At 38.5% G+C, this 57,327-nt stretch carries 62 protein-coding genes and 3 pseudogenes (2 of these 65 cut by a window edge); 43 read left to right on the plus strand and 22 right to left on the minus strand.

Going from position 1 to position 57,327, the window contains the following annotated elements; translation table 11 throughout:
* The 3 genes from ACVIJU_RS04870 to ACVIJU_RS04880 all read left to right on the plus strand — a co-directional run.
* Positions 1–1,361, plus strand: partial view of an amino acid adenylation domain-containing protein gene (locus tag ACVIJU_RS04870; RefSeq protein WP_456687341.1) — the end only. It extends 5,830 nt beyond the left edge of the window; the window shows 1,361 of its 7,191 coding nt (coding positions 5,831–7,191); the start codon falls outside the window, past its left edge; its stop codon occupies positions 1,359–1,361.
* The gene (locus tag ACVIJU_RS04875) at positions 1,339–1,557 is read left to right on the plus strand and encodes an MbtH family protein (protein ID WP_063387831.1); all 219 of its coding nucleotides are present in this window, start codon (positions 1,339–1,341) and stop codon (positions 1,555–1,557) included. Before ACVIJU_RS04870 ends, ACVIJU_RS04875 begins: the two co-directional genes overlap by 23 nt.
* Before the next feature lie 326 nt (positions 1,558–1,883).
* Positions 1,884–2,663, plus strand: coding sequence for a 4'-phosphopantetheinyl transferase family protein (locus ACVIJU_RS04880; RefSeq protein WP_327873421.1), 780 nt, complete (start codon positions 1,884–1,886; stop codon positions 2,661–2,663).
* 541 nt (positions 2,664–3,204) lie between these two features.
* Here ACVIJU_RS04880 and ACVIJU_RS04885 read toward each other — a convergent pair.
* The gene (locus tag ACVIJU_RS04885; protein ID WP_153028092.1) at positions 3,205–3,597 is read right to left on the minus strand and encodes a hypothetical protein; all 393 of its coding nucleotides are present in this window, start codon (positions 3,595–3,597) and stop codon (positions 3,205–3,207) included.
* Positions 3,551–3,877, minus strand: coding sequence for a hypothetical protein (locus ACVIJU_RS04890; RefSeq protein WP_063387829.1), 327 nt, complete (start codon positions 3,875–3,877; stop codon positions 3,551–3,553). Before ACVIJU_RS04890 ends, ACVIJU_RS04885 begins: the two co-directional genes overlap by 47 nt.
* 185 nt (positions 3,878–4,062) lie before the next feature.
* On the opposite strand from ACVIJU_RS04890, the gene ACVIJU_RS04895 reads away from it, so the two are divergent.
* Positions 4,063–4,143: an IS3 family transposase gene (locus ACVIJU_RS04895; protein ID WP_430732316.1), complete on the plus strand. Its 81-nt coding sequence runs from the start codon at positions 4,063–4,065 to the stop codon at positions 4,141–4,143.
* Between the two features lie 131 nt (positions 4,144–4,274).
* Here the strand turns inward: ACVIJU_RS04895 and ACVIJU_RS04900 are convergent, their stop codons facing one another.
* The 4 genes and pseudogenes from ACVIJU_RS04900 to ACVIJU_RS04915 form a co-directional block, all read right to left on the minus strand.
* Entirely contained in the window at positions 4,275–5,609 is a 1,335-nt protein-coding gene (locus ACVIJU_RS04900; protein WP_063387828.1) for a glucose-6-phosphate isomerase, read from the minus strand.
* Positions 5,610–5,732: 123 nt separating this feature from the next.
* Complete coding sequence (gene gnd, locus ACVIJU_RS04905) at positions 5,733–6,626, minus strand: phosphogluconate dehydrogenase (NAD(+)-dependent, decarboxylating) (RefSeq protein WP_063387827.1); 894 nt, start codon at positions 6,624–6,626, stop codon at positions 5,733–5,735.
* Between the two features lie 101 nt (positions 6,627–6,727).
* A complete protein-coding gene (zwf, locus tag ACVIJU_RS04910) occupies positions 6,728–8,185 on the minus strand; it encodes a glucose-6-phosphate dehydrogenase (RefSeq protein ID WP_063387826.1) in 1,458 nt (485 codons plus the stop codon).
* A gap of 119 nt (positions 8,186–8,304) precedes the next feature.
* Positions 8,305–9,471, minus strand: a pseudogene (locus tag ACVIJU_RS04915) (iron-containing alcohol dehydrogenase).
* Positions 9,472–9,787: 316 nt separating this feature from the next.
* On the opposite strand from ACVIJU_RS04915, the gene ACVIJU_RS04920 reads away from it, so the two are divergent.
* A complete protein-coding gene (locus ACVIJU_RS04920) occupies positions 9,788–10,153 on the plus strand; it encodes a winged helix-turn-helix transcriptional regulator (RefSeq protein WP_063387824.1) in 366 nt (121 codons plus the stop codon).
* A 433-nt stretch (positions 10,154–10,586) separates the two neighbouring features.
* Here ACVIJU_RS04920 and ACVIJU_RS04925 read toward each other — a convergent pair.
* Positions 10,587–11,341: pseudogene (locus ACVIJU_RS04925) on the minus strand (IS6 family transposase); the annotation flags it as partial.
* A gap of 8 nt (positions 11,342–11,349) precedes the next feature.
* Here ACVIJU_RS04925 and ACVIJU_RS04930 point away from each other — a divergent pair.
* Positions 11,350–12,207: a carbon-nitrogen hydrolase family protein gene (locus tag ACVIJU_RS04930; protein WP_063387822.1), complete on the plus strand. Its 858-nt coding sequence runs from the start codon at positions 11,350–11,352 to the stop codon at positions 12,205–12,207.
* 162 nt (positions 12,208–12,369) lie between these two features.
* Positions 12,370–13,041: a hypothetical protein gene (locus ACVIJU_RS04935; protein WP_063387821.1), complete on the plus strand. Its 672-nt coding sequence runs from the start codon at positions 12,370–12,372 to the stop codon at positions 13,039–13,041.
* 300 nt (positions 13,042–13,341) lie between these two features.
* Here ACVIJU_RS04935 and hxlB read toward each other — a convergent pair whose 3' ends face one another.
* Both hxlB and hxlA read right to left on the minus strand, forming a co-directional pair.
* Entirely contained in the window at positions 13,342–13,899 is a 558-nt protein-coding gene (hxlB, locus tag ACVIJU_RS04940) for a 6-phospho-3-hexuloisomerase (protein ID WP_456687342.1), read from the minus strand.
* A 4-nt stretch (positions 13,900–13,903) separates the two neighbouring features.
* The gene (gene hxlA / locus ACVIJU_RS04945) at positions 13,904–14,539 is read right to left on the minus strand and encodes a 3-hexulose-6-phosphate synthase (protein ID WP_063387819.1); all 636 of its coding nucleotides are present in this window, start codon (positions 14,537–14,539) and stop codon (positions 13,904–13,906) included.
* Positions 14,540–15,011: 472 nt separating this feature from the next.
* Between hxlA and ACVIJU_RS04950 the strand changes: the two are divergent.
* From ACVIJU_RS04950 to ACVIJU_RS04960, 3 genes and pseudogenes are all read left to right on the plus strand, one after another.
* Positions 15,012–15,200, plus strand: a pseudogene (locus ACVIJU_RS04950) (IS21 family transposase); the annotation flags it as partial.
* An 819-nt stretch (positions 15,201–16,019) separates the two neighbouring features.
* The gene (locus ACVIJU_RS04955; protein ID WP_456687343.1) at positions 16,020–16,814 is read left to right on the plus strand and encodes an MFS transporter; all 795 of its coding nucleotides are present in this window, start codon (positions 16,020–16,022) and stop codon (positions 16,812–16,814) included.
* A gap of 3 nt (positions 16,815–16,817) precedes the next feature.
* Positions 16,818–17,174, plus strand: a complete 357-nt coding sequence (locus tag ACVIJU_RS04960; protein WP_456687344.1) for an MFS transporter — start codon at positions 16,818–16,820, stop codon at positions 17,172–17,174.
* 592 nt (positions 17,175–17,766) lie between these two features.
* Here the strand turns inward: ACVIJU_RS04960 and ACVIJU_RS04965 are convergent.
* The 5 genes from ACVIJU_RS04965 to ACVIJU_RS04985 all read right to left on the minus strand — a co-directional run bounded on the left by ACVIJU_RS04965 (position 17,767) and on the right by ACVIJU_RS04985 (position 21,745).
* Positions 17,767–18,498, minus strand: a complete 732-nt coding sequence (locus ACVIJU_RS04965; RefSeq protein ID WP_063387816.1) for an ATP-binding cassette domain-containing protein — start codon at positions 18,496–18,498, stop codon at positions 17,767–17,769.
* Between the two features lie 13 nt (positions 18,499–18,511).
* Complete coding sequence (locus tag ACVIJU_RS04970; RefSeq protein ID WP_327848809.1) at positions 18,512–20,248, minus strand: hypothetical protein; 1,737 nt, start codon at positions 20,246–20,248, stop codon at positions 18,512–18,514.
* 15 nt (positions 20,249–20,263) lie between these two features.
* Positions 20,264–20,779: a stage II sporulation protein M gene (locus tag ACVIJU_RS04975; RefSeq protein ID WP_066248075.1), complete on the minus strand. Its 516-nt coding sequence runs from the start codon at positions 20,777–20,779 to the stop codon at positions 20,264–20,266.
* Positions 20,780–20,862: 83 nt separating this feature from the next.
* Positions 20,863–21,048 (minus strand): hypothetical protein, encoded by a 186-nt coding sequence (locus ACVIJU_RS04980; RefSeq protein ID WP_063388392.1) that lies wholly within the window; start codon positions 21,046–21,048, stop codon positions 20,863–20,865.
* A gap of 16 nt (positions 21,049–21,064) precedes the next feature.
* Positions 21,065–21,745, minus strand: coding sequence for a YIP1 family protein (locus ACVIJU_RS04985; RefSeq protein ID WP_094244515.1), 681 nt, complete (start codon positions 21,743–21,745; stop codon positions 21,065–21,067).
* Between the two features lie 857 nt (positions 21,746–22,602).
* Between ACVIJU_RS04985 and ACVIJU_RS04990 the strand changes: the two genes are divergently transcribed.
* From ACVIJU_RS04990 to ACVIJU_RS05050, 13 genes are all read left to right on the plus strand, one after another.
* Positions 22,603–23,208: a response regulator gene (locus ACVIJU_RS04990; protein WP_063388394.1), complete on the plus strand. Its 606-nt coding sequence runs from the start codon at positions 22,603–22,605 to the stop codon at positions 23,206–23,208.
* A 339-nt stretch (positions 23,209–23,547) separates the two neighbouring features.
* Positions 23,548–23,751 (plus strand): hypothetical protein, encoded by a 204-nt coding sequence (locus ACVIJU_RS04995; RefSeq protein ID WP_063388395.1) that lies wholly within the window; start codon positions 23,548–23,550, stop codon positions 23,749–23,751.
* A 90-nt stretch (positions 23,752–23,841) separates the two neighbouring features.
* Positions 23,842–24,804: an ATP-grasp domain-containing protein gene (locus ACVIJU_RS05000; RefSeq protein ID WP_063388396.1), complete on the plus strand. Its 963-nt coding sequence runs from the start codon at positions 23,842–23,844 to the stop codon at positions 24,802–24,804.
* A 20-nt stretch (positions 24,805–24,824) separates the two neighbouring features.
* The gene (locus tag ACVIJU_RS05005) at positions 24,825–25,919 is read left to right on the plus strand and encodes a hypothetical protein (protein WP_339212057.1); all 1,095 of its coding nucleotides are present in this window, start codon (positions 24,825–24,827) and stop codon (positions 25,917–25,919) included.
* A 373-nt stretch (positions 25,920–26,292) separates the two neighbouring features.
* A complete protein-coding gene (locus tag ACVIJU_RS05010; protein ID WP_340807924.1) occupies positions 26,293–26,586 on the plus strand; it encodes a UxaA family hydrolase in 294 nt (97 codons plus the stop codon).
* Positions 26,576–27,730 carry a UxaA family hydrolase gene (locus ACVIJU_RS05015; protein ID WP_130157222.1) on the plus strand — a complete coding sequence of 385 codons (1,155 nt, stop codon included), beginning with the start codon at positions 26,576–26,578 and terminating at the stop codon, positions 27,728–27,730. Before ACVIJU_RS05010 ends, ACVIJU_RS05015 begins: the two co-directional genes overlap by 11 nt.
* 13 nt (positions 27,731–27,743) lie before the next feature.
* Positions 27,744–28,700 (plus strand): hydroxyacid dehydrogenase, encoded by a 957-nt coding sequence (locus ACVIJU_RS05020; RefSeq protein ID WP_327848807.1) that lies wholly within the window; start codon positions 27,744–27,746, stop codon positions 28,698–28,700.
* 15 nt (positions 28,701–28,715) lie between these two features.
* Positions 28,716–29,777, plus strand: a complete 1,062-nt coding sequence (locus ACVIJU_RS05025) for an Ldh family oxidoreductase (protein ID WP_130157224.1) — start codon at positions 28,716–28,718, stop codon at positions 29,775–29,777.
* On the plus strand, positions 29,770–30,483 hold the full coding sequence (locus ACVIJU_RS05030) for a FadR/GntR family transcriptional regulator (RefSeq protein WP_456687345.1): 714 nt from the start codon (positions 29,770–29,772) through the stop codon (positions 30,481–30,483). The genes ACVIJU_RS05025 and ACVIJU_RS05030 overlap by 8 nt, the downstream gene beginning before the upstream one ends.
* 315 nt (positions 30,484–30,798) lie before the next feature.
* The gene (locus tag ACVIJU_RS05035) at positions 30,799–30,927 is read left to right on the plus strand and encodes a hypothetical protein (RefSeq protein WP_261308733.1); all 129 of its coding nucleotides are present in this window, start codon (positions 30,799–30,801) and stop codon (positions 30,925–30,927) included.
* A gap of 220 nt (positions 30,928–31,147) precedes the next feature.
* Positions 31,148–31,594 carry a GNAT family N-acetyltransferase gene (locus tag ACVIJU_RS05040; protein ID WP_063388403.1) on the plus strand — a complete coding sequence of 149 codons (447 nt, stop codon included), beginning with the start codon at positions 31,148–31,150 and terminating at the stop codon, positions 31,592–31,594.
* Between the two features lie 246 nt (positions 31,595–31,840).
* Positions 31,841–32,281, plus strand: a complete 441-nt coding sequence (locus tag ACVIJU_RS05045; protein ID WP_063388404.1) for a MarR family winged helix-turn-helix transcriptional regulator — start codon at positions 31,841–31,843, stop codon at positions 32,279–32,281.
* Between the two features lie 35 nt (positions 32,282–32,316).
* Entirely contained in the window at positions 32,317–33,408 is a 1,092-nt protein-coding gene (locus ACVIJU_RS05050) for an SDR family NAD(P)-dependent oxidoreductase (RefSeq protein ID WP_063388405.1), read from the plus strand.
* A 665-nt stretch (positions 33,409–34,073) separates the two neighbouring features.
* Here the strand turns inward: ACVIJU_RS05050 and ACVIJU_RS05055 are convergent.
* Positions 34,074–34,484 carry a DUF5367 family protein gene (locus tag ACVIJU_RS05055; protein ID WP_144598173.1) on the minus strand — a complete coding sequence of 137 codons (411 nt, stop codon included), beginning with the start codon at positions 34,482–34,484 and terminating at the stop codon, positions 34,074–34,076.
* Positions 34,481–35,065 carry a TetR/AcrR family transcriptional regulator gene (locus ACVIJU_RS05060; protein ID WP_144598172.1) on the minus strand — a complete coding sequence of 195 codons (585 nt, stop codon included), beginning with the start codon at positions 35,063–35,065 and terminating at the stop codon, positions 34,481–34,483. The genes ACVIJU_RS05055 and ACVIJU_RS05060 overlap by 4 nt, the downstream gene beginning before the upstream one ends.
* Positions 35,066–35,290: 225 nt before the next feature.
* Here ACVIJU_RS05060 and ACVIJU_RS05065 point away from each other — a divergent pair, with 225 nt between their 5' ends.
* Together ACVIJU_RS05065 and ACVIJU_RS05070 are read left to right on the plus strand one after the other, a co-directional pair.
* Positions 35,291–35,611 carry a MazG nucleotide pyrophosphohydrolase domain-containing protein gene (locus ACVIJU_RS05065; RefSeq protein ID WP_063388408.1) on the plus strand — a complete coding sequence of 107 codons (321 nt, stop codon included), beginning with the start codon at positions 35,291–35,293 and terminating at the stop codon, positions 35,609–35,611.
* A gap of 550 nt (positions 35,612–36,161) precedes the next feature.
* Complete coding sequence (locus ACVIJU_RS05070; RefSeq protein ID WP_456687346.1) at positions 36,162–37,277, plus strand: IS4 family transposase; 1,116 nt, start codon at positions 36,162–36,164, stop codon at positions 37,275–37,277.
* A 155-nt stretch (positions 37,278–37,432) separates the two neighbouring features.
* Here the strand turns inward: ACVIJU_RS05070 and ACVIJU_RS05075 are convergent, their stop codons facing one another.
* Positions 37,433–38,335, minus strand: coding sequence for a TauD/TfdA dioxygenase family protein (locus ACVIJU_RS05075; RefSeq protein ID WP_186439284.1), 903 nt, complete (start codon positions 38,333–38,335; stop codon positions 37,433–37,435).
* 627 nt (positions 38,336–38,962) lie between these two features.
* Between ACVIJU_RS05075 and ACVIJU_RS05080 the strand changes: the two genes are divergently transcribed.
* From ACVIJU_RS05080 to ACVIJU_RS05095, 4 genes are read left to right on the plus strand one after another with little or no spacing between them, the layout of a single operon-like run.
* Entirely contained in the window at positions 38,963–39,997 is a 1,035-nt protein-coding gene (locus ACVIJU_RS05080) for an ABC transporter substrate-binding protein (protein WP_063388410.1), read from the plus strand.
* 39 nt (positions 39,998–40,036) lie between these two features.
* On the plus strand, positions 40,037–40,864 hold the full coding sequence (locus tag ACVIJU_RS05085) for an ABC transporter ATP-binding protein (protein WP_063388411.1): 828 nt from the start codon (positions 40,037–40,039) through the stop codon (positions 40,862–40,864).
* A gap of 26 nt (positions 40,865–40,890) precedes the next feature.
* Positions 40,891–41,712: an ABC transporter permease gene (locus ACVIJU_RS05090; RefSeq protein ID WP_232515604.1), complete on the plus strand. Its 822-nt coding sequence runs from the start codon at positions 40,891–40,893 to the stop codon at positions 41,710–41,712.
* Between the two features lie 23 nt (positions 41,713–41,735).
* Positions 41,736–43,091: an LLM class flavin-dependent oxidoreductase gene (locus ACVIJU_RS05095; RefSeq protein ID WP_339193326.1), complete on the plus strand. Its 1,356-nt coding sequence runs from the start codon at positions 41,736–41,738 to the stop codon at positions 43,089–43,091.
* Between the two features lie 589 nt (positions 43,092–43,680).
* Here ACVIJU_RS05095 and ACVIJU_RS05100 read toward each other — a convergent pair.
* From ACVIJU_RS05100 to ACVIJU_RS05120, 5 genes are all read right to left on the minus strand, one after another.
* A complete protein-coding gene (locus ACVIJU_RS05100) occupies positions 43,681–43,806 on the minus strand; it encodes a hypothetical protein (protein WP_277874806.1) in 126 nt (41 codons plus the stop codon).
* 332 nt (positions 43,807–44,138) lie between these two features.
* Positions 44,139–44,609, minus strand: a complete 471-nt coding sequence (locus ACVIJU_RS05105; RefSeq protein ID WP_235600456.1) for a YrvL family regulatory protein — start codon at positions 44,607–44,609, stop codon at positions 44,139–44,141.
* A 112-nt stretch (positions 44,610–44,721) separates the two neighbouring features.
* Positions 44,722–44,982: a hypothetical protein gene (locus ACVIJU_RS05110; protein WP_063388371.1), complete on the minus strand. Its 261-nt coding sequence runs from the start codon at positions 44,980–44,982 to the stop codon at positions 44,722–44,724.
* Positions 44,933–45,595, minus strand: a complete 663-nt coding sequence (locus ACVIJU_RS05115; RefSeq protein WP_456687347.1) for a S8 family serine peptidase — start codon at positions 45,593–45,595, stop codon at positions 44,933–44,935. The genes ACVIJU_RS05110 and ACVIJU_RS05115 overlap by 50 nt, the downstream gene beginning before the upstream one ends.
* The gene (locus tag ACVIJU_RS05120) at positions 45,585–45,842 is read right to left on the minus strand and encodes a hypothetical protein (RefSeq protein ID WP_456687348.1); all 258 of its coding nucleotides are present in this window, start codon (positions 45,840–45,842) and stop codon (positions 45,585–45,587) included. The genes ACVIJU_RS05115 and ACVIJU_RS05120 overlap by 11 nt, the downstream gene beginning before the upstream one ends.
* A 388-nt stretch (positions 45,843–46,230) precedes the next feature.
* Here ACVIJU_RS05120 and ACVIJU_RS05125 point away from each other — a divergent pair, with 388 nt between their 5' ends.
* From ACVIJU_RS05125 to ACVIJU_RS05190, 14 genes are all read left to right on the plus strand, one after another.
* Entirely contained in the window at positions 46,231–47,178 is a 948-nt protein-coding gene (locus tag ACVIJU_RS05125) for a catechol 2,3-dioxygenase (protein ID WP_456687349.1), read from the plus strand.
* A 4-nt stretch (positions 47,179–47,182) separates the two neighbouring features.
* Positions 47,183–47,389, plus strand: coding sequence for a tautomerase family protein (locus tag ACVIJU_RS05130; protein ID WP_063388368.1), 207 nt, complete (start codon positions 47,183–47,185; stop codon positions 47,387–47,389).
* 222 nt (positions 47,390–47,611) lie between these two features.
* Entirely contained in the window at positions 47,612–48,814 is a 1,203-nt protein-coding gene (locus tag ACVIJU_RS05135) for a flavin-dependent monooxygenase (RefSeq protein WP_327873251.1), read from the plus strand.
* Positions 48,815–49,025: 211 nt separating this feature from the next.
* Entirely contained in the window at positions 49,026–49,511 is a 486-nt protein-coding gene (locus ACVIJU_RS05140) for a flavin reductase family protein (RefSeq protein WP_130157371.1), read from the plus strand.
* Between the two features lie 171 nt (positions 49,512–49,682).
* Positions 49,683–49,985 (plus strand): 2Fe-2S iron-sulfur cluster-binding protein, encoded by a 303-nt coding sequence (locus ACVIJU_RS05145; protein WP_130157373.1) that lies wholly within the window; start codon positions 49,683–49,685, stop codon positions 49,983–49,985.
* Between the two features lie 11 nt (positions 49,986–49,996).
* Positions 49,997–51,097: a XylR N-terminal domain-containing protein gene (locus tag ACVIJU_RS05150; RefSeq protein ID WP_456687350.1), complete on the plus strand. Its 1,101-nt coding sequence runs from the start codon at positions 49,997–49,999 to the stop codon at positions 51,095–51,097.
* A gap of 10 nt (positions 51,098–51,107) precedes the next feature.
* A complete protein-coding gene (locus ACVIJU_RS05155) occupies positions 51,108–51,923 on the plus strand; it encodes a PucR family transcriptional regulator (protein ID WP_456687351.1) in 816 nt (271 codons plus the stop codon).
* 372 nt (positions 51,924–52,295) lie between these two features.
* Positions 52,296–53,084, plus strand: coding sequence for a 2-keto-4-pentenoate hydratase (locus tag ACVIJU_RS05160; RefSeq protein ID WP_327873248.1), 789 nt, complete (start codon positions 52,296–52,298; stop codon positions 53,082–53,084).
* Positions 53,085–53,123: 39 nt separating this feature from the next.
* Positions 53,124–54,008, plus strand: coding sequence for an acetaldehyde dehydrogenase (acetylating) (locus tag ACVIJU_RS05165; protein ID WP_130157379.1), 885 nt, complete (start codon positions 53,124–53,126; stop codon positions 54,006–54,008).
* Positions 54,009–54,022: 14 nt separating this feature from the next.
* Complete coding sequence (dmpG, locus tag ACVIJU_RS05170) at positions 54,023–55,051, plus strand: 4-hydroxy-2-oxovalerate aldolase (RefSeq protein WP_327848653.1); 1,029 nt, start codon at positions 54,023–54,025, stop codon at positions 55,049–55,051.
* Positions 55,052–55,066: 15 nt separating this feature from the next.
* Positions 55,067–55,864, plus strand: a complete 798-nt coding sequence (locus tag ACVIJU_RS05175) for a 2-keto-4-pentenoate hydratase (RefSeq protein WP_456687352.1) — start codon at positions 55,067–55,069, stop codon at positions 55,862–55,864.
* Between the two features lie 75 nt (positions 55,865–55,939).
* Positions 55,940–56,107, plus strand: coding sequence for a hypothetical protein (locus ACVIJU_RS05180; protein WP_456687353.1), 168 nt, complete (start codon positions 55,940–55,942; stop codon positions 56,105–56,107).
* A gap of 40 nt (positions 56,108–56,147) precedes the next feature.
* The gene (locus ACVIJU_RS05185) at positions 56,148–56,621 is read left to right on the plus strand and encodes an alpha/beta hydrolase (RefSeq protein ID WP_456687354.1); all 474 of its coding nucleotides are present in this window, start codon (positions 56,148–56,150) and stop codon (positions 56,619–56,621) included.
* Between the two features lie 39 nt (positions 56,622–56,660).
* On the plus strand, positions 56,661–57,327 hold the 5' portion of the coding sequence (locus tag ACVIJU_RS05190) for an alpha/beta fold hydrolase (RefSeq protein ID WP_327873245.1). Its footprint extends 152 nt past the window's final position; 667 of the gene's 819 nt are visible here — the first part of the coding sequence; it begins with the start codon at positions 56,661–56,663; its stop codon lies off the right edge, out of view.

Here is a 57,327-nt window from a genome sequence, read left to right on the forward strand (position 1 = left end):
AATTGGGAGAAATTGAAGCAGCTTTAGTAAAACATCCGGATGTTGCCCAAGCGGCGGTGGTGGTACGGGAGCTGCAGGAAGGAGATCAGCGGCTTGTTGCATATGTGGTGCCTCAACATGACGTGGAACCGGACGAATTGAGAAGACATGCCGCAGCAAGCTTGCCGGATTATATGATTCCTTTCACTTATGTAAAAATGGATCGCCTCCCGTTAACGCCTAACGGCAAATTGGATCGGAAGGCATTACCGGAACCGGAAATCAGCATCGACTTGGCGAAGAGCGGACCGAGAACTCCCCAAGAAGAAATGCTCTGCGAATTGTTTATGGAGGTGCTCCGAGTTCCCCGCGTAGGGATTGATAACGGGTTCTTTGAACTGGGGGGACATTCCTTTTTAGCGGTTCAATTGATGAGCCGGATTCGGGAAACCTTTGGTTTGGAACTGAATATTGGAGTTTTATTTGAAGCGCCGACGGTCCGCAGCCTTGCGGAAAAACTTGAGATGGGAGGCAGTCAGAAATCATTCGATGTGCTGCTGCCGCTCAGAACATCCGGAAGCCGTCCGCCGGTCTTTTGCGTGCATCCGGCGGGAGGACTCAGCTGGTGCTATGCCGGATTCATGAATACATTGGGGCCGGATTATCCGATCTATGGACTGCAAGCCCGTGGTATCGGGGAAAAAGCGAAGCTGCCGGAGACACTGGATGACATGGCCGCAGATTATATCCGGCAAATCAAAACTGTACAGCCAGAGGGTCCTTACTACTTGCTGGGATGGTCCCTCGGAGGGAATGTGGCCCATGCCATGGCGGCACAGCTGCAGGAACAAGGTGATGAAGTGGGACTCTTAGTGATGCTGGATGCCTATCCGAGTCATTTGCTGCCTATTTCCCAGGCGCCCGATGAGGAAGAAGCGATGATAGCCCTCCTCGCGTTAGGCGGTTATGATCCGGACAACATGGATGGCAAACCGCTCAATCTGAAGAATACCATTGCCATGCTGCGGCAGGAAGGCAGTGCATTGGCGAGTTTGGAAGAATCAACTATTTTAGATTTAAAAAATACGTACGTGAATTCCGTCAAAATTTTAAGCGAATATGTACCGCGCCGCTATCGGGGAGATGTGCTGTTCTTCCGGTCAACCATCATCCCGGACTGGTTTGACCCCATCGATCCAGAGATATGGCAGAACTACGTGGACGGGAAGCTGATTCAATATCCGATCAGCTGCCGTCATAAAGATATGTGTCAACCAGGCCCGCTGGCGGAAATCGGACGCATACTGGCTGATTTCTTGCAGGAAAACGGAAACATCCAGAAATGGAAGGAGGAAAAAAATGAAGAATCCGTTCGAAAATGAACAGTTGTCCTTTTTTGTGTTAGTAAATGAGGAAGAGCAGTTTTCGCTTTGGCCTGCTCCGATAGACGTTCCCGCCGGCTGGCGGATCGTCTTTGGAGAAGATACCCGCGCCAATTGCCTGGCGTATATTCAATCCCATTGGACAGACATGCGCCCGGCCAGTTTGAAACAGCAAACCCATGGCATTGTGAAGTAATTAGAAAGACAGAGGAAAGCAAAATGCCGGTATGGGGAACGATGGAGAATGGCAGTCGTGCTTACAGCCAATGGGTGTGGCAAAGAATGAAATGTCCATGAAGCGGTTGTAAAAATGGAAAAAACTTGCTGTGATCCGTTACCGTGCCGCTTTTTCCAGTGCTTTATGTTTGCTCATAGTGAGAGCAAAAGTAGGCTAAGATTTAAAAGCTCTCATGGACATTAATTTTTTTATCAATAAAGGCGGCCGACTTTTATATGAGGAAAAAGAACGATGGTGATTGATGCATGGAGAAAAATGGCTGTATAGGGGAGGAGAAAAAAGACATGCAACAATGGGAAGTGATCCATTCTGTTCCCCATTTATGGAATGACACATGCCATGTTTATTTGGCCAAAACGACTGATTTTCAGCCATGGCATTTTCAGCTGCTTAGTAATGCAGAGCTGGAATATGCGCTATCCTTTCGAAAGGAGCAAGACCGGATCCAGTTCATTATCGGCTGTGCACTAAGCAGACTCGTTTTGGCGGAACAATTGAACATGCCGCCGCATCAAGTGCCCATAGACAGGACATGTCCCAAATGCCAGAAGCCCCATGGCAGGCCTCGGCTGCCTGATGACAAACTGCACTGGTCTGTGTCTCATTCAGGGGAGATCATTTTGGTTGCCTTTACAGTAAATGCTTTGGTGGGAGTGGATGTGGAATGGATCCGGCCGTTCATTTCTTATGACACCACACATATGATAGAAGGAATTCTTACCGAAAAGGAAGCCGTTCACCTCAGCAATTTGCCGAAAAAGGAAAGGCTGAAAGGCATCCTTTCCTATTGGACAAGAAAGGAAGCGGTGTTAAAAGCAACGGGAGAAGGACTGAACACCTCTCCCCAGAAGGTGGAAGTATCCGGTCCCTATCAGAAACCCGTTTTGAAAAAATTTGAAGGACACCAGGATTTGTTATCACAATGTGTGCTGATGGATTTTTTCCTCCATCCCGAATATCAGGCATCCTTGGCAATTTTCAGCCATCTCCCGATAAACCTTCTGCTCTACGACGCGGGAATGCTCATGAAAATGGATTTAGAGATACATGATCATCATCGTTAAACTTTATTTACAAAGTTCAGGTGAAAGCAGCAGTTGTGAGAAAGAGAAAGAAGGCAAGACACAATGGTTTGATTTCGAAATCATTTGGATTTCATTCACTTTGCCTTAACGGGAGATCCAGCCCCTGATCGCTTATGGAGGAATTATAAAAATTAGGACACACCAAACGTTCGTATTTATTGCCGATTATAGAATATTTGTCAGAAGATCATTTAATAAATAAATAGTTAAATGATTATAAGGAAAAATTTAAATAATCTACCTAAAACCTTCTATTTTAAGTCAAAATCGGCGTTTTGACAGAAGCAAACTATAAAAAGATTTATTACAACCCATGGTGCTAGTCGGGCGTCAACGCTCAACTAGCACCATGGGTTTCACATTATTTTAATTGTTTTTTATAAAAAGATTTTAATAGAAAAAGACAAGAGGTAGAAATCCTTCTTGTCTGCAATTAAAATCCTAATTTTGTTACTGTTTTCCACTTAAGCAATTAGTTTCAGACACATCTAGAGTTTTCAATCGTGGATCTGTTATTGTGTCATAAGCGTTTATTCATCGCATCTTCATCTGCATTTTCATCCGTATCTTTATCATTTTTATCCTTATCCGCATCTTTATTGACTTCTAGTTCTTTTCCGTTGACAAATTCAACTTCAATCTTTAGTTCTGAAAAAGTGTTAATACCAAGAACTCGCTTCACTTGATCAATTAACTCCTCTTCTGTTATATCTGGAGTTAAGGTTAATCGATCAACAACCGTTTTAGGGTCCATAATTCCAATTTCATCTTTAAACTTGATTTCTAATTCTTCCTTTGAAAGTTCATATTCCAATTTGAACTTTTTACCATCTGAGTCAATTAACTTTATTTCAAGTTCTTTTACTTCATAAACTGTTTGGAACCCCATCTCTATCAAAATCTTCATCACCATCTTTTAAACCGTCCCGATCACTATCAGAATTTTTCGGGTTATATCCCAATTCAAATTCAAGATAATTAGCTATTTTATCGTTGTCTCTATCTTCTTCACCATCAGTTATGCCATCTTTGTCAGAGTCAGCGTTAGTTGAGTTTGTCCCTACGATAAACTCTTCTTTTGTGTTCAATTTATCAGAGTCATTGTCTTCTTCCGCGTCTTTTATGCCATCTTTATCGGTATCCTTCGTTAAAGGATTTAATTTCGCTTGTATATCTTGAAGGTTCGTTATCATCTAATTCCAGTTTCAATTGGTCGAATTTTTGAAATATTTACCTTTAACAAATTCTGTTTTGATAATTTACCTTTAAAAATTGTAATGGTCCAATGGAATTTTTTGGGAACGCTCAAATGCGAGAAGTATTATTTTTTACATAAGTATAGACATTTGAAGAATTATCTCTTGCGATTGATGAGTACATCCGCTTTTATCATGATGAAAGGTATCAAAAAAGATTAAACGGCCTTAGCCCCATGGAATATAGAGCTAAAGCCGCTTAGGTATATTTTTATTATTTCTACTGACTACTTGACAGGGGGGCAGTTCACTCCTGCGGAGTATAGGAACAGGTAGCCTGCTTTTCAATCCGTTATAAGTTGAATCTTCCGGTTGCCTTTATATAAAAACGTTATTAAGATAACCGTTTCATGAGAGTTGCCTTTTCAACTTCAAAACCCGGCTTGCCAAGTAAGGCAAACATATTTTTCTTGTAAGCCTCCACTCCCGGCTGATCAAACGGATTCACGCCCAGTAAATGTCCGCTCATGCTGCAAGCTTTTTCGAAAAAGTATATCATTTCACCAAAGGTGTATTCATTCATTTCGTCCAGTTCAACAATTAAGTTAGGCACTCCGCCGTCTACGTGTGCTAATAGCGTACCTTGAAACGCTTTTTTGTTTACCTCATCCAGTGTCTTACCGGCCAAGAAATTCAATCCATCGATATTTTCTCGATCTTCTTGAATCGTCAGTTCGATTCGCGGTTTTTTAACTTGCAGCACTGTTTCGATCAGATTGCGGCGGCCTTCCTGAACGTATTGCCCCATGGAATGTAAATCTGTTGTAAAATCAACGGATGCAGGAAATAGTCCTTTCTGATCTTTCCCTTCGCTTTCGCCAAACAGCTGTTTCCACCATTCGGATACGTAATGAAGGGACGGTTCATAGTTCACCAATAATTCGATCGCTTTCCCTTTACGGTAAAAAATATTTCGCACAGCGGCATACTGATAACTTCCATTGGTTAAAAGATCAGGATTGTTATATTTATAATATGCCGATGCTGCCCCTTCCATCATTCGATCAATATTCAATCCAGCTACGGCGATTGGCAACAGGCCAACTGCTGTCAGCACAGAATATCTTCCGCCTATGTCATCTGGAATAACAAACGTTTCATATCCTTCTTGATCGGCAAGCTTTTTTAATACTCCCTTTTCTTGATCAGTGGTAACATAAATACGTTTTCTTGCTTCCTCTTTTCCATATTTTTTCTCCATGTAGTCGCGGAAAATTCGGAAAGCAATGGCAGGCTCTGTCGTTGTTCCTGATTTAGAAATAACGTTGATAGACAGCTCTTTGCCTTCTAATACATCTAATAAATGAGAGATATAAGTAGAGCTGATATTCTGACCCGCAAAATAAATTTGCGTCGTATCGTTCGCCTGGTTATGAAAAGTATGGGACAATGCTTCAATAGCTGCCCTCGCCCCTAAATAAGATCCGCCAATGCCGATAACGACAAGAGCGTCTGAATGACTCCGGATTCTTTCAGCAGTTTGTTTGATTCGCACGAATTCGTCTTTATCGTAACGAATCGGCCAATCAACCCAACCAAGAAAATCCGATCCTGGTCCTTTCTTTTCATGAAGCATAGTATGAGCCACTTTTACAAATTCACTTAGATGATCTAGTTCACTCTCTTTCATAAATGGTAAAGCATTGGAGTAATCAAAAGAGATAGCCATATACCTTCTCCTTTCTTTTCGAAAATTCACCATCGTTCTTCCGTGTAGATCTTGGACCTGAAAATTACTCTTATGCGATTTCATTGAACCTTTCGTGAAGATGTTTCAAATGCTTGCAACTATTTATTTCTTTTCCACGGCATGTCCGCCAAATTCGTTGCGTAGCGCGGCTACCACTTTACCTGTAAATGTATCGTTTTCTAATGAACGATACCGAATCAATAAGGCCATGGCGATGACAGGAGTGGCAGTTTGCAGATCTAAAGCTGTTTCAATTGTCCATTTCCCTTCACCGGAAGAGTGCATAATCCCTTTGATTTCATCTAATTTTGCATCTTTTGAAAATGCGCGTTCGGTTAATTCCATGAGCCATGAACGAATAACCGAACCATTGTTCCACACTCTTGCTACTTTTTCGTAGTCATAATCGAATTCGCTTTTCTCTAATATTTCGAATCCTTCACCAATGGCAGCCATCATCCCGTATTCAATTCCATTGTGAACCATTTTTAAAAAGTGGCCGCTGCCTGCTTTTCCCGCATATAAATACCCATTTTGTAGAGCTGTATCTCGGAAAAGAGGTTCGACAATGCTCCAAGCTTCACGATCCCCTCCAACCATGTAACATGCTCCGTTTCGAGCACCTTCGACTCCGCCAGAAGTTCCCGCATCCATAAAGTGAATTCCAATCTCCTTTAGCTCATTATAGTGACGAATCGATTCCTTATAGTGAGAATTGCCACCATCAATCACAATGTCGCCTTCGCTTAGAAATGGTATAATCTCACGAATCACCGAATCAACAACGTTGTGTGGAATCATCATCCAAACAATTTTTGGCTTTTCTAATGATAAAACGAGTTCCCTTAAACTGGATACACCTGTAGCCCCATATTTTTTTATTTCTTCAACCGCTTCTGAATTTACATCGAATGCCACTACTTCGTGCTTATGGTCAATGAGACTTTTACCTAAGTTTAATCCCATTTTTCCTAAACCGATTAATCCGACTTTCATGTTCATTGCCTCCTAGATTTACCTTTAGCCATTCACATTTTATACGTATATACGCACAGCTAACCTATAGTTCATTTGATGAGAATGAAGTTCGACACGAGCTACCACCAATGAAATCCGTCCTCTTCTAATAATTTATGAGAAGCCTCTGGTCCCATCGAACTTGAACGATATGTGTGAAGAGGAAGAAGATTTTCCTCAAACGCTTCTAAAACAGGCTGTATCCACTTCCAAGATAATTCAACTTCTTTCCAATGAGCAAAGAAAGTCGTGTCGCCATGTAAAGCATCAAAAATTAAGAGTTCATAGGCTTCGGGTACATTTTTTTGGTTAGTCGCAACGCGCATATGAACGGTCTCCATCTTTCCATCGTTTAATACATTTTTACTATTGAATTGCAACGAAATCCCTTCGTTCGGATTGATTTCAATCACTAAAAGATTAGGAGCCGTTTTCTCATTTTTTGGAAAGTACCATTCCTTTAATGGATTTTTGAATTCAATAACAATACGTGTGGACTTTTCCTTCATTCTTTTACCTGTACGAATATAGAATGGCACCCCGTTCCAAAACTCATCATCAATCCATAAACGAGCCGCAACGAATGTATCCGTTGTGGAAGAAGCATCAACCCCAGGTTCTTCTTTATATCCAACAACTCGTTTACCATGGATTTCTCCCGGACCGTATTGACCGCGAACAACGTGTAAACCTACTTCTTCTTTTTGTAGTAGTCGAAGAGATTCCATGATGTTTATTTTTTCATTACGGATGTCTTGTGAGCTGATCCGTTTTGGCACGTGCATGGCTGTCATCATTAACAATTGCAGCATATGATTTTGAAACATATCGCGAATCGCCCCTGCCCGGTCATAATAACCCGCTCTTTCTTCTACCCCAACCGTTTCACTAGCTGTAATTTGTACATTGGCTATGTGCTGATTGTTCCATAATGCTTGAAACACAGGGTTGGCAAATTTTAAAGCTTCGAGGTTTTGGACCATTGGTTTTCCGAGATAATGATCTACCCGATAAATTTCATCTTCTTCGAAAGCTTGACTTAACTTTTCGTTTAAATCTTGGGCTGATTTCAAATCATGCCCAAAAGGTTTTTCGATAACTAGACGTTTCCAACCTTTTGTAGAGCCTAATCCACTTTCCTTGATGTTCGACGTAATTACATCAAAAAACTCTGGCGCAACAGATAAATAAAACATGCGGTTTTCAGGAATATTCAACTCTTTTTCACGTTGCTGAACGATTTTCAGTAGCTTTTTATACCCGTCCATATTCGTTACATCTAAAGGACTATAACGAAATGCGCGAAGAAATTCTTCCAATTTCGAACGGTCATGGATGAAACGTGTAGAAAATGTTTTTACTGAATGTTCCACATGTGTTTGAAACTCATCATCCGACCATTCTCTTCTACCTAAACCAATAATGGAAAACGAATGAGGCATTTTTTGATCGAGAAATAAATGATATAATGCAGGAAAAATTTTTCTTTTAGCTAAATCCCCTGTTGCTCCAAACAAGACAAAGGTCATAGAATCCAATTTTCATTCCCCCATCTTTAAACCGAAAACATTTAAATACAGTGAGATAAAAAGATTCAGATTCAAATGGAATCCGATCTTTTTATCTTTGGTTAAGAAATTTTGATAATGCTTGTCAATTAGAAGTTAACATCTAGACCATAAAGCGCTGCGATGTATAATTTTTTCATTTCTTCTACAGATGTTTCACGCGGATTGGTGCTTGTACATGGATCTTTCACGGCATTGACTGCCATTTCATCTACGTGTGCGTGGAACATCTCCTCGGATACTCCGTACTCTTGGAGTGTATTTGGAATATTCATGTTTTGATTCAAGTCACGAATCCAAGAAATAAGCGAATCTACCAATTCTTTATTGTTTTCACCTTTCAAACCGAGTCGTTCTGCAATTGATGCATAACGGTCCTCGACTACCTTGCGATTAAATTGAATCACATATGGTAAATAAATTGCATTGGCACATCCATGCGCAATATTAAAGGTTGGACCACTTTTATGCGAAAGACTGTGCACGTTCCCTAGTACCGCATTAGCAAATGCCATGCCGGCCATCGCCTGAGCATAATGGACTTGCTCACGAGCTCTTAGATCTCCCAGATAAGAAGCAAGAAGATTCTCTTTAAGTACTTCAGCAGCTTCAATCGCCATCGAATCGGTGAAAACGGTACGAGGCTTAGCTACATATGCTTCAATGCTGTGTGTGATCGCGTCCATTCCACTGTAAGCTATCACATGCTTCGGCATGGATTGAACCATAACCGGATCGATAATTGCCATATCTGGTGTCAATTCGAAATCAGCCAATGGATATTTGACACCTGTTTCCGCGTCGGTAATCACTTATAAATTGGATATTTCAGATGCGCTTCCGCTTGTAGTTGGAATTCCCACGAATTTTGCTTTTGTACGCAATCGCGGCAAACTAAATGGACGAGTCGCTTCTTCGAATGTTAATTCTTGATGCTCATAGAACAGCCACATCGCTTTCGCCGCATCCATTACCGATCCACCGCCAATTCCAATTACCCAGTCAGGCTGAAAATCATTAAGAACACGTACACCTTTTTTGACCATTTGGGTCGTCGGTTCCGTCGTAATCCCCTCGATCACTGTTGTTTCTATATTGGCTTCTGAAAGAAGTTGTTGAATTTTATCAAGATTCCCATTTTTCTTGACGGAGCTACCACCAATGACGAGAACAGCTTTTGATCCTTCCAACGTTTTCAAAACATCGAGAGCATTTTCTCCGAAATAAATATCGCGTGGAATAGTAAAACGATTCATGTTGTTCCCTCCTGTGCTTATGATTTGTTATACAGACGCTAGTATAATAGGTATAATATATTTTTAAAAGTACGCACTTTATTATCATGTAGTGATAAAAATACAATATAGTATATAAAAGTATACCTAAATGTTATAATGGACAAAGAGATACGATGAATGGGACATATTCCCATGAGAAGGAAAAAACACTGACTATTATTTGTGGAAATGAAGTACTTAAATGTGTATAATGTTTGTTTGTAAGTATGTGCATTTTTAGCATATAGTGATAAAAAGTATACTATCTGTCATAATAGATACGGAGGTGCAAGAAATGGGACATGTTTGTGGTAAGGTATATAACTGTGAAAAAGAATTGACGCTTGCTGTCATCGGGGGTAAATGGAAAATGCTTATTTTATGGCATCTAGGAAAATGGGGGACGAAGCGATTTGGTGAACTGAAGGCTCTCATGCCAGGCATCACCCAAAGAATGCTTGTTAACCAATTGCGGGAGCTGGAAGAAGACCTCATTGTTCATCGCAAAGTCTATCCCGTTGTTCCGCCAAAAGTGGAATATTCACTGACCGAATATGGGAAAAGTCTAATGCCGATTCTCGATGCTATGTATGAATGGGGCAAAAACTACATGGAGACTGTTGTGAAAGACCAAGTAAAAATTCATGAGTCCGTCAAGTAAAAACTCTCTCTATTTAAAGGTTCAAAACAAACTTTCTTTTGTTATTATGCGCTTTTATTGACGCGCAATTTGTAGAGATCCCTTCCCTCCAAGATAGCGATTAACAAAAAAGCAACGAAAATGAATGATAAGTGAGTCAAACACTAAAAAACCAACGGGCAGATCGCTTCCCGTTGGTTTTTCTGCATGTACGTTGATCACTCATTAATTTGTACATTTTTACTTATAGTATACTTTTTCACACTATATTACGTAAAAGTATGTACTTGGTAAAGTTGATGATGTACTTTATAATAACATTATCACTTATCATCCATAACATGAATAGAGCAAAATTTTTTCACTTATAATAACCGTATCACTTAACATAACATGAATAGGTTGGCGAGGTTCGGATGGTCAAGGGTTCGCTCCGTTGAATCCGTTTCTGTTCGGCAGCCTTTTGCTGAAGGAAACCTTGAGCCATGGCAATGAGTTTGCCCCATCGCGCTGGCATATGTGGGAGGCTGTCTAACTCTGGAATGACGATTGGAACTCGGTTTTCGAGTGCACCATGAGGGCGCAAGAAGTTAAAATACGCCACAAATAAAGTGACGAAAGAAACAGATCCTTCTTCTGCGCCGAAGGCATGGGTCGGTCGATAGTTGCCTTTAAACGTTCGGTTGAATCGTTTGATGATCTGTTTGAGTGGGCGGAACTCTTCCGATACAGGATCGTCATTGGTGAGCCCAATCACTTGGTGGACATCGAAACGAATGCCGTGTTGCGCAAAAAAGTGTTGAGCCAATAAGTAAATCGGGTTCCCATCGACGACAAGTGTCAAATCACCTGAGATGGAAGACAGTTTCTGCAGGACGTCATCGATGGCGCGAATCGCCGATATCGTATCTCGGTTGGGGGAGACACGATAATACAACACGACTTTTTTTACGGCAACAAATCAAACATAAAGAACCAATAATGCCAACGTCCTTTCACCCGAATGTACGTCTCATCCCCACAGAAAGAGCCAGACAACTCGTATGGGAATCGATCAACAAAAGGTTTGATCATAAGCGCGACACTGATTGCATAGTTGATGACCGTCTGATGCGAAATCGACAGACCATATACATCCTTCATGATGCTCGCTGTTTTTCGGGAAGACATCCCATAATTGACGTAATACGTCAAAATCAGTCCAAGGAGGAGACTTTATGAAGCTAAGAGTCTCAGCTGTTCAATATCATCTCCATACTATAAATTCTTTTGAGGAATTTGCCAATCAAGTCGAGCATTATATTAAAACGGCTCAAGAATTTGATGCAGATTTTGTTTTATTCCCAGAATTTTTTACAACTCAGCTCATGTCGATTGGCAATGAACAAGGACAGCCTTTGACTATTCAAGATCTTCCAGATTTTACAGAACAGTATCGTTCTTTGTTTATAAATTTGGCTAAGCAAACAAAGATGCATATTATTGGGGGAACCCATGTTATTCGTAAAGGCGACCGATTGTACAACGTTGCTCATTTGTTCTGCCCAGACGGAAGAGTCGCAGAGCAGGCAAAGCTTCATATTACGCCTACGGAAGTAAAGGAATGGAACATGTCACCTGGCGATGGCTTACAAGTGTTCGAGACCGACAAAGGAACGATTGCGATGTTGACCTGCTATGACATCGAATTTCCAGAAATCGTTCGAATGGCAAAGGCGAAAGGTGCGGATGTTATTTTCTGTCCTTCTTGCACCGATGATCGACATGGATTCCATCGTGTCCGCTACACAAGCCATGCGAGAGCAGTCGAAAATCAAGTATATGTCGTTACCACTGGTACAGTTGGTTCTCTTCCTACGGTTGATTTTATGAGGGCGAATTTTGGGCAAGCGGCGATGATTACACCGAACGATATTCCATTTCCTCCGCGCGGCATCTTAGTCGAAGGGGAAATCAATCATGATATGGTTGTAACTGCTGATATTGATTTAGAATTATTATACCAAGTTCGTGAAAGAGGATCGGTGACTACATGGCGTGATCGCCGTACAGATCTCTATCCGGATTGGAAATAAGCTGCTCTAGGTAGTGTCAAAAGTGTTATGAAAAAGTGGTAAACAAACCAGCTTTTATCCCGAGACTGATGGTTAACCGATGCCATTTGTCCTTTACAAACACCCCAATGGAATGGAAAAATCCTTTTTATACATCAAAATCTTCACAAGGAGAATGATGAAATGGAATATCGCAGAATTACGAGTATTGAAGCCCCTTTATTTAAAAAAATGCACCAATTGATGCAAGATGTATTTCCTCCTGAAGAAGTATTAGAATTCGATCTCTGGAAAGAGCCTCTTGAGGATCCAGGGATTCGTGTGTGTGTTGCAGTTCATGAAGGGAATGTCGTAGGTGCGACAGAGTATCGCTATTATGAAGATTTAAATGTCGCCATGACAGATTTCACGATCATCGGCCAAGCAGGACTTGGGATCGGGAGATTTTTAGCGCAAAAGAGATTAGAGGATTTGAACGCTTGGGCAGCAGCAAACGGAAAGCAGTTATTTGGCATGTTTGCTGAAATTTATGATCCTTATCGAGTAGAACATTATGAATTTGGCGGAATTAAGCCGATGGATCCATATGTTCGCCGTGAAGTATTATCCCATCTTGGCTATAAGCGACTTGACTTCCCTTATGTCCATCCATCTTGGAACAATGATGGCGAGGCCGTAACAGGGCTCGACCTTTGTTTCCTTCCGATGGACGATAACGTGAATGAACTTCCAGCGGATCTTGTTGTGAAGTTTTTGAAACGTTATTATTCCGTCTTATCAAACAAACCGAAGTCCTGGTTTGAAATGATTGAAAATCTCGAACATAAGGATACTGTGCTGCTTTTAAACATTTAATGAATTAAACAGAGAGACTTTCCCATTTTTATAGCTTAAACTCTCACAAAGCCAATATAGAGCTAAGATAGATAAAAGATAGATCAAAAGTCGATTCTTCCTCAGCGTAGGAAAAATCGACTTTTTATTTCTCAGTATATGGACTATAGGTGGTATTCGCATCAATATCTTTCAAAAAACAAAGAAAAAAGACCGCAAAGTTTTCCTTAAAGGGAGCTCTTTGCGGTCTTTTTGTTCTTTAAAAATTAGTTTGATCAATGACTTGAATTAGTTTAAAATTTTGTTTAGGACTCCTTAAGGCTATTCAAGGTTGGCATGCCTTTTAAACATCGTATTGGAGTCCAATCCCTTTTTCTCCATACATCTCAATATGATCGCATCATAAAATAATAAGAGGGTTTGCTCAAATAGTGATCCCATTGGCTGTATAGTTTTGTATCCATTATCCGATTGATCTTTAGGTGAACCCGGTAATTTAACAGTGAAATCTGCTAGTTGTCCAATGGTCGATTCAGGGAAAATCGTAACAAGCGCTACTGCTGCTCCTAATCGTTTTGCTTTCTCAGCCATGGAAACCAACGTTTTCGTTTCTCCTGAACCGGATCCGATGATTAAAATATCATCTTTTTCCAAGTTAGGAGTGATGGTTTCACCTACAACGTAGGCATCTAGCCCCATGTGCATCATTCGCATCGCAAAAGATTTGGACATAAATCCAGATCTGCCTGCACCAGCTACAAAGATTTTCTTTGCCTCAAGAATCCCCTTTACCAATTTTTCAGCTTCTTCATCAGCGATTATATCTACTGTGCGATTCAATTCTTTTATGATTTCCGCTAAATATTGTGTAGTCTGCATGATTTTATTCACCTTGCTGGATCATTTTTTTCATTTCAGCAGCTACAGCTCGCTTATCTTCTTGTCCAGTAATACCGCCACCTACAATTACAAGATCCGGTTTTGCTTTAATGACTTCTGGCAACGTGTTTAATTTAATGCCGCCTGCAATGGCCGTTTTCGCATTTTTCACGACACGTTTAATAGTCAGAAGGTCTTCAAGAGAATTTTTTCCGACTGCTTGAAGATCGTATCCTGTGTGTACACAAATATAGTCTACGCCAAATTCATCCACTTCTTTAGCACGTTCTTCTAAATTTTTAACACCGATCATGTCAACCAAGATTTTTTTACCTTGTTTTCTCGCTTCTTCAACAGCCCCTTTGATTGACATATCTTCAGCAACTCCAAGTATCGTGATAATATCCGCGCCAGCTTCGGATGCTTTCATCACTTCATACGCAGCTGCATCCATGATTTTTAAGTCAGCTAGAACGGTTAAATTAGGGAATGCCTCTTTGATTTCCTTAACAGCTCTAAGACCTTCATTAATAATAACAGGAGTACCGATTTCTACAATATCCACATACTCCTCAACTTCTTTCACAAGCTCTTTCGCTTCAGGAATATTTACAAGATCCAATGCTAATTGTAACTGCATGAATTCTTCCCCCCTAACAAAAATTTGTTATTTGTCGTACAAGCGAACGTATCTCCGTATCTGTTTACCGCTTATACAGCAACCAGTATACTATGTATGATTTTCTTTAGAAAGTACGCACTTTATTTTTACATAGTGACAAAAAATATACTATTGGTTTATAATAAACTTCTTTCAAACGGCTATATACTGCTACCATTTCGACTCGCACGATCAAACCCATTGGATATAAACCCTTTCCATAATAACGATTAAAACGATGTATAAAAGTTGGTATGTCAACACTAAACTAGACAATTTTTTTGAGGTGTTTCTCTTTGTACTCCACCGGGTGTTTAGTGCAAAATGAAAGTACAGAGTTCTGCAACAAAAAAGTGCAGAGCTTCATGGCATAAAAAAAGGCTTGCCAGCTCCTAAAATACCCTCTACTGTTTAAGGTTGTGAAGAACAAAACAGTAGAGGTAATGAAAGGATGCTAGCAAAGCCTGAAATTCATCATATCAAACATTTGCGTGAAAAGAAAGGGTTATCGCTTTCCGAAATTGTCCGCAGGACGGGATTTAACTGGAGAACAGTCAAGAAATATGCGGATGGAGACATTTCGGTCAGACAAAAAATGAAGCGAAAACGGGGGATGATGGAGGAAGAAGGATACGGTCAAAGCTTTGTAATTAGTTTCTTGTTCAAGGCATTTAAGCAAGTGTATGAGTTTAGTGTTGTAATTTTACCTTTCTCTTCATCATTAATATTACATTAATTTTGAACAATACTAAAAATAATAAATTGAATGAATTTTATAAATATTATTCATCCAGACTCAAAGATTTCTAAGCACTAAATAAGAAGTACTCCCGAAAATGTCGAAATAAGTAAGCGGCCAAACAGTCTATCGACTTAAGGTTGACCCCCTATGCCTATTATAAGACAAGGAAGCTTTTTTGACATCAAGATTTATGCAGATTTACCAGTTGCAAAGTTAGATCGGAGTGGCTCAAAATTCAATTATCAAATACAATCGGATATTGGTTGATACAGGCTCTGATAGTAACGGTTATTTCAAGTGAATTGGCTGAGACAATATTGTTCTTGAGGAAAATGATACGATTTATAGAATAAGTGGCGTTGGCGACTCTGAATTTGTATTTTCGAAAAAAGTAGATTCTATTAAATAGGATTCGAAAGTGCAGCCGCATTCATATGGTTGGCTGTTCTTTTTTCTATATATTTGGAACGATTATAGATTGAAAGAGGCGTGAGGATAAAAAAATGAAGGATATTTCTTTCGTATCTCGAATTATTTAAAAGAGTTACTTTTTTGTTAAACGAAAAGAACTCTTCTCATCCTCGGTAATTTGTTTTCCATATAAGGATGTCATTCATTGTATAGGCTGCATTATTGAATATGAACCGGCCGATGCTCTCAGTAAACATTTAAAAAGATGACTTCAACAATAAAAGATAGCGGAGGAGTAGTCACTATATGTTACGTTTATTCATTATTTTTGTAGCTACAGCAAATGCGTTCATTGTTCTTTATGCACCACAGCCTCTACTCCCGTTGTGGACTCAAGAATTTAATATATCGATAGCAACGGCAAGCTCAGCTATTTCGATTACCATTATTTCATTAGCCGTGTCATCTTTTGTATTTGCTCAATTATTGGACCAATGGGATCGAAAAAAAGTTATTCTTTTTGCAAGTATATTATTAATTTTTCCGAGTATGATGATTTACATTAGTGAATCATTTTCATCAATTTTATTTTGGAGATGTATGTATGGTCTCATCATACCTGGCATCTTGGCTGTGATGATGGCATATGTATCTGAAGAATTTCCTCTAAATCAACGTGGAAGAGTGATGGGAGTATATGTAAGTGCTAATGTGGCGGGCGGATTGCTGGGACGGGTTATTTCTGGACCGATAGCCGACACATTTTCCTGGAGGACTGTTTTTTCAATAATCGCGGTGTATTCCATGGTCGTTGCTTTTTTAGTTTGGAAATATCTCCCTAAACCTAACTATCAAAGAGAAAGGAAGAAACAAAGTTTTGGCATACATTTTAAAAATCCTGCTCTGATAGGTACATTCACTATAGGTTTTTCGCAATTCTTCGCATTTATTAGCTTTTTCACATATATTCCTTTTTATGTTGCTCAACCTCCTTTTCAGTTAAGCAATACACAAATTTCGTTGCTTTATGCTACATATGCGTTCGGCATTTTCTCCGCTCCTATAGCCGGCATGATATCTGATAAGATTGGCCGGCGTTGAACAATGAGTATGGGGCATATTCTTGGCGGAATCGGTATTTTCATAACGCTTTGGCCAACGATTCCTGCGCTTGTTGTGGGATCATCATTGTTGACGCTCGGAAATTTTGCTTCTCAATCAGCAACAACAGCTTATGTGACAGATATGGCCGCCGATTCACGGGGAGCTGCTACGTCTTTATATTTGGTGTTTTTCTATTTAGGAGGAAGCCTTGGCGGTTGGATTCCCGGCCTTTTATGGGAAAATTACGGATGGCATGGTGTCGTTTTTTTAACAATTGGAACAATCATTTTGGCACTATTAAGTAATTTATTTCTCGCAGGAAGAACCCCAGGGAGATTGAAAGTTTCTGAATTATGATATGAACAAAACAGTATTATTTCCTTGCCGAATCATAGTGAATATTTATGACTAAAATAAGGATTCTTTTTCCACAATGGGATTGTCCCGAAAGTCATTGAAACTTGACTTGTATCGTCTCCTTAATGAATTAAGGTGAAGCAGACGGGAACATACTGCGATTTGATTTTGAGCCACTATGTATGCTTTTTTTGCTAGGAAGACAGTTAGCTAATTCAAACCACTCAACGTAAAGTTTTTCGTTTGATCGGTGGTGCATGAAAGATTTTTCCCCATGGTTTTCTTAACTTGATAAGAACTTCATTTTATTGTTCGATTAAGTGTAACTTTTCGAATAGGAACCACCTTTTCCAAGGGTTATGTACTTTATCATTTTTGAACATTGTTAGTGTGGTGGAATCATCGGATTTATTTGCAATGGTAGCGATTTAAAATATAAATCTAACGATGATTCCTCCCAAAATAAATAAACTAAATATGAGATACCATATACTTTCGCTTCGGTTTTCTTTCCATCCCTTAATTGCGTAATAAAAGGCAAATGCAAAAAGTATAAAGAGAAGTATATCCCCAATATATTTGAACACATTCCTCATCCTTCCTCAGTTGAAAATACATTTAAATAATATTCCTCAAGACTGCTAGCTGTCTCTTTGATCTCGGAAATAGATATATTATTTTTTAATATTTTCCCATTGGAAATTAAAATAATTGAATCACAATATCTTTCACAAACCTCTAGTTGGTGTGTAGACATAAAAATACTGCATCCATTTTGTGCGTATTGAATTAAGATGTTTTTAATATCTTTCATACTGACAGGGTCAATTCCTGATAAATACTCATCTAGCAAAAGCAGCTTCGGTTTTTTCATTAATAATGGAATAAGATTGAGTTTCTTTTTCATCCCAAGCGAATAATTGAAAATTTGCTTATTTAAGGAATTTAATAATCCCAATAACTGGAGCATTTCTTTAATTTCCGGACTGTCTATATCAAAATTTAATAACTCGCTCATGAATTTTAAATATTCTTTTCCGGTCAGCACGGAAAATAATAATGGGGCATCAGGAAGTAACATGATTTCTTTTCGATCCAGATCTGACAGTTTTACACCATTGACGTAAATTTCTCCATCATCGTAGCCGGTCAATTCAGATAAAATTCTAAAGGTTGTGGTTTTCCCCGCTCCATTTGGTCCGAGAAATCCGACAATTTTATTTTCAGCAATTTCAAACGTTGCTTGATCTAATATTTTTTTCCCATTTTCAATTTTGGTCAGATTATGGACTTTCAATAAATAATCAGAAGATGCTGCTCCCACTGGATTTTCACTCCTAATAAATAAATTGTTTTTTATTTAGCTTTCTTTTTACTAATAAAAGTGATATAAAGAGCATTCCGAATAGATAAATAGCAAGAAAAATAGGATTGATGAACAAATATTGTGATTTTGTTAAATAACCCATGATAAATAAAACCATGGGGATTGTCATACTAGGAAGTATGATAAATAAAGACATTGCATCTAAGATAGAATCGACCATTTTTTTATCGCCAAATTCATTCAATTCTTCAGCGTTTCGAAATTCAAAATGAGGATAGAAGGCGCTGGAAATATAATTTAAAGCGCCAAAAGCATTTAAAGCTAAAATTTGCATTGAGAGCAACCATATAATAGTAGTTAATGAAATGGGAGTGAGTATATAAACAATGAAATCACCTATTATGATTAAAGGAATTAACGTGATGATGTAAACAAAAAACTTTTGTTTAAATACATACCAAAGATTTTTTCCAGCATTTAAATAAATTAAGACATTGGTGCCATCACTTTCTAAGGCCATTCCCCCTATGAAATGCTGATAATGACGTTCCGCCAAAAAATAAATATGGTACAAAATAAAAAATGAAAATACTAATTGCTGCACTTTGTACTCATCATCTAAATTGGCGAGCAATCCGCTAAATATGCCAACAGAAAACCAATAAACGAAATCGCCAAACATATACGGAAGCCTCTTTTGAAAAAAGCTCGATCTAATAAATAAAAGAATCGTAAAAGCTTTTTTCTTTAAAAACGGCACTTTTAATAACGGGGAAGGCAGCCGATCAAAATACTCCGCTGATCGCCTGTTGGGGTTTTCTTTAAAAAGAATGATAAATAACAAGTAAAATACCATAGTAAACATACACATCAATATCGTGCCAATATATGTATATAGAGAATTAGCAGTGAAAATATCAAAAAAGCTTAAATTGATTTTGATCGTCGTTACACTGTCAAACAGAATTTCCCAACCTTTGTTAGACCATTTTTCAAATGACTCGGATGTGGGATTTTCTTTAATAAAGGGAATATCAATAAGCCATCCTGTAAACTTTGCAGCGAAAAAATAGCCTATAGAAAATATGATCATTCTTGATATGACAATTTTGGCTACTTTGTTTACGAAAGGTTTTTCTATTATAAACTTGTATACATAAAATGTGTGCGAAAAAGAGACAGCAATGCTGACAAACAAATATAAAGAAAAGCTGAGCAGTGTTAATCCAATTACCATAGATATGTTTAAACCGATTGCGTATGATAAGCTAAAAAGCAATGTTAAAATATGTATGATGAAACTTCTTATGTTCCAGCAGATTGTTTCGAAAATAACCATAGAGTTGGCTTTACTTAAACTCAATTTAAAATGTGACAGAAGCCACTCCTTGTCCATTGAGCTTAAATTCCACTTGGAAGCTTTTATGCCAGCAATAACAGAGAAAACTATTACATATACAAAATAAAACTGCCAGAGAATATAAACATTGTTGTTAATTTGGGAAATTTTTTGCAATAAAAAGTCCAAAAATGGCGCACCTGTCGTTGCTGTATGTAAAAATTCATTCATAATTACCAGTTTTAATAGAGCATATGCAGAAAAAAAATAAAAAATAGCCTCTATGACATCAAGAAAAAAAGCTGTGATCGCAAATATATATCCTGAATACCCTCTTCTATTTAAAAATTTACCCCATTGATTTTTCCATCTTATATAAATCTTCCATTTAATCCATGCTGCTCTCATTTTGACTCCCGACTTTCATAAATTTAATGTAATCAATCCCTCTACAATGGAAGCTAGAAGGATTCCTATAATTACCATTACGACATGTTTTAATAAAAATTTCAACCCATATTTTCTATTAAAATAAAATGTAAATCCTAAAAAGCCGATAGCTCCTGCTAATAAAAAAAAGGGGATTTCAAATATTCCATGAGGTATAACCTTTAAAAATATATTTAATAAAGGTTGATCAGATAAAATAAGATGAGTTAGACCTGCTCCGATAGATATGCCATTAAAGAGTAAATAAATAAACGTAGGAATCCCAAATGTAAATAAACCCAGCATTAAAACTAGACAAACAAGTATATTATTTAAAAAAATAGAATACACTGAGTACCAGCCAGCTTTATAAGTTCTTTGGAGCTCAGCTGCCTCCTCCATTTGAGGCGAAGTCGAAAAAATTATCATGACCCCAATAATTAAACCTATGCCAAATACAATGGCAGAAAGGATAAAAGTGTTTCGTAGACGGGAAAAATAGTTCAACATCACTCACTCGCTAACTTTTTCTTAAGTTAAATAGAAGGTAGGATAGAGAAAGACTAACGGCTCTCTATCCTATCCTAAAAACATTATGCTACTACAGCTTTTTTGCCTCCGGCTCTTAGAGCTATCTGCAAGGCTTTTAATGTGAGACCTGCTCCGGTTATCAATGTCAAGAATGAAGCTATTCCTAAACCGGCGTCCAAAAATGCAGCAATAGTATTTGCAGTAGTTTCATTAATGCCATAAGCAACTAAAAGATCAAGTTCCAACATTATAATTCACCTCCTTTCAAATAAGTTCAATTAGTGTGTTAAATATAATTGTTACTGGAAATAATATGGAAACTATCTTTGTTAAAGACTGCTTTGTAACAATTGTTAAGCTTAAACAAATTAGAAATAATGACCACAAATTAAATAATTCAATTTTCGATAAAAATATTTGCACAAATTGATTCATGTTTAATCCTGAAAATAGGTAGGCCAAGCTGGTGACAGGAATATGATATTGAGACGGATCAGATAACACGTATTTTATACCGAGCCCCAAAACAACAGGGGATTGAGCGATGATGACAAATCTCAATAATTCCCTGAATTTTACTTTCAATTTTACGATGGAGAGAACTATTTTTATTAAGGCTGTAAGTAAAAGAATATTAACGAAAAATAAGAAGACTTGCATAATTGCAGCAAAAATAGTAAGAGCATTTTTAAACGATTGTGATGGATTGTTTCCTAAAAGATCTGCTATATATTCGGATTCTAATAAATTTTGACTTATAACAATACTTATTGCGGCAAACAATATAACTAATGTCAAAGTAGCTAGTATTCCTAGTTTTTTTTCATTATGTATGTTCAATAAAGTTTTTTGCGGCGAATAAATGATTTTAAATGGATAAAATATCCTTTTGATAAAAACATGACTAGGGTTTCTTACCAATTGCTCTTGCTCTTCAAGACGCATTATCAAATCACCTGCTTACATAATTTAATGAGTTTTCGATATTTATTTGCTAAAAAACAATGTCAATATTTCATATGATCACAATGCTCCGGCTTGTTGTTTAAAGTTTTAGAGAGAAGAGAAGAATTGATATATTTTTGGTAGAATTTACAATTTCTTCTTCTTAATTCAAAATATATTACAAATCTTCTAAAAAAACATCGGTATTTTCCACAAAAAATGATGTGGAAAATACCTATTTTTAGAAAAAACAATGAAAAAAACTGTCATTTAGTGTAAAATTTTTACTATAAATACTAGTTGAAGGAGGGATAAAAAGCGAGAATCGATAGGATGCACTGAACTTTGCATTCGCAAAAGAAAAGATTGGATTTGGATGTGTTCTCATCACTTGTGTATATATGAAAAACAGACGGACAGTTAACGGAAAAGTAAATGAGTTTTTGGAAAAACACTTGTTTAGCTCTAAGCTTGAAAAAAGGCATCTTTAAACTGTTGCGCCTTTAGAGGAAAATGATTTGGAAACGAAGATTATTTTTTTCGAGATGTGTATACGCTTTTAGTCTATAATCGCTAATTTTTTCATCTGATTTTAGTGAAGCTAGTCTAAATACATTCTGTTCTAATTGAAATTCTTTTAATGGAAATTTTGTGAATTATTCTCACATCTGTTCTCTTCAATGTTTTTTAGACTTATAAAATGCTTTAAAAATAAAAGGGTTTATATTGAGTTTTCCGAGAAATCAATTAGGGTGAGTGACGATCTAAAATCTTCGAAGAAGATGGCTACGCTTAAATGCAGTCAGAACTGGGCATGGTAACTTCCTGATAACTTTGCCGAGATTAGGATGATTGAAATGAAAATTAAAGTACTACTGGTAGATGATCACTTACTAGTCTTGTTAGGAATCAAACAATTATTAGAACACGAATCAGATCTTGAAGTTGTAAATACCATTTGCGACCCTGCCGGCATCAATGCAGCAATATCAAAAAATCATCCGGATGTTGTGGTAATGGACATAAGAATGAAAGGCTACAATGGAATTGAGTTGACAAAGAAATTAATCGAAAGCTATCCGAATCTGAAGATTGTCATATTATCAGCTTATAACGATGATGAATATATTGACGCATCTTATCATGCCGGTGCTTATGCGTTCATTACGAAGGAAAACTCTGCTACAGAACTTGCAAATGCGATCAGACAAAGTTTTTTGGGCAACAATATCATTCCTAGAAAAAAAATAGAATATCAGAATCACTATTTAACCAAAACTGAGTTAGAAATTTTAAAGCTGATTTCTGAAGATAAAACGAACGCAGAGATCAGTGATATTTTGATGGTAAGCAGAAGAACGGTCGAACACCATGTTTCATCAATTATTAAAAAGCTGAATGTGTACTCAAGAGTTGGTGCAGTGGTAAAAGGAATAAAACTAGGACTATTAAAAACTATTTAAAATCGATATATTTTGTCCAAATCGGAAGCCTACATTCCAGCATGTAGGTATTCAAGACATAGATATTGTGTCTGAACTCAATTGCGCTTTAAACAACAAAACCGCTGTACCGTGTGTGAGAGTGTCTATCAAACATAGTGATTCTCTTATTTTTTAAAGCCGAAATGTATAAACTTGACTTTTCCAGGTGGAGGATTTAGCAAAAAGACCTATTTGTTCTCTCAATTTCATTCTTAAGCACTATTCAGAATAGGACATTTTATCTATAGGAAGATAAAGGTAAATATGTTATTTTTAAACAGAAAATTTTTTTAATATTTTGAATAGGAGGAATCAAAAATGAAAAAGAAATTGTTTATTGAAGAATTGGAAGTAAGGCAATCTAGCTCTCCGTTATTTGTGAGCCCTATTGTGGATCCGGGATATGCCACAACGTTAGCTTTAGGCGAAGAAGGAGGATATACAACTCAAGCTATCGGGGAAGAAGGCGGACCAATTGTTACCACATATGCACTTGGCGAAGAAGGCGGTTTTATAAAATAGGTTTTGCAAAAGTTGGACAAGCGCCCCAGAGAATGTTTTCTGGGGCGCTAAAATTCGGAAAATTCTCATTTATTTCATCGGAGGTGCGAAATGGCGGAAGTATCTGTTGGTATTATCGGTTCACAATTTGAAAGGCATTGTCTTTATTTACAAAAGGAATTGGTTCGACAAGGCGCCCAAGCATTCATTTTAGATAATTCGCCGGATGTCCCCTACCCCTTAAGCTTTGGCGGTGAAGACAGCCATTATGAAAACCGTGATTTATCGGAAACGAACGTTTACTTTTTGAGAGCATTATTTGTTCCTACTCCTGCATTCGATACTTCTCAAATAAAGGAACAAATCAAGGAGAATGGATTTTTGGCATATGCGGCGGAGCGGGAGAGATATGCTGCTTGGCTGTCTTGGTTAAAATCTTCCTCTTACTTCGGCAGACTCATCGTCAATCCTGTTGATACACTGCTCATTCATTTTGCAAAGCCTTATCACCTTGAGTGTCTAAGAAGAGCAGGTATTCCCGTTCCTAAAACGTTAGTAACCAGCAATCCGGAAAAAGTTTTGGAATTCAGCCATAACTGCGATGTCATCTATAAACCCGTTGCTGGAGGAGCATTGTGCCGTCTATTGACAGAGGAAGATAAAAAACCTGAAAGATTAGAAGCATTGAGCACAGCACCGGTGCAATTCCAAGAATACATACAAGGCCAGGATGTACGTGTATTTGTCCTGGACGGAAAAGTCATCGCATCATTTATCATTGAGGGAGAAGGAATTGATTATCGTGAAGGCGCCCATCAAGTCAAACCCTTTGAGATAACGCCAGAGATCGCTCAGTTATGTATAGAGGCATGCGAAACATTAGGGCTTATTTTCAGCGGAATTGATTTAAAACTACGTCCAGACGGTTCTGTTATATGCATTGAATGTAATCCAAGCCCAATGTTCGAAGGATTCGATCGGGTTGCCCCTGTTTCAATTGTTTCCCAGCTGGCTTCATACTTGATCAAACAAGCCATTCTTAAAGAGGAAAATAAACTGAAAGTGAGAAACTGACGTTTGGAGAGGGAGTATTTGTGAATTACTCACAGTCATTTCAAAAACCGTTAGTATACAAAATAGGAAAGATAAAAGAAGATCGGTACTGGATTGAACGACCGGATGGACTTTTATTGCAAATAGATAACTATTCAAAAAAATTGTTGGAGCAGTTGGCAAACAAAGAGCCTATATCTTCTATTGCAGATAAAATGGAAGTATCGGAGAAGGAAATTTTACTATTTCTTGAAAAGTTAGGCATCGATAAGGATGCAGCCTTTTCCCTTATTGAAGAAAAACAATCTGATTTTGAGCCGGATCAAAAGCCGCTCATAACCTATTACAATCCTTGGCTGGAGCGTAAATGGTTTAACTGGATTACCGCAGGTGCTGTTTTGATTTCGATCATCAGCACCGTTTTGTTCATGATCAACACTCCATTTTTTCTCGTCACTGATCTAAAAGGTCAATGGATCATCGCCGGAGTTTTAACATTTTCAGTCCTCATCCATGAGCTTGGGCACTTATTAACAATGCCGCGTACAGGGAACATTTCCATTTCTGTTCAATGGTCCGGGCCTGTCCCGTTATTTAGCATTGTTTGCAATGAAGCTTGGAAGCTATCAAAATGGCAGCGCATGCGGATCAACATCGCGGGCTTTACGGCAGATTTGATTGTATGCGGATTAACATCAGTGATCGGCTTATGCTTTGCACAGCTTTCACCATGGATTTGGTCCTTTCTTATTGTTCATATGTTTAGAATGCTGTTTGCGATTTTCCCGCTGCTTCCTGGAGACGGCTACTGGATGATCGTTGATCTATTGAATCAGCCGAATTTGTGGAAAAATGCAATAGATCAACTAAAGAAATTGAAAATTAATTGGCTTTCCTTCTATGCTTTTGTGCGGATTGCCTTTCATATCTTTATTTGGATTTTATATACGTATTTCATTTTTTTGTGGTCAGCTATCATATTCACAAGGCCGTTTGAAGACGTTCTTTTATTCTTTTTACAGCCTGCGCCGTTGTTGTTATTCCTGAACCTTTTCTATCAGCTGATTTTCATTACTTCCATCGGAATCAAGCATATAAGGCGGCTGGGCAAGGCGGAACGGGCTCTGGAACGGTAACGATTTTTCGCCATTTTATGAAAATCATAACTTAATGATTCGCCATAAACGGCTCTCGAGTTGTTGAAAAGATTGCAAGAGTGGAATTTTTGAATGATTATTCCCGGAACGGAGCCAATCTTGAACATAATTTAATTGATTTTTTTTGAAAAAATATTGACAAAAAATTCAATCCATGGTAATCTTTAAACCGCAGTAAATCAATAGGAATAATTTAGGTTCGATCAGACGACTGAAGGGCCTTGCAATGCTTGGAAATAATATATTTTCAGGCGTGCAAGGCCTGTTTTTATTTAATTTAAAGAAATTGGTTGGACCATTGAATGTCTGAACCAAATGCGTTGTAAAAAAGGAAATGGAGGGGTGGTTCATAGTGTCACACAAGTTTTTAGTACATAATGTCGGCGATTCTGTGGGAGTCGCAATAGAAGACATTGAAGCAGGCGAGCAAATCCAAGGGGTCATCTTAGAAGACGATTCAGTTGTTTCAGTAGAGTCTAGAGATTTTATTCCTCTTGGTCATAAGATTGCTTTAGTGGATTTGGATGAAAACAGCAAAGTAATTGAATATCGCGTACCGATTGGTGTAACTACAAAAAAAATCTATAAAGGGAGCTATGTTCATACTCATAATTTAAAAACGGCGAGGTGGAAATATGGAGAATAAAATTTGGGGTTATCGCAGAGAGAACGGAAGAGTTGGTATTCGGAATCATGTAGTGATCATGCCTGTCGATGACATTTCTAATGCGGCAGCAGAAGCGGTTGCTAAAATTGTTCCTGGTACTTTAGCGATCCCGCATGCATACGGGCGATTACAATATGGGCCGGATTTAGACTTGTTTTTTAAAACGATTATCGGCAACTGTTCTAATCCAAATGTAGCAGCTGTTGTTGTGATTGGTATTGAGCCTAACTGGACAAATCGAATTGTTGAGGAGGTACAAAAAACAGGCAAGCCGGTAGCTGGATTTTCAATTGAACGTTATGGCGATTTGTCTACGATTGAAAAAGCAGCTCGAACAGCACAAAAATTTCTGCAGGATGCTTCTGAAATTCGCAGAGAGCCTGTGGAATTATCAGAAATTTTAGTAAGTATTAAATGCGGAGAGTCGGATACGACAACCGGGTTAGGATCATGCCCTACGGTAGGAAATGTAGTTGATCGTTTAATTGACGAAGGCGGAACTGTTTTGTTCGGTGAAACCTCCGAATTAACTGGCGGCGAACATATAATTGCAGAGCGTTGTGCCACTCCAGAAGTAAAACAAAAATTTTTAAGCCTTTATCAAAACTATGTTGAAGAAATCGCATCAAAAGGTGTTGATCTGCTTGGCAGCCAGCCGACGGAAGGAAATATAAGAGGCGGCCTCACAACAATTGAGGAAAAGGCGCTCGGCAATATCGAAAAAACGGGCACAAAACCGGTGGTTGATGCTTTAGGACCTGCGGAGGCTCCAGTAAAAGCGGGATTGAATTTTATGGATACCTCCTCTGCAGCAGCTGAATGCATTACTTTAATGGCAGCTGGAGGGGCAGTCGTACATTTCTTTCCTACCGGTCAAGGCAATATAATTGGTCATCCAATAGTACCCGTTATTAAGCTTTCGGCAAATCCAATTACAGTTTCTACTATGTCAGAGCATATCGATGTAGACGTTACAGGATTATTGAAACGGGAATATAATCTCCAGCAGGCTGGCGATTTGCTGCTTGATATTTTGATCCGAACAATAAACGGACGTTTAACTGCAGCGGAAACATTAGGGCATAGAGAATTTGTTTTGACGAAACTTTATCGCAGTGCATGAGCGGAGGAAAGTAATGAAAATACTAATCTCTGAATATATGCCTGAATCCGGGATTAACAGGATGAGGAAAATAGCGGAGGTCGAATACAATCCGGATTTATGGAGAAATAAACAGGAATTAATAAACAAAATAATAGATGCAGACGCATTAGTCGTTCGAAACCAGACAATTGTTGATCAGGAAATACTGGATGCAGGGAAAAAATTAAAGGTAATCGGCAGATTAGGAGTCGGACTTGATAATATAAATTTACTTGCAGCAAAACAACGTAATGTAAAAATCGTCTCCGCCAAAAATGCCAATTCGGTTTCAGTAGCAGAATATGTTATGGCCGTTATTTTAACGGCATCGAGGTCTATCATACAAGCCGGAGAAGACGTTAAAAAAGGAAATTGGAATAGGAAATTATTTACGGGAAATGAGATATACGGGAAAACATTGGGATTAATCGGAACGGGAGAGATTGGCCACAGGCTTGCTAAAAGAGCCATTGCATTTGGAATGAAAGTGATCGGCTATGATCCTTATATAAGAGAATTCGATTATCCTTTTTCTGAAACGGGGATTACAAAGGTTGAATTAGCGGAGGTCTTAAAAGAGTCCGACTTTGTAAGCATTCATGTTCCGCTAACGAATGAAACAAGAAATTTACTTAGTACGAAAGAATTTAACTTAATGAAAAAAAATGCAATTATTATCAACACTTCTCGCGGGGGAATTATTGATGAATCCGCCTTATTCAAGGCGGTGGAATCCGGGCAAATAGCTGGTGCTTACTTAGATGTACTTGAGAATGAGCCGGTCGAAAAAGACTATTTTCTATTAAACAGCAGCAAGATTACTGTAACTCCGCATATTGCTGGATTAACAGAAGAGTCCCAAGAACGAATCACTAACATTATTTCAGATGAAATTATGAAAGTACTTGAGGGAAAAGAATCACTATTTTTAGTTTCATCTGATTTTTAAAAGGGTGAGTGAAGTTTGACTGTTTATGATGCGAAAGCTTTAAAAAAATTTGTTGAAGATGTTTTGGTGAAGCAAAACGTTAAAAAAGAGAATGCTGAAGTTGTAGCAGATTCATTAATAAGGGCAGATCTTGAAGGTATCACAAGCCACGGAATCAGCAGATTGCCGATCTATTCAAAACGTTTAAAAGAGGGGCGGATTAATCCGACCCCGTCCATAAAAATACAAAAAAAAGGGTTATCCATTTTAACTGTCGATGGAGATAACGGATTGGGCCAGATTGCATCATATTATGGCATTAAAGAGGGAATCAAAACAGCAAGAGAAACGGGAGTTGCTGCCATCGCCATTCGAAAAAGCAACCATTTTGGATGTGCATCATATTATTGCAAGGCAGCTTGCGATGAAAACCTTGCAGCAATTGTGATGACAAATTCTCCGCCTGGGATTCCGCCTTGGGGAGGCAAAAAAGCTTTCTTTGGAACGAATCCGATAGCATTTGGCTTTCCAGTCAAAAACGGACCGGATGTTATTATCGATATGTCTGCAAGCGTCGTTGCAAGAGGCAAAATTATAGAAGCGGCAAAGGAAGGAAAAGCCATTCCAAAAGGCTGGGCAATCGATCAAAGAGGCAATGATACGGAAGATCCTGCAGAAGCATTAAACGGAGCCGTTCTTCCTTCAGGAGGAGTAAAGGGGTATGGCTGGGCTTTGGCAGTGGAAATATTAACAGGGCTATTAACAGGTGCTGCTTACGGCCCACATGTCGAAAATATATATGACGATAACGGCCAAATAGCAAATGTAGGGCATTTTTTTATTTTAATCGATATAGAAAAATTTATGCCTGTCGATCAATTTACCTCTCTTCTGCAAAAAATGCTTTTGGAAATGAAAGCTGTTCCTAAAAAAGAAGAAGTCCATACAATTTTGTACCCTGGGGAACGAAGAGAACAATCTTATATTCATAAATTACATTGTGGTATTCATTTATCTCAGGAAGTTGAAAAGGATTTAGTGCAGCTGGCTAATCAGTTGCATTTGGAATTTCCTACCACAGGTGATCATTATGTTTGAAAATATTCGTTTTGATCGTTCCACTGTTCCGAATAAGATTGTTGAAGAATTGAAATCACTTATTCAAGAAAATAAGTTGAAACCCGGGGAAAAGCTGCCGTCAGAAAGAGAGCTTTCTCTTAAATTAAATGTGAGTCGAAATACAATAAGGGAAGCTTACAAAGTTCTCTCTACGCTCGGATTTATTGAAATTAAACAGGGGAATGGCGTTTTTGTAGCGGATGGAACGAATAATTTAGCTCAATTAGCCAATCATTACTTTGTCAAAAGCGACCAATTTGCAGATTTATTTGAAATAAGAATGCTCATTGAAACGCAAGCGGTAGTATGGACTGTTGAACGGGCATCCGATTCGGAAATTGACGTTTTGTATCAGTTTGTGAAAGAGACTGTACAATTAACCAGCGAAAATAAAGTGAATGAAAAGATATTGTCTGAACGAGATCACAAATTTCATATTAGAATTGCGGAGCTTTCCAAGAACGCAATTGCTTATCGGATAATGAACAGTCTCACTAGCCTTTTTAACAATATCAGGGTGGAGACATCTAAAATACCTGATCGGATGCACCATTCGTGGCTGGAGCACTTAGAAATTGTCGAAATGATCAAAAAGCGCGACATAATTAGGTCAAGGAAAAGCATGGAGAAGCATTTACAAAGTGTCGAGCAGACTTTAGAAAACGCAAAGAGGGATAACGGCTAACATATGACATTTAAGTTTATTTCCGAGAAAAAATCGACGGGTTCACCACTGTATTGTTCGGCCTCTTATCGGTAAATGAAAGCAAAACTCTATCACCCTTATATATGAGCTGATGTGCCTTAGCGCCGACGCTTGCCATTTCCCTGATTTTTATAGCAAAAATATATTGTCAGGCGCCATTTTTTCCGAGATTCATTGAGATATTTCTTGTGCTATTTGGAATTGGCTGTGTTTTGAAAGGAAAAAGGCAGAGCTGCCAGCAGGAAAAATTCGCCTCACCTTCTTTATTAAGCTTCTTAATTATGAGCATAGGCTGTGCAGCCAGTCCGTCAGCGGTATCCGTTCGCTGGATTTTTTTATGATGATGAGGAACTTATCCTAGAACCAGGCTATTTAAATTCTGAAGATTTTACGAAAGATGTACAAAATGAAACGGAAGCATAAACAAAATTAGCCGAAAAGACTAGAATTCGCAAATGACATGAAGGCCATTTTCTATTAAAATGATTTTAAGATTTAAAATAGATAGAAAATGGTAAGCAAAAACAACAGAGAAAGTTTTCTGTGCTGGCAACACCAAATCGAATAGTTTAATGGGGAGTGTTTTCGAACAGACGGGAGTCAGGATGCACTCCCCAGCTATTTACTATAGGGGGAAATTTTTGTGGCAGAAACAATTGCACCAATGACGGCAAAACATTTGGAACAATGTATTGAACTATATATGAAAGTTTTTAATCGTGACCCTTGGAATGAAAGCTGGACATATGAAACGGCTAAAGAAAGGCTTACAGATTTGCTGCATACTCCGAAATTTACAGGATTTTTTTGGGAAATCGATGGAACTCCCATTGGTTTTATAGCAGGGAACAGCAAGAAAACATATCAAGGAATAACTTTTTATTTAGCGGAATTATGCATCAATCATGAAATTCAAGGTAAAGGCTATGGCTCTAAGCTTCTCCAATATTTAGAGAAAGATTTACAAAAGAAACAAGTTAAAAGCATTTACCTCTTAACATCCACTGGAGGACTCGCAGAAAGCTTCTACAGAAAAAATGGTTATGCTGTGAATAGCAATCGAATTGTGATGAAAAAAAATTTGTTTTAGACAGTTTTTTCCTAGCTGAAATTTTATCCAGCCAATTTTCGGTCTCCGCCAAAGAATCATGCAATCACTGTGCGCATATGAAACCGAATGAGATAATGTTTTAAAACGAGAAACGAATTCAAATTTTGTCAAGTGCTATTCCCCACGCTTATGTTTGGGGAAATTTTTTTTGTGATTGACAAAAAATAATGGTAAATAGTTAAATATATTTAATTAAATATATTTAACTATTTATTGGGGGATTTTATGGTTAAAGACAGCATTGCGTTTATTGCAAATTATTTGTGGAGGGAATCGATTAAAAATTTACATATGCATTTGACGGAGGCAGAGATTAAAAAATTCAGCAGCAATGACTACTATTATTTAACGACTATTTACTATATGGGGAAACCCAATTTTTCTCAGGTGGCAGAAGCTTTGAACCTCACGAAGCCGGCTGTTTCAGCGATGATTAGAAAGCTGTCAAAAATGGGCCTTATAGAAAAAATACAATCGCAGGAGGACAAACGAGTTTATTATGTAAGTGTTACAGAAAAAGGAAAGAACATTGTCGAAGGTGATGAAAAGCTCTACAAGAAAATTGACTTGCAAATAAAAGAGTGTTTAGGAAGCGATCATAAATATGAATTTCTGGAAACTTTATTGGCAGAAATCGTTCGTTATTTGCAAAAAACAGATCGCTAATGCATCATATACATTCTTACATGGAGGAGCTGTTCATGAAAAGGAGTTTTGAGGGTAAATCCGTTATTGTCATAGGCGCTTCAGGGGGATTAGGTTCAAGCTTTGCAAAAGCTTTTGCCGATAAAGGTGCAAGGCTTCTTTTAGTTGGAAGGAATGAAGAAAAGGTTAAAAAGACAGCAGAGCAAATAACTGGAGATATAACAACAGCCGTTTTTGACATTACTGATTTACAATCGATTGAAGAACTGAAAGATATTGTAAAAAGGTGGTCGGCCCATATTGATATTGTCGTCAATGCTTCGGGTTATGACGTGAGAAAGTCTTTAGCTGAGCATAGTTATGAAGAAGCGAAGAACACGCTTGATATCAATCTTTTAGGAGCGATTCTTATAACGAAGGCATTCCTGCCGCATATGAGAGAACAAAAAGGCAGCACGATTGTGCATATCGGGGGATTTGCAGATGGCCGCTTGGCTTTTCCTTATTATAGTGTCGATGCTGCATCACGTGCAGGGCTGTTCACATTTATTGAAGCTGTAAACCGTGAATTGGAATTGGAAGGCAGTCAAGCAAGGGTTGCCTATTTTTCGCCAAGTCCTGCAGATACTGAAGCTGAAAGACCATTTCATCCGCTTTGGAGGAAAATGGGTGTTTCCATTATGCCTGTTGAAAAAGTGGCAGAGGATTTGCTTAAAACAATTGAAAAAAAGAAGACAGTACGAATTATGGGAGGGATGTCCACGATCCTTTTTGCCAAGCTTAACTCCATATCACCGAAGCTGGCTGATGCTATCATGATGAGAAAATATGGAAAAATGCTTCAACAATTTTTTTACAGGACAGAGGATGGCGGACAGCAAAAGCCGAGTAGGCATAAAAGAGGCTATCTCCGCAAGATTGCTGTCATTCTTATTATCGCCTCGTTTATTTTGTATGGACTAGCCGCCGTTGTCCCATTGCTTCCGCTCACTCTTACTCAAAAAGCGGCGGCTGTTCCGGCGCTGATTGCAATTGGCGAAATCGTTTGGTGGGCCGGGCTGGCAATCGCAGGTCGGGAAGTCGCTGCCAAGTACAAAAAATATCTTAATCCGTGCACTTGGTTTTCCTGTAAAAGAAAAACAATTTAAAGATTAGAAAAGTGCCATCAGCTGGAATTCTAAACTTTATGCGAGAAGTGAGGAGCTTGGAATTTTTTTTTGCCAGATTGGCATATTCTTATTGTTAGTTGTTGGAATAGGATTCATTTCAAAATTATTGGGTAAATATAGTTTGTATTTTTTGCTGGCTCTCACTTTTACAGTTTTAATTTTTGCTGTTCTAAATACGAATGATTTTAGTAATCGGCCTTCTTATATGTTGTTTTATTTGGAACAGTTTGTCTAGCTTCAATGATAAAATTGATGATCAAAACGTATAAGTTAAAATAAAAGGTTCTTCGGAGTTTTATCAGGTAGACGGCAGCTTATAAATAGCGTAAAAGGACATTTTGAAATTCTTTTTAATGAGAAAGACGTCCTCAACATCTATCTTGCTTTCTTCTAAATGTTGATTCGGTTATTAGGCAGGCGGCAGCATGGATTACTTAAATAAGGAAAAGAAAAGACTCACGTTTTGATAAGGTGAAATCCCTTTAAATTCGAACAGTCATACAATGCCCTAAAGGGGCTGTCTTAGAAAGTCAAATCGTCATTGATAACCACGATATATCAACATTTCTAAAACATTAATGGGGGCGTCAATAAGCCGTAAAAACGACTTATTAGACACCCACATTTTGTGATTGCATTTTAATTCATTCGGTTTTAAGCTTCTTTTTCATTAATTCATTTATTATGGCAGGTATTAATAAATACAATGCGTAGGCAAAAGACATCCATGCTGCAAAAGCGATAACCTGCGGCTCATCAAGCTTAGGAAAAATCAGCTGGTGGTTGGATAAAGAAAAAGTATCTAAAATTAAACCAACGATCGTGCCGATGAATCCAAATTTCAGCGGTGCATTTTCGGCTTTGTCAAACAATACATATAAATACGTGGCTCCTGCCAATAACACCCCTGTTCCAGCTATTAGCAAAGAGAGGCTGACAGCAAACTCCGCTGTACCCGGTCTGAAAAGAACGCTGTCCCCAAACATAACAAAAAACATTGTGGCAAAAAACCAAACAAAAACGCTCCAGCATGCTGTGTGCAAATATCCTTTCATTTGTTCTCCACCTCTTGTAAGCCGCTCAATGCTATAAATAATTTCTCAAGTTCTGCGTATGTTTTCTCTACCGGAAAATTTTTTGACAATAGAGCCTGTAAGGCGATTCCGTCTACAACAGCGTTTAAAATGATCGCCCATGTGTCAAGCGAAATTCCTTTAATTGGTGATAAAGGCCATATTTTTAATAAATTTTCCGCTAGAGCTTTATTTTCTTGTAAAATAATCCCCTCAAGCTGTTCCCTGATTTTATCATTATGAAAACCTGAAACGACGAGTGTTAAGAACAATTTATGAAAAAAAGAATCATGAGAACAACGGCTTTTCGCTGTCTCAATCGCTTGTTTAATGATGTTGCCGTCACTTTTCGATAATTCGTCCCAAGAACTGTCGCAAATATCTTTTACAATATCCAATAATAATTGTTCTTTTGTTCGAAAATGATAATAAACAGTCCCCTGCGTAACCCCTGCCGTTTCGGCGACTGCCCTCAATGTGAACTTTTCAATTCCGTTTTTGACTAAACACTTCTTCGCGGAACGAATTAATTCATTTTTACTAATAACATTCGGCTTTGCCATATGATCACTCCTTATTAGTTATTCATATAACTAACTTAACTCAAAAAAATTTACCGTTTATTCACTGATTCATTTTAGATTATACAAAATTCTTGACAGTACCACAATATAAAATGGTCATAATTACCATCTTTTCAAAAGTCATTTGAATTCTCTCATTTGAATATTGACAAGAAAAGAGTTTTCATGTTGACTCTTTTAAGAGAGAAAGGGCAGGTGAACAAAATGGATATCAATGAGTTTCAACAATGGGTGAAGGAGTATTATGACAGCAGGGGCTGGGCTGAATTAGATATTTTTGTCCGCATTGGATTTTTAGCCGAAGAAACGGGGGAAGTTGCCCGAGCTATAAGAGCGCTTGAAATTGGCAGAGACAGACCAGACGAATCAACAGGTTCAGTTGAGGAAAATAAACAGGCATTAATCGAAGAGCTGGGAGATGTGTTAGGAAACATCATAGTGATTGCAAACAAATACAATATTCCTTTGGAAGAAGTATTTCATTCACATAAAAAGAAGCTGTTAGATCGTTATTCTACTGTTTAAGTTTTATGTCTTAAAAATTCCGTAATAAGGTAAAATTGCGGCATCGCTGTTTCACGTGGTGAACGGATTCTTCCGTATTCTTTGATGCCGCAAACGATTGTTGAATAGATTGTGAAATCCATTTCTTTTTATGGTCGACCAATTGCAAATAAACTTTCTTTTCCGGGCAATAGGGGGGATGCCCAATTTTCAAAAGTCATTAGCGATAAAAACGATTCCAAGGTTATTAGATAAAAGGCAGTGTTCGCATCAGAGGATGACGATTCTGCGTAAAACGGTTCCGAACTTATATAGCTTGATATTCACATAAGGGAGATGCCGTTTTTATTTGGTTATAAAAATTTTTGAAGTTTAACTTTTTAACTGAAAGGCTTTTATAAATTATTGGTTAGAAAAATCCTGATGGGACTCACTAGTGTTGCATTAATTTAATTTTAATATTAAAAAGACTCACAATCTTCACTTATTTTATTTTGTGAAAAGAAAAAGTCCTTTATAATGGATAAGTCAGGTGGTAACCCGTCCAAATCCACTAAAAAGGACCAAACTCATGGACAAGATTACACGAAAAACTTCATTTGGACAATGGTTTTCGCCAATAAATCTTCAATTATTTGAAGAACAGGTGAAAACGATGAAATTAGATTACTATACGAAAAAATTAACGACAGAGTCATTTCTAAAATTACTGCTTTTTGCGCAATTGGAAGAAATCGAAAGTCTCCATGCGCTAAGCGATTGCCTTTTTGATGACCAACTTCAAAAAGGGGTCGACCTTAATTCTATTAGTATTTCACAGTTGTCACGGCGATTAAATGGTATAAACCCAGATCTATTTCAAAAGCTTTTTCTTGATTTAGTCGCAAAAATTCATGCCAAAACACAATACACAAAACGGGTCATGCCTTTAAAAATCATTGATTCAAGCACATTGCCACTTAATTTGACCAATCATAAATGGGCGAAGTTTCGCAAAACAAAGGCTGGTGTAAAGCTGCATTTGCGCCTTGTGTTTATGGAAAAGGGGATATCCTATCCTGAAAAAGCTTTGATGACAACGGCAAGAGAACATGACCGTGGACAGCTTGAAATCATGGTGGATGACAAGGAATGCATGTATGTGTTTGACCGTGGCTATCTAGACTATGAGCGCTTTGATCGTATGACGGATGACGGCTACTTCTTTCTTTCCAGACTACGGAAAAACGCTGTTATACGGGAAGTTTATGATTTTAAACTACCCGAAGATACGAGTGTTTTGTCGGATCAAATGGTATTGATTGGCACAACTCAAAACCGTGCTGAAAATTACTTTCGCCTTCTAAAAGTGATGGATTCAAAAGGAAATGAACTCCATTTAATCACAAATCGTTTTGATTTAAGCGCCGAAGAAATTTCCGAGATGTACAAATCACGATGGGCTATTGAACTGTTTTTTAAATGGGTCAAACAACATCTCAGCATCAAAAAATTCTATGGTCAAAGTGAATGGGCGATTCAAAATCAAGTATTTATCGCACTTATTGTTTTTTGCCTACATGTTCTGGCACAAATCGAAACAAATAGTACGCGAAAAACCTTACAAATTAGCCGTTATTTAAGGGCTGCATTGTGGAAACCAGCGCATATCTGGCTTCGAAAAATTGAAGGAAAAGCCATCCCTTAATAAGTAAATTGTCGTCGTCGCACAGGTCTAATTGTCAATAAATTTCCAAATGGATGGGGTCACCTTTAATTGGGTACTTACCTTTTTGGCTCTAAACAGGAAAAATAATAAAACTGAAAATTACGACAATATTTATGCAACACTAGTGGATGGGACTATTTTTCTATTTTTCGTGTAATGCTGCGGCGGCCGTCTATACTAACAGGAACATCTCCTGCAATTGTAATTCTTCTCACAACTCTTTGTTCGTCGCCATAGTCATTTATTGCATAATGCTGGGTTGCACGGTTATCCCAAATCACAACATCTCCTGCACTCCATTTCCAGCGAACTGTATTTTCTAATTGTATAATATGCTGCTGCAGGACAGTGAACAATTGGGCTGAATCGAAGGTGGAAAGTCCGACAAATTTTTTGACAAAATGACCAAGTAAAAGATTGCGTTCACCGGTTTCAGGATGTATATGGACAACGGGGTGCTCGGTTTCATATAAAGTGGAAGTGAATACTTCGTCATAGTGCTTTTTTGCTTCAGGAGATATATTATATCGCAGTGCTGCATAATCATAGGCATTTGTATGGATTGCCCACAATTGATCAGCAAGATTCCGCAGTTCTGTTGGCAGAGTTTCATAGGCAGCAGCTGTGTTCGCCCAAACAGTATCCCCTCCTGCTTCAGGGATCACAACCCCCCGTAAAATGGAGAATTTCGGAAATGCATCTACAAATGTAACATCTGTATGCCATGAATTGGCCCGGTCGCCACGATCAGAGTCTAGCTCAAAAATATAATTGGAGCCGTCTTTTGCTGGAACAGTTGGATGAACAACAGGATTGCCAAGCAGCTGTGCAAAGGCTTCCTGCCCCGCATCATCTAGATGATGCTGATTTCGGAAGAAAACTACCTTGTACTTTAAGATCGCTTCGCGAATAAATTGAATTGTTTCAGCATCTAGTTCATCGGAAAGTTTGATGCCTGATATTTCAGCGCCAATTCGTCCGGCAACTGGTTTGACAATAATCTCTGATTCATTTTGTACTTGTTTGACATCAGTCATAGAGATCGCCTCCTCAAGAAAGTTTATGATTCTACGGAATATTCATCTTTCTCAAAATTTCATCGGCACTTAATAGAAGCCCCACCTCCTTACTCGTTGAGTGAGCCATTTTAATAAACCGATAATAAGCAAGAAAGCCAGAGCAGATGAGCTCCGGCTTCCAGATGGCTGGTCAGCTTTTTATTCCAGTTGTAAATCCTATGAATTCATATCGGTTTAGTAAAAATATTAGATTCGCAAGAAAAAAATGTCAATATTAAATTTTAAAAATTTTTTATTTATAAAAAATTAATATTTTACAGTAAATTTTAGCTTGACTATTTTTCATTTGCTCAGTAACATTAAGGATAACTAATGGATACTAATTCAATAGGAAATATCGGTTAATTGATTGTTCCCACCGGTCAACCGGAGACATTGCTGCAAAATGTCTCCGGCATTTTTTTAATAGATGAATATGCCGACCAGTACACTGGAGGTCTTTACAGAAAATGTAAAGACCTTTTTTATGCGGGCTGGCATGGACTTAATTGAACTGCCGTATACCGAACGGTACGTGCGGTTGTGTGAGAGGTCGGGGGTTAGTCACCTCTTCCTATTCAATTGAAATCAAAAGGGAGGAGTAAGATGAAGTTGTTGAAGAATTGCAGAGTGATAGGAATTTTATTGTTAGTAGGGACAGTTGTTTTATCTGCTGGCTGCCAGAACAAAACAGTTGCTGAAAAAGAAGGCAAAGCCGGAGGTGATGGCAAATATGAGACGCTGACACTGCGCTATCAAGGATCTCCTGGACAAGTCACTTTCCCGGAATTGGCGGAAGATTTAGGTTATTTAGATCCAATCAAACTTGAATGGGTTGGAAATACAACGAGTGGACCACAGGATATCCAAACAGCTGCAACAGGGGAAATTCATTTTGGCGGTGCATTTAATGGAGCAATTATTAAATTAAAAGCCAGCGGCGCCCCGATTAAAGCCGTGATCAGTTATTACGGCAGCGATGAAGATACGTTCAGTGGGTTTTATACATTAGAGGATAGTCCGATTAAAGAGGCGCGAGATTTAATTGGCAAAAAAGTCGGGATGAATACTCTCGGTGCACACCATGAATTCGTGTTAAAAGAATACTTGCGTCAAAATGGATTAACAGAGGAAGAAATTAAAAAAGTAACGATAGTGGTGATTCCGCCAGTCAATGCAGAACAAGCATTGCGTAATAAACAAATTGATGTAGCTGTGTTAGGCGGAATGCTGCGAGACCGGGCATTAGAAAGGGGCGGGATTCGGAAGCTCTTTAGTGATTATGATTTGTTTGGTGCTTTTAATGCGGGCAGTTATGTTTTTACTGAGAAATTCATTAAAGAAAATCCGAATACTGTGAGAAAATTCGTTGAAGCAACAGCGAAAGCAATTGAATGGGCGCGTTCAACCCCTAGAGAAGAAGTCATTGCACGTTATGAAGCAATTATTGAAAAAAGAAAACGAAAAGAAGATGGTGAAACAGTTAAATTTTGGAAAAGTACAGGAATCGGCTCGAAAGGAGGTTATATACAGGAGAAAGATTTTCAAGTGTGGATCGATTGGCTAATAAAAAGCGGTGAGTTGAAAAAAGGCGAAATTGGGCTGGATGACTTATACACAAATGAATTCAACCCTTACTAAAGGAAGCTTGAACAAAAATGTTTAGGAGGTGTTCAACAGGTGACAGATAAAATTCAATTTGACCATGTCACAAAAATTTTTAAAATTCGGGATGTTGAAAAGGGAAAAGGAAGCTTTAAAGAGTTTACCGCATTGAGGAACGTTCATTTTTCCGTTAAAAATGGAGAATTTCTAACGTTAGTCGGGCCGTCAGGATGCGGAAAATCAACTTTGCTTGATCTTCTCGGCGGATTATCTCAACCAACATCTGGGAAAATTTTAATAGATGGGAAGCAAATCGACGGCCCCGGTTTAGATCGAGCAATTGTCTTTCAACAGTACGCCTTGTTTCCTTGGAAAACAGCTAAGGGAAATATTGAGTTTGGTTTAAAAGCGAAAGGTGTGCCAAAAAAGGAACGTTCGGAAATCGCCCGTCATTTTTTGGAGCTAGTCGGCTTGTCCGGCTTTGAAGAACGTTATCCCCACGAACTATCAGGCGGGATGAAGCAGCGTGTAGCTATTGCTAGAAGTTTGGCTTTTGACCCTGACGTTTTATTAATGGATGAACCGTTTGCGGCCTTGGATGCTCAAACACGCGAAACATTGCAAAACGAATTGCTTCGTATCTGGGAAAAAACAAAGAAGACGATCGTGTTCATTACTCATGGAATTGATGAAGCCGTGTACTTAGGACAGCGTATCGCTGTAATGACTTCACGTCCGGGGACGATAAAACAAATTATTACAAACTCAGCTCATTCCCAAGCAAAGGAAGACGATGCGCGTTCCACGCCGGAATTTGTAAAGACTCGCCATCAAATTTGGGATTTACTTCGGGATGAGGTCAGTAAATCGCAAAATGATCATAAAAAAGAGCATTCAGCTTAGGAAATTTAATAAAAGGAGTGATGACATTGGCTAGTGTTAGCAAATCCATTCAAACTACATATGAAACGAGAAAACATATCCGTTTTTCTTTTCACTGGATCCAAAAACTTGTGAAGCAAACAGCCGTTATTATCCTGCTGCTTTTATTTTGGGAAGTGGCGCCTCGCATTGGAGTGACCGATCCGACGTTCTTTCCGCCTTTTTCAAAAGTAGTTGAAGGCTGGTGGGGATTAGTTGTCTCAGGTGAATTATTGGCTCACTTTCAAGCGAGTATTGTACGTTCATTTATTGGATTTGGAATTGCGCTGCTTATTGCTATTCCTCTCGGATTATTGATTGGCTGGTACCCGATCGTTAGCGATTTGTTAAACCCGGTGCTGGAATTATTCCGAAACACAGCTGCATTAGCGTTATTGCCTGTATTTATATTAGTGTTTGGCATTGGTGAAACATCGAAAGTAGCGATTGTCTTATTCGCTTGTACATTTCCTGTTCTGCTAAATACTATTAGTGCCGTTCGAAATGTCGATCCGTTACTTATTAAATCGGCAAGATCAATGGGATTACCGCCATATAAATTGTTTTATCAAGTCATTTTGCCTGCATCTATTCCGACTATTTTTACCGGAATACGTATGGCGGGAACAGCCTCCATTCTCGTATTAATTGCTGCTGAAATGGTAGGGGCTAAAGAAGGATTAGGATACTTAATTAATTATACTCAAATGAATTTTCAAATTCCCGAAATGTATGCCGGTATTATTACCATTGCCATACTTGGCTTTGTATTAAATTATATTTTAGTATCTTTGGAAAAACGGTTCTCTGCTTGGAAGACAAATCAATAATAAAGGAAAGAGGGGAAAATTAAATGACGGCAAATAAGCGCGAAATGAAATTAGGTGCATTTTTCATGATCCCAGGGCATCATGTCGCAGCTTGGCGGCATCCTGATGCAGAAGCTCATAATGTCATGAACTTTGATTTTGTCAAAAGGCTTGCGCAAACGGCTGAACGAGGAAAGTTCGATATGATCTTTCTGGCGGACACGTATGCAGTAAGAACAGGGAATCAAAAGGCATTTGAGCAGACAGTGAATACACTTTTTGAACCATTTACTCTGTTATCAGCCCTTTCATCTGTGACCGAACGCATTGGGCTTGCAGCTACCGTGTCGACCACATTTAATGAACCCTTTAATGTAGCGCGAAGATTTGCCTCGCTTGATCATTTGAGCAAAGGCCGGGCAGCATGGAATGTTGTCACATCCAATACGGAAGCAGAAGCTCATAACTTTAGCTTAGAGCATCATCTTCCGCATGAACAGCGTTATGATCGTGCTGAAGAATTTGTAGATATAGTGAAAAAGCTATGGGATAGTTGGGAAGATGACGCTTTAGTGATTAATAAGGAATCGGCTCAATTTGTGGACGGCTCAAAAATACAGGCCATTCATCATAAAGGAAAGTGGTTTTCTGTAGAAGGACCTTTAAACGTTTCCCGTCCTGTTCAAGGCCATCCGGTTGTGATCCAAGCAGGTTCGTCTGAAGCTGGAAAAGAGCTGGCCGCACGTACCGCGGAGGTTATTTTTACAGCGTGGCAGACGCTTGAAGAGGCTCAAGCTTTTTATGCCGATGTGAAAGGAAGAATGAAAAAATATGGGCGTTCACCAGATGAATTGAAGATTATGCCAGGTGTTTTTCCTGTTATCGGAAGAACTGAAGAAGAAGCTGAGAAGAATAAGAAGCTGCTGGAAGAACTTATTCCTGAAGAAGCAGGAGTTGCTCTTTTATCTGGAATGTTAAGTGTTGATTTATCAGGGTATCCTGTCGACGGTCCCTTGCCTGATTTGCCTCATTTGGAACAAATAAATGGAGGGAAAAGCCGTTTTAAGCTGTTAAAAGACCTTGCTGAGCGTGAAGGATTAACGATTCGTAAGCTATATCAACGGATAGCAGGAGCACGAGGGCATAGAGAAATTAAGGGAACACCTGAACAAATTGCCGATCAACTGCAAGAATGGTTTGAAAATGGGGCAGCTGATGGCTTCAATATTATGCCGCCATATTTGCCCGGAGGACTTGAAGACTTCGTTGACTTAGTGATACCTGAACTGCAAAAACGGGGATTGTTCCGCACGGAATATGAGGGCAATACTTTACGAGAACATTTAGGGCTAAAACGTCCTGAAAATACTTTAATTGCTAAAATAGGAGAGACACTGTAGATGAAGGGAAATATTGCATCTAAAAAAATAGTCATGCGAAAATGACAGTTTAATGGTCGAGTCAATTAGTTAGGGGTGTCCCAAAAAGTAAAACTTTAGGGCATCCTTTTTATTTTAGAAGTAAGAGCTGGCCGCTTCTTTATTGGAATTAGACTAAGATGCATTTACATAAATTATCTTTTTTATATAATTTAGAAATTAATAAATATTTTAAATTGAAAAGTTCATACTCTATTTTTGTTGCATGGACTGGAAATTCGATAAAAAAAACTTTCTGAAACTTAGTATACGAGGAGTGAGAGGCTATGGAAATATTTCTAGCTTGGAAGGATAATTCTTGATTGAATGTTTCTTGCTGCTCGATGTGTTTCAATAATTTAGAAATGTGATCATCCGAATGAGGGAACGAACGATTTTCGTTTGGTTTTTCAGCTGGAACGTGGCCCGTTACTTCTTCGAACGCCCCTTTCCCAAACCGGTCAACGACAACGATCGCGGAGTTCTCTAACTGCATGTTGTGTTGTTGAACAAGGGTTTGAAAGTGTCTTAGTTTGCCAGGTCGCTTTCAATAAATAATCGCTGTACACGGTCATTTTTGATGAAGGTATAACCGTTCTTTTCCAATAGCTAGGCACCATTTTCGTAATGTACTATCGCCAATTCCTAAGGTATGGCTCACTTCTTTGGTACTGTAAGCTTGTTCTTGCGATTTCATTCGTTCAACCTCCTAGTGGGATGGGACGGGATATAGAGCGTCTCTCCTATCCGTTTTAGAAGCATTCGACAGATATAATTTATTTACCTGTTCTGTAAGGAGGAAAAGGGAGAGAAGGACTGCATAAAATCCGCCTTTTTTATGCAAGATTTAGAGCTTCATAAAAGGGGAAACCCTTGATCCATCAACGATGTATAAAATCCTGCATAAACGAGTCAAAACAGAAAACCGCCAATTCCTTGCGTATCAAGGGGTTGGCGGTTTTCATTACTTCCCATAGTTGGCTTTATGTTACCTAGATTTGTATAAAGCATTCACATATGTTTAATGATTTATTTTTTGGGTTTAAATTTATTATCTATTTCTTTAAATTCCTCACTATCAATATCTGGTGGTTCATCCTCATCTTTTCTTAATTTCCAACCAATAAATCCAGTAACCATCGCAAATATGAGTGAACCTTGCCATTCGATTTCAATATTTGCCATAAAATTATCTATTACTTCAATCAATAAAAAGGTAAGAGTTGTATTCAAAATAAATGGTAGCCATCCTTTACTCGTTTGAAGTATGCCAACAGATTTTAAAGCTTTTGGTATTGCATCTGTAATAAAAGCAAGAGGTATTTCAAGGAATAAATACAAAATAAAGAACAATACTAAATCCAATAATGAATTATATTGGAAACCTATTATTCTTAAAATGATGTATTCAAAAAAAGCAATAAAGAGTAATATTATCAGTACGATAGAAATAGAGATACCAACAGTTTTAAATTTATTGATATGAACTGCCTCCTTCAAATTATTTTTCTCAATATTTTAAATTAGAACGGGTAATTATCATTACCAATTATTAGTAAAAAATGATTTATATATATATATAAAGAACCTGAGAAAGTCTCTTTTCTAATTTTTATTTATTTATCATCATTAAGGAACTATATGCATTCACTTTTCCTTCTCCAAAATAATTGTCTCTACCAGGCTTACCGATATCAGAACTTCCCTTCTCTAGATATTTAAGCACTTTATTAACAGAAGGCTTATTACCTGTTCGTTCTGTATACTCTGAAATAATAAGAGCTGCAGTAGCACTGACTTGTGCTACTGCATAACTTGTTCCTTCAGTTAGTGTGTATCCTTGAGGAATTCCAAGCCCCTTTACTTTCTGCATATTTTACAGCTTTTTTATATGCCTTAATCAGTAACTTATCTTCTTTTTCAGACTTAATAAAATAAGTACCGACGCTTAAGTTGATCACATCATTATCATTATTAGCTGCATCAATAATAGCTTCTATCACCCATACTGATTTCCCTACCTCATTTCCAATAACTTTGTAAGGAACAATTGTTGTCTCTGGAGCAATACTTGACATTATCCCAGCAATAGTTGTGCCATGACCTAATTCATCAGTAATATCCATGTCATTTGTGACATAATTTTTTGCTAATGTTAAATCAATATTTTCTTTTATCAATGGGTGTTCTATATCTACTCCACTATCTATTAAAGCAATTGTGGAATGTTCCCCTGTATCAATAGATAAATTCTTATAATCACTTGTCACATCTTTTAAATACCAATTAAAAGGCGTAAATGTTTCAGAATTTAGTGATGGAAACTCGATATTAGTGTCAAATTGATTAGATTCTTTAAACTCATCGAGTGTTAATTGCTTCACTTCGTTTAGAATTCTATTTGGTGTAACGGCATCTTCGTAAGGGGAAATGAGATCTGGTAATTCCCCTTGTACATCTATATATTCTATTATTTTATTTTTCAATTTTATTTACATCTATATTTTTAGAATTCTCTACATATATTAATTCAATATCTTCGATTGCTGTTACATTCAAAGACGGGTATTGGTTTTTCATAATTTCTAAAACTTCTTTAGCCTGTTTAGGACTTTTTAATAAATATGTGTAGTTTTCTAGAGAATTATTTTTTTCTACAGTATTGTTTGATTCGGCAGAACCATAAACCGGAAATGAGACTAATATTAAAGGAATACTTAGAAGAACAAACAAATACTTTTTACTTAAATTATTTTTCTACCCCACTTTATACAAATTCAAAATTTCCAAACATTCAGTAGTATATCACACTATTATAAAAAATTCCAATATTTTCATATATTTTACAAATTTAAACTTCGATTATATTTTTCGTTTTTATTAATTTCGATTAGGAACTGAAAGCAGCAGGGATTTATCAAACATATCATCAATGATTTCGTTTTTACCATATAAGTATATGTTTTTCAGTATTTCTCGAAGCTCCACATGAAAATTTAGTACATTATTGCGAAAATGGCAAAGAATTTAAAGGTAAAACAGCACAATTGTTTGTATAATCAGAAAATAAAAATTGTTAAAATTATTCCATAAATTAAATCCAATATAAGGAGTGGTTGAAATGGCTATTATGCGGGTTGGCAAGGCTGAAATAAGAGTCATGGATCTTGAAGAATCAGTCAAGTATTACACAAATGTAATTGGTCTTGAAGAGATGAGAAGAAGTGAAGGGAGAGTTTATTTAAAGGCGTGGGATGAATTCGATCATCATAGCCTTATTCTTCAGGAGGCTGACTCTCCTGGCCTTGATCACATTGCTTTTAAAGTAGAAAACGAAGAAGATTTAGCCAAGTACGAAAAGAAGATTGAACAATTCGGGTGTACATTAAAACGGGTTTCAAAAGGAACAAGAATTGCGGAAGGAGAAGCAATTCGTTTTGAACTTCCAACAGGCCACCAAGTTGAATTGTATCATAAAATCGAGCGTGTCGGTACGAAAACAGGAGATTGGAATCCTCACCCATGGCCGGATGGACTGCGGGGAATTGCGCCGCATCGTCTCGATCACCTAGCATTAACAGGAGATGATATAGACACTGTAACGAGATTTTTCACTGAAGTCCTGGATATGTTCGTTAGTGAAAAAATTACAACAGTAGATGGAGAACAAATGGTGGGGAGCTTTATTTATGCTAGAAATGGAAAACCGCATGATGTTGCCTTTATTAAAGGACCGGACAAGAAGATGCACCATGTCGCGTTCTATGTTGACAATTGGTATGATGTGCTAAAGGCAGCAGATATTTTATCAAAAAATAATGTCCAATTCGATGTTACACCGACACGCCATGGCATTACGCGAGGACAAACAACTTATTTCTTTGATCCTTCAGGCAATCGCAATGAAGCTTTTGCGAGCGGTTACATTACTTATCCTGATTTTCCAACTATAACATGGACTGAAGACAAAATCGGTCAAGGAAATTTTTTATCACAGAAGAGAGTTGACGGAGTCATTCGCCAAGGCATTGACGTAAGAAAAAGCACAACTGATCATAAGCGAGGATAAAAACATGCCGATTATTCAAATTCAATTGTTTGGAAGTCTTACAGTAGAACAAAAAGAGACGTTAATAAAAGAAACATCGGACGCAGCAGCTCATGCCTTAAATGTGCCATTAAGCACCATTCGTGTACTGATTCAAGAGCTTCCTGCGGAAAACTGGGGAATTTCCGGAGAATCAGCACAAAAGAAACTCAGTCAAACTAAAGGAAAATAATCGAAATTCTTGTATTTTTAAAGAATTTTCATGATTCTTTCATATCTGTGTGGAACAGATTTCGCAGTGTTTAAACTAAAAAGCGTATTTTGTAAGCGTTACCAAGAAATTTTTAATCTTTTATGGAAATAGGCAGACCGAATAGCGGTTTGCCTTACCTTAAATGATATGTAGGGAGACGCTGAATCTCCTTAAATGACAGGTCGGGGGAGGAAAATTAGAATGGAAAAAAATAGAATTTTATTAGAGAATAAACCGGACATCGCTACTCTTCTTGCCAAAGCAGAAGAGGTAGGGCGTCTTGCTGAGGAAGAAGCTAGCGAAGCTGATCGAAATGCCCGTTTTTCTGATCGGGTGGCTAAGGCCATTAAAGATGCAGAGTTTCACAAGCTTTTGCGTCCCAAGCGGTACGGAGGGCTTTTAGTAGACTTAAGGACTTATAGAGAGATTATCCGCACAGTGGCTCGCCATAGTGTGGCCGGTGCTTGGCTGACATACTTTTACTCCATGCATGAAGTTTGGGCTGCATATCTGGATCCAAAAGGCAGAGAAGAAATCTTTGGGCAAGGAGGATTGCTGGCTGACGTGGTTGCTCCTGTAGGCCGAGTAGAGAAAGATGGTGAAGGCTACCGTCTCTATGGGCAATGGAACTTCTGCAGCGGTGTCCTCCATAGTGATTGGATCGCTCTCGGTGCCATGATGGAACTGCCTGACAGCAATGGTCCAGAGTACTGTCTGTTGGCGTTGCCCAAGTCTGATGTCAAAATCGTAGAAAATTGGAATACGATTGGTCTCCGTGCTTCTGGAAGCAATGGAGTACTTGTTGAAGGCGCCTATGTGCCATTGCATAGAATCCTTCCAGCTGGTCGAGTGATGGCTGATGGAAAACCGGTCGGGGGCGATTATGATGAGAATGATCCGGTATATCGTATACCGTTTATGCCGCTTTTCTTGCTGGGATTCCCTTTAGTATCTTTGGGCGGGGCAGAACGGCTGGTGTCACTATTTCAAGAGCGCACCGAGAAACGTATTCGTGTCTTCAAGGCCGGTGCGAAGGAAAAGGACTCTGCGGCCAGTCAGCGGTTACTGGCTGAAATGAAAACAGAGTTAAATGCAATGGAGGGCATTGTTGAACAATATATTCGCCAGCTAGAGGCTTGTCAAAAAGAAGGAAAGACCGTGATGAACGATATGGAAAGAGAACAACTGTTTGCATGGCGAGGATACGTGGCAAAGACGTCAGCTAATATCGCTGTGAGAACAATGCTGACACTTGGAGGCAATTCGATCTTTAAAGGGGATCCGGTCGAACTGTTCACGCGAGATTTGTTAGCTGTGGCGGCTCATCCAAACTCCCTGTGGGAGGACGCTATGGCTGCATACGGAAGGACATTATTTGGTTTACCGGGTGATCCAGTCTGGTAAAGCAGCGGCAGAGTGTGTAATTGGAGTTAAAATCACTCTTTATGAGTGTGAAATGTTTTAGGTAGAGGGAGTTCAACTTCGCATAAAGCTCGGACCAATAAAACCAGCTGGAGGGTTGTTATTCAATTCTTAACAGTTGTGAGGGTCCAGCACAATATTTATGGGGAATTTTAACAGAAAACTACCGAAAAAGGAAAGGATACTGATACCGATGGATGATCGTTTGTTTCGCAACGTAATGGGGAAATTTGCAACAGGGGTGACAGTCATAACGACGGAGATCGATGGGAGTATACACGGTATGACTGCAAATGCGTTTATGTCCGTATCGTTAAATCCAAAATTAGTGCTTATTTCGATTGGTGAAAAAGCTAAGATGCTTGACCGCATTAAAAAATCTAAAACATATGCCGTGAGCTTTTTGGCTGAAAATCAAAAGGAAATATCTATGCAATTTGCCGGACAAATCAAGGAAAATCGTGAAGCTAAATTTGATTGGTTGAACGGTATGCCTGTGATTAAAGGAGCGATCGCTTCCTTGACATGCAATGTGGTTGCAGAATATGAAGCAGGAGATCATACATTGTTTATTGGAGAAGTTACAGATGTTCATTTTCAGGAAGATGCTGAACCGTTAATATTTTTCCAAGGAAAATACCGCGAATTAAAATCTCTAAAAGAAAGCGTCCATAGTTAACGATTCCGTTGAAAAGAGGGGAGCTCAATTTCTTTATCATAGTGCTAACAACGGGCGATCGAGTAGCTCTCTTTTTCACGAACCGAACCATCGTATAGTCATAGAAACGACGGAAATTTAATGGTTATGAAACAGAATTTAAGCGTAAGAAGCAGGAGGGGAGGGAAAATCATGTTTAAGGTGCAGGTGATCGATGATGGCGAAGGAAACCGCGAATTGCTATGCCATGATCGGGAAAGCTTGCTTGATGCGGCTAATAGAAAGGGCATTAAAATTCCTTATGCTTGTAAAGGCGGTGGGTGTGGAATGTGCAAAATTAAAGTGGAGGAAGGAGAATTTGAAAGAGGTACCAGTTCCAAAGCAGTGTTGCCTGACACGGAAAGAGCGGTGAATTATACATTAGCATGCAAGACGTATCCAAAAACCGATATGAAGATTCTTATTGATCTATCTAAAGTCACTCACTCTTCTTAGGTGGTGAAAACATGAAAGCTGATGAACTGGACTTAACGAAAATTTATAAAATCTCTACTCTTACCAATCAAGACGATCCACAAGAGCGAATAGTTACGATTCCAACAGCCGCCATGGGGATGCTGCGCCACGAGCTGATAGAAACGTTGGGAAACGAGCGAACGAAAGGGTTCCTTCTGCGTCATGGATGGCATTGCGGGGTTAAAGATGCGCAAAAAGCGTTAGAAATGGACTGGGATAGCAAAAAGGAGCTTTTATTCGTAGGTCCGAAAATGCATACGCTGCATGGCTATCTAGAAGAGGTAGATGTATTAGTGGCAGAAGTGGACTTTTCCAATGGAACGATGCACCATGAAGCAATTTGGAAAAATTCTTATGAAGCTGAAGAACATCTTAAAAGATTTGGGCTTGCTCACGAACCTGTTTGTCATACACTTGTTGGCTATGCAAGCGGATATTTATCAACTATTCTTGGCAAAAAAGTCATAACGAAAGAGGTTAAATGCAAAGCAATGGGCCATGAATATTGCCACGCTGTCTGTCGAACTGTTGAAGAATGGGATGGCGAAATAGATGACGAGCTCAAATATTATAAGGCAGATAATATTATCGGCGAGCTTGATGAGACGTTTAAGAAGCTAAAAATAGAAAGAGACAATCTTAGTAAAGCGTACGAGGTTCATCGAAAGCTGATGGAAGAGGTTCTAAAGGAAAATGACTTATCTTCGATTGCATACGCTCTTCATCAAATCACAAAGATACCTGTGCTCATAGAAGATGTCAATTTCAATCTAATTGCTTTCGCGGGGTTTCCAGAACAAAATGCTTCTTTTGCTTCCGATAACTTTAAAAAATGGATTCATCAAAAAAGTAAATACTTAAGAGATTTGAAAACTTTAAAGCAAACGTTATTTTTAGAATCTTCCTCTAAACAAAAAAGACTGATTACTCCGATCTATCTGGATCGAAAAATTGTCGGGTATTGCTCTTTTCTTTATGAAGAAAAAGCTCCGCAGGAAGTGGATAAGTTGATAATACAACATGGAGCGCTTGCTTGTTCGCTTTATTTGTTGAATGAGCGAACTCGCTTTAATACGGAGCAACGGAATTAAGGGAAAATTTTTGGACGATATTTTATCTAAACAAATTTCTTTTGAAGAAATGACCAAGCGGGCCTATTATATAGGCTTTCAATTGAATGATCCGTACTTTATGATTGCAATCGATACTTTGCTTCAAAAACCATCAGTTGAAGAAGAAATGGGCTTTAACGATGATTTAATAAATGATATTTCCATATTTATGAAGAATCGAGGGTTAAATGCTTTATTTGGTCAAAAATCTGGAAAGGTCATCATTCTTTTATCCGAATGTCTGTTGTTAAAAAACAAGATGAATAAGGAAAACTTTTGTAAATCATTAATTGATTACTGTTCCAATAAATATCCTCAATATTTATTTAAAGTAGGAATCAGCTCAAACACCAGTTCAATAGAAGAGGCATCTCAACTGTATGAAGAGTGCCTGTCAGCGTTGAGGGTCGCCAACCGTCATCAGAAGATTATTTTCTTTGATTCCTTAGGGATTGAAGGAATCATCTTCCAAATGAAAAATATAAACCCGATTCAAAAGTTCATTTATAAAAAATTAGGAAAGTTAATTGAAGAAGATAAAAACAGAAATATGGAATTCACTAAAACACTTTATTATTACTTGAGCAACGGCAGCAATGTTCATAAAACAGCGCGTGCTATGAATTTTTCTATAAGCGGTTTGCGGTATCGGCTGCAAAAGATAAATGAAATTTTGCAAATCGATATCAATTCTCCCAGCGTAGGCTATCAGATGTTTTTGTCTCTTCGATTCCTCATCTACTGGGGGGAACTAAATATCGACCTAGATTTGCATTTAGATAAAGAGGAGATTGTTGGAGACTGAAAGATGAACAGCTTTTCTTTTTAAATAAATGGTCAAGGAGACTGGGACGGCACGTGAAATTGCAGCAGCTGCCTATATTGGAGAAATTCCGGATATAAATGGATCATTAAATATTAAGCTTGCTAAAAACATGATTCTTTCAAGCATCTGCTTTTGGTTCTCTAGGAATCAGCCGGTATTTTCTAAATCAAGACGATTATATTTTTGTCGAATGGATGCCTGTACATTTCTTCAACCCATTAACAGCAAGATTTGCCGAGTCAAGAGGAATGTAAAGAGAAGCTGTCATATGATATGTCTTCATGAATAGAAAAATCAGATATCCGAATCGTTAGCAAAAGTAGAAGAAACCTAAACGAGGTGTATACCATTATGCAGGTTATTGATGAAAAAGTGATTCAATTCGCTGACTGCCTTATAGAAGCGGAAAAAAATAGGAAAGCTGTTGAGCCGCTAACTTCTCTCGATCAAGAAATCACAGTAGAGACTGCATATCAAGTTCAATTAGTAAATATTCAACGGAAAGCTAACACCGGACAACGAATCGTAGGGAAAAAAATAGGATTAACATCCTTGGCGATGCAAAAGCTGTTGGGAGTCAATGAACCGGATTATGGTCATTTGTTAGATGAAATGAAGGTGGAAAATAGAGGAGCTCTTCCTTATGAAAAGGTTCTCCAGCCAAAAGTAGAAGCAGAGATCGCCTTTGTTTTAAAGAAAGATTTAATCGGTCCAAGAGTAACAGAGCTGGATGTACTTCAAGCAACAGATTATATCGCTTCAGCCTTAGAAATTGTCGATAGCCGCATCGCCGATTGGAATATAAAATTGCAGGATACGATTGCTGACAATGCTTCTTCAGGTTTTTTTGTATTAGGTGACAAGCAAGTGGCTGTTGATTCTTTAGATTTATCAAGGATAGGAATGGTGTTATATAAAAACGGAGAGGTCATGAACACAGGAGCAGGGGCGGCAGCTTTGGGGAATCCAGCTACCTGTGTAGCCTGGCTAGCCAATAAGCTTTTTGAATACGGAATAACACTTAATGCAGGAGAGATTATTCTTTCAGGTGCTCTTTCCGCCGCCATCGATGCGGAGCCGGACGATTTTTTTCAAGCCCGTTTTGCTCATTTAGGCGAAGTAAGCGTTCGCTTTTGCTAGCCACAGTAAAAAAAGAGTGATAGAAACGGAGTGATATTCATGACTAAAGTAAACGTCGCTATTCTTGGATCAGGAAATATCGGCACAGATTTAATGTTGAAGCTGGAACGTTCCAATATTTTGCAATTAACAGCTATGATTGGGATTGATCCTGAATCAGATGGTTTGCGCCGTGCGAAAGAAAAAGGGTATACGGTTATCAGCACAGGAATCAAAGGGTTCCTCGAGCAACCGGAACTTGCTGATATCGTCTTTGATGCAACATCAGCTAAAGCGCATATCCGTCATGCAAAGCTGTTAAAGGAAGCGGGTAAGATGGTTCTTGACTTGACTCCTGCAGCTGTCGGAGCACTCGTCATCCCGTCTGTAAATCTCCATGAACATCTCGAAGAAAGGAACGTGAATCTCATTACATGCGGCGGCCAGGCGACCATTCCGATTGTCCACGCAATTAATCGGGTGAGTCGAGTTGATTACGCTGAAATTGTCGCAACCATTGCAAGTAAAAGTGCGGGACCGGGAACAAGGGCAAACATTGATGAGTTTACACAAACGACGGCACGCGGCATTGAAAAAATTGGCGGAGCCAAAAAGGGAAAAGCCATCATCATTTTAAATCCGGCGGAGCCGCCTATTATTATGAGAAATACTGTTTATGCTCTAGTAGAAGAAGCAAGTATGAATGAAAAAGCCATTGTTCAATCGATTTTAGAGATGGTGGAAACGGTCCAATCGTATGTACCGGGATACCGGATACGTACCGATCCAATCATTGATGGGAATAAAATCACTGTCTTCCTTGAAGTAGAAGGAGCAGGCGATTATTTGCCGAAATATTCTGGAAATCTTGATATTATGACGGCTGCTGCGGTAAAGGTTGCGGAAGAATTCGCAAAACATCAATTAGCAGCACAAACGGCGTAGAGGAGGAAAACCGCATGGCAAAAAAACGTGATGTATTAATTACGGAAGTAGCTTTGCGAGACGGGAGTCATGCCATTGCCCATCAATACACAGTCGATCAAGTCGCAAAAATCACCAAAGCTTTAGATGAAGCGAACGTTCCATACATCGAAGTCGCACACGGAGACGGATTGGCCGGTTCTTCTTTGCAGTATGGATTATCTCGCACAAATGAGCTCGAGCTGATTGAGGCCGCCGTGTCGGTTTGCAAGCAATCAAAAATCGCCGTCTTGCTTCTGCCGGGAATCGGCACGATGAAAGATTTAAAACATGCTGCCGAGCTTGGGGCGAAGATGGCGCGGGTTGCAACTCATGTAACAGAAGCAGACGTTTCTGCCCAGCACATTGGGCTGGCAAAAGAGCTTGGAATGGAAACAGTCGGATTTTTAATGATGGCCCACATGGCGCCAGTTGAAAAACTGGTAGAACAAGCAAAGCTGATGGAAAGCTACGGAGCGGATGTCGTTTATGTCGTTGACTCAGCAGGAGCACTTCTTCCGCATGAAGTCAGGGATAGAATTCGTGCCCTTAAGCAGCATGTAGGAGTGGAAATTGGCTTTCATGGCCATAACAACCTGTCTCTGGCCATGGCGAACAGCTTGGTTGCCATCGAAGAAGGAGCGACCCGCATTGATGGAAGTGTTCGATGTTTGGGAGCAGGGGCAGGAAATACCCAGACGGAAGTGTTGGTAGCTGTGTTGGATCGATTAGGAAAGGAAACCGGTATTGATCTTTATAAAATGATGGATCTTGCAGAAGAAATTGTGGCGCCAATGCTTCCAGCTCCCCAAGAAATTACAAGAGACAGCCTTGTGCTGGGATATGCCGGTGTTTATTCAAGCTTTCTGCTCCACACCAAGCGGATAGCCCAAAAATTAGGGATTGACTCGCGCGATATTTTAGTTGAACTCGGCAAACGCAAAGTAGTTGGCGGTCAAGAAGACATGATTGTAGACGTAGCAACAGAAATTGCGAAGAAGAGAGAAAAATCGCCAGTTTCATAAGGAGGTGTTGGGGCAATGGCAGTAAAAGTTCGTCACTATCGAAAATTTGCTGAATTGTTAAATGAAGCGGAATATGAAAAAAGGGAGATTACTCGCATCACAGAAGATATTTTGGACCTTTCTGTGGAGGAATCATACAAGATACAAAAGGAGCTCATCAAAATCAAAATAAACAGCGGTCATCGCATCATTGGTTCGAAAATGGGGCTGACAAGTCAAGCGAAAATGACGCAAATGAATGTGAAAGAACCGATTTACGGATATCTTTTTGATTATATGTTCGTTCCAAACGGCGGAGTCGTCCATTTGAGCGAATTTATACATCCGAAGGTAGAAGTGGAGATTGCTTTTATTTTAGGTGAGGACTTAGAGGGCCCAAATGTAACGAGAACACAAGTGCTGTCGGCAACAAAATATGTCGCACCGGCCTTAGAAATTATTGATAGCCGCTATAAAGATTTTAAGTTTACTTTGCCGGATGTTGTTGCAGATAACGCTTCTTCGTCAAGAGTTGTAATCGGGAGCACATTGACTCCAATCCACACGTTAAAAATTGATTTAGATTTGATAGGTGCAGCGCTTTATATAAATGGGGAATTAAAAGCTTGCGGAGCTGGTGCAGCGGTATTAAATCATCCGGCAAATTCTGCTGCTGTTTTGGCTAATATGCTGGCGCGCAAAGGAGAGAGATTAAAAGCGGGCGACATGATTTTAACTGGGGGCATCACTGAGGCGATCAATCTAACAGCTGGAGATACAGTAATCGGGCAATTAGATCAACTCGGAGATGTTTCGTTTAGTGTAAAAGAATAAGAATGCGGATGCCTTGCTGGCGGTATATGAGATTTCATCTATAAAATAACATTCCATTTTTAAGGAGGAATTTTGATGAATAATGTCTTGTCATATGAATATGAAATTCACCTCCCTTCAACCGCAGAAGAGGGAAAGAAGTATCCTGTTGTTTTCGCATTGCACGGCATAGGGTATGACGAACAATACATGCTTTCATTAGTGGAAGATTTAAAAGAGGAATTTATATTTAATAGGCATTAGAGGTGATCTTCCATATGAAGATGGATACGCATATTATTATTTGAAAGAATATGGAAAGCCAGAACGAAAATTGTTCGATATTAGTGTAAATAAATTAAAGAACTTTATTGAAGCTGCACTAAAAAAATACCCGATTGATTCTGACAAAGTATATTTGATTGGCTTTAGCCAAGGAGCAATCTTAAGTATGACACTCGCTTTAATATTGGGCGAAAAAATAAAAGGGATTGTTGCAATGAATGGATATATACCATCGTTTGTGAAGGAAGAATATCCATTGAAGTCTATCGAGCGGTTGTCTGTGTTTTTAACTCAAGGAGAATCAGATCATATTTTTCCTTTAAACATTGGACAGGAAAACTATGATTATTTGCGCAAACATGCAGCTTCTGTGAAGTATACCATTTATCCGGCTGGACATGAAATATCACAAGACAATCAACGAGACATCGTTTCATGGCTGCGTCAGGATGCTTACAACTACGGTCAAAATAAGACAACAAATCTCGCATGATAAAAGGCATCGATTTAATAATATTGGGGGAGGTTGATTATGATAGAAACGGGAAAGTATGCTGATGTGAAAGGAATCAAAACACATTATCACGAGGACGGGAAAGGAGAACCCCTTCTTCTTATTCATGGCTCTGGTCCCGGGGTTTCTGCATGGGCTAATTGGCGTTTAGTATTTCCGCTCCTTTCCCAGCATTTTCATCTTTATGCCCCAGATGTCGTAGGATTTGGTTATACGGAAAGGCCGAAAGATATTCAATATTCCGTGAATGTATGGGTCGAACACATGATTAACTTTGTCGAGACGATGAATCTTGAGAAGGTTTCAATCATTGGAAATTCCATGGGTGGAGCTTTAGCTCTGCATATTGCAAATCGTCGCCCTGATCTTGTTAAGAAGTTAATTTTGATGGGAAGCGCAGGGATTGAATTTCCAATTACAGAGGAACTTGATGCCGTTTGGGGATATACGCCGAGCATTGAAAATATGAAAAAAATCATTGGCATTATGTCAAATGATCCAAGCATGGGGGAAAATGACAACCTGGTCAAAATGCGCTATGAAGCTAGCATTCAGGAAGGTTTTCAAGAATCGTATTCCGCAATGTTTCCGCCGCCTAGACAAAAACATGTGAATGCTTTGGCGCTTACAGAGGAACAATTGCGGGCAATAGAAATTCCGGTTTTACTCATTCACGGAAGAGAAG

It is taken from the genome of Aeribacillus sp. SP014 (genome assembly GCF_054055575.1).

What these genes read in the sequence shown, in the direction of transcription:
- ACVIJU_RS05055 (WP_144598173.1), bottom strand. Translation starts at nt 34,484, where the DNA reads ATGAAAGGATATTTGCACACAGCATGCTGGAGCGTTTTTGTTTGGTTT.
- ACVIJU_RS05150 (WP_456687350.1), top strand. Translation starts at nt 49,997, where the DNA reads ATGAAAGCTGATGAACTGGACTTAACGAAAATTTATAAAATCTCTACT.
- ACVIJU_RS05060 (WP_144598172.1), bottom strand. Translation starts at nt 35,065, where the DNA reads ATGGCAAAGCCGAATGTTATTAGTAAAAATGAATTAATTCGTTCCGCG.
- ACVIJU_RS04995 (WP_063388395.1), top strand. Translation starts at nt 23,548, where the DNA reads ATGAAAAAGAAATTGTTTATTGAAGAATTGGAAGTAAGGCAATCTAGC.
- ACVIJU_RS05175 (WP_456687352.1), top strand. Translation starts at nt 55,067, where the DNA reads ATGGCAGTAAAAGTTCGTCACTATCGAAAATTTGCTGAATTGTTAAAT.
- ACVIJU_RS05015 (WP_130157222.1), top strand. Translation starts at nt 26,576, where the DNA reads ATGGAGAATAAAATTTGGGGTTATCGCAGAGAGAACGGAAGAGTTGGT.
- ACVIJU_RS05125 (WP_456687349.1), top strand. Translation starts at nt 46,231, where the DNA reads ATGGCTATTATGCGGGTTGGCAAGGCTGAAATAAGAGTCATGGATCTT.
- ACVIJU_RS04885 (WP_153028092.1), bottom strand. Translation starts at nt 3,597, where the DNA reads ATGGTGATGAAGATTTTGATAGAGATGGGGTTCCAAACAGTTTATGAA.
- ACVIJU_RS05165 (WP_130157379.1), top strand. Translation starts at nt 53,124, where the DNA reads ATGACTAAAGTAAACGTCGCTATTCTTGGATCAGGAAATATCGGCACA.
- ACVIJU_RS04900 (WP_063387828.1), bottom strand. Translation starts at nt 5,609, where the DNA reads ATGGCTATCTCTTTTGATTACTCCAATGCTTTACCATTTATGAAAGAG.
- ACVIJU_RS05100 (WP_277874806.1), bottom strand. Translation starts at nt 43,806, where the DNA reads ATGAAATCGCAAGAACAAGCTTACAGTACCAAAGAAGTGAGCCATACC.
- dmpG (WP_327848653.1), top strand. Translation starts at nt 54,023, where the DNA reads ATGGCAAAAAAACGTGATGTATTAATTACGGAAGTAGCTTTGCGAGAC.
- ACVIJU_RS04920 (WP_063387824.1), top strand. Translation starts at nt 9,788, where the DNA reads ATGGGACATGTTTGTGGTAAGGTATATAACTGTGAAAAAGAATTGACG.
- ACVIJU_RS05065 (WP_063388408.1), top strand. Translation starts at nt 35,291, where the DNA reads ATGGATATCAATGAGTTTCAACAATGGGTGAAGGAGTATTATGACAGC.
- ACVIJU_RS05070 (WP_456687346.1), top strand. Translation starts at nt 36,162, where the DNA reads ATGGACAAGATTACACGAAAAACTTCATTTGGACAATGGTTTTCGCCA.
- ACVIJU_RS05020 (WP_327848807.1), top strand. Translation starts at nt 27,744, where the DNA reads ATGAAAATACTAATCTCTGAATATATGCCTGAATCCGGGATTAACAGG.
- ACVIJU_RS05140 (WP_130157371.1), top strand. Translation starts at nt 49,026, where the DNA reads ATGGATGATCGTTTGTTTCGCAACGTAATGGGGAAATTTGCAACAGGG.
- ACVIJU_RS05095 (WP_339193326.1), top strand. Translation starts at nt 41,736, where the DNA reads ATGACGGCAAATAAGCGCGAAATGAAATTAGGTGCATTTTTCATGATC.
- ACVIJU_RS05135 (WP_327873251.1), top strand. Translation starts at nt 47,612, where the DNA reads ATGGAAAAAAATAGAATTTTATTAGAGAATAAACCGGACATCGCTACT.
- ACVIJU_RS05110 (WP_063388371.1), bottom strand. Translation starts at nt 44,982, where the DNA reads ATGCAGAAAGTAAAGGGGCTTGGAATTCCTCAAGGATACACACTAACT.
- ACVIJU_RS05130 (WP_063388368.1), top strand. Translation starts at nt 47,183, where the DNA reads ATGCCGATTATTCAAATTCAATTGTTTGGAAGTCTTACAGTAGAACAA.
- ACVIJU_RS05180 (WP_456687353.1), top strand. Translation starts at nt 55,940, where the DNA reads ATGAATAATGTCTTGTCATATGAATATGAAATTCACCTCCCTTCAACC.
- ACVIJU_RS05145 (WP_130157373.1), top strand. Translation starts at nt 49,683, where the DNA reads ATGTTTAAGGTGCAGGTGATCGATGATGGCGAAGGAAACCGCGAATTG.
- gnd (WP_063387827.1), bottom strand. Translation starts at nt 6,626, where the DNA reads ATGAAAGTCGGATTAATCGGTTTAGGAAAAATGGGATTAAACTTAGGT.
- ACVIJU_RS04955 (WP_456687343.1), top strand. Translation starts at nt 16,020, where the DNA reads ATGTTACGTTTATTCATTATTTTTGTAGCTACAGCAAATGCGTTCATT.
- ACVIJU_RS05030 (WP_456687345.1), top strand. Translation starts at nt 29,770, where the DNA reads ATGTTTGAAAATATTCGTTTTGATCGTTCCACTGTTCCGAATAAGATT.
- ACVIJU_RS04890 (WP_063387829.1), bottom strand. Translation starts at nt 3,877, where the DNA reads ATGATAACGAACCTTCAAGATATACAAGCGAAATTAAATCCTTTAACG.
- ACVIJU_RS05045 (WP_063388404.1), top strand. Translation starts at nt 31,841, where the DNA reads ATGGTTAAAGACAGCATTGCGTTTATTGCAAATTATTTGTGGAGGGAA.
- ACVIJU_RS05160 (WP_327873248.1), top strand. Translation starts at nt 52,296, where the DNA reads ATGCAGGTTATTGATGAAAAAGTGATTCAATTCGCTGACTGCCTTATA.
- ACVIJU_RS04970 (WP_327848809.1), bottom strand. Translation starts at nt 20,248, where the DNA reads ATGAGAGCAGCATGGATTAAATGGAAGATTTATATAAGATGGAAAAAT.
- hxlA (WP_063387819.1), bottom strand. Translation starts at nt 14,539, where the DNA reads ATGCAGTTACAATTAGCATTGGATCTTGTAAATATTCCTGAAGCGAAA.
- ACVIJU_RS04930 (WP_063387822.1), top strand. Translation starts at nt 11,350, where the DNA reads ATGAAGCTAAGAGTCTCAGCTGTTCAATATCATCTCCATACTATAAAT.
- ACVIJU_RS04985 (WP_094244515.1), bottom strand. Translation starts at nt 21,745, where the DNA reads ATGCGTCTTGAAGAGCAAGAGCAATTGGTAAGAAACCCTAGTCATGTT.
- ACVIJU_RS05075 (WP_186439284.1), bottom strand. Translation starts at nt 38,335, where the DNA reads ATGACTGATGTCAAACAAGTACAAAATGAATCAGAGATTATTGTCAAA.
- hxlB (WP_456687342.1), bottom strand. Translation starts at nt 13,899, where the DNA reads ATGCAGACTACACAATATTTAGCGGAAATCATAAAAGAATTGAATCGC.
- ACVIJU_RS04980 (WP_063388392.1), bottom strand. Translation starts at nt 21,048, where the DNA reads ATGTTGGAACTTGATCTTTTAGTTGCTTATGGCATTAATGAAACTACT.
- ACVIJU_RS05050 (WP_063388405.1), top strand. Translation starts at nt 32,317, where the DNA reads ATGAAAAGGAGTTTTGAGGGTAAATCCGTTATTGTCATAGGCGCTTCA.
- ACVIJU_RS05000 (WP_063388396.1), top strand. Translation starts at nt 23,842, where the DNA reads ATGGCGGAAGTATCTGTTGGTATTATCGGTTCACAATTTGAAAGGCAT.
- ACVIJU_RS04875 (WP_063387831.1), top strand. Translation starts at nt 1,339, where the DNA reads ATGAAGAATCCGTTCGAAAATGAACAGTTGTCCTTTTTTGTGTTAGTA.
- ACVIJU_RS04960 (WP_456687344.1), top strand. Translation starts at nt 16,818, where the DNA reads ATGAGTATGGGGCATATTCTTGGCGGAATCGGTATTTTCATAACGCTT.
- ACVIJU_RS04990 (WP_063388394.1), top strand. Translation starts at nt 22,603, where the DNA reads ATGAAAATTAAAGTACTACTGGTAGATGATCACTTACTAGTCTTGTTA.
- ACVIJU_RS04880 (WP_327873421.1), top strand. Translation starts at nt 1,884, where the DNA reads ATGCAACAATGGGAAGTGATCCATTCTGTTCCCCATTTATGGAATGAC.
- ACVIJU_RS04975 (WP_066248075.1), bottom strand. Translation starts at nt 20,779, where the DNA reads ATGTTGAACTATTTTTCCCGTCTACGAAACACTTTTATCCTTTCTGCC.
- ACVIJU_RS04935 (WP_063387821.1), top strand. Translation starts at nt 12,370, where the DNA reads ATGGAATATCGCAGAATTACGAGTATTGAAGCCCCTTTATTTAAAAAA.
- ACVIJU_RS05080 (WP_063388410.1), top strand. Translation starts at nt 38,963, where the DNA reads ATGAAGTTGTTGAAGAATTGCAGAGTGATAGGAATTTTATTGTTAGTA.